The organism is Marivita sp. S0852 (assembly GCF_046591575.1).
Classification (GTDB): Bacteria; Pseudomonadota; Alphaproteobacteria; order Rhodobacterales; family Rhodobacteraceae; genus Marivita.
The window spans coordinates 452,324-509,289 of the sequence record NZ_JBIQWA010000001.1; the positions used below are offsets into that span (position 1 = coordinate 452,324).

Here is a 56,966-nt window from a genome sequence, read left to right on the forward strand (position 1 = left end):
CAGTCGCTGGATTGTTGCTGTTTGGAAATATCGACGCCCACCAGTTCCTGCAGCAAAACCTTGAGCCCGTGACGATCCGTATACGTGCGCACCAGCCTGCTTGCAATTTTGGTGCAGTAAACCGGCGCGGTCACCACTCCGAACGCGTGATACAAAGCGGCGATATCAAACCGGCCAAAGTGAAACAGCTTCAGCACCTTTGGGTCTGCCAACAACTTTTCCAGATTTGGGGCCGAGGTCTGGCCCTTTTCGATCTGGACCAGATGCGCGGTGCCATCCCCGCTGGACAGCTGCACAACGCACAACCGGTCCCGATGCGGATGCAGGCCCATCGTCTCACAATCAATCGCCACTTCATGTCCCAAGTCCAGATCATCGGGCAGATCGCGTGCATAAACGAGATGAGACATAAGAGGCGCTTTCGTCTGAAGTTAAAGCCCGGAGATAGACCGTCCCCGAATGTGGCGCAACCTGTCCATCTTTGCCTCAGTTTTTCCCGATTCTGCCAAATTGGACATGATTCGACCTAAATTGCGGCGGCGGCCAACACAGTCTTGACCAAATTCCGCCTATAATGTTTCAATATATTACAAGTCGTGATCGGCGGTTTTTCGCAGATCTACAGGCGCGTCCGGCGCGACACAGGGTCGAAATTTCTGATTGACGACCCCGAAATTGTTGCCAGATCGTGCGCAATCGAGTCTTAACCGATTTTTATCAGCCCGCGCGGCACTGTTTCGCCCGCCGAAATAATCGAACAAAAATATACAGATTGATTGCGAATAAAGGACTAATCTTTGCGAATTCACTTTGTGACGCAGCGTCTCTTTACGAAATATAACCATTTTTAGAAACGAACCTCGAAGTCTAATAAGGACTTCTGGCAACCGATTAAGCGGTCACTCGCCCATAGGCGGAAGATTGCCCACATTTTGGAAAAAGTGATCCCTGTCAGAAATAGTGCGAAAACCCGCTGGTGCATCAATCTCCTTAAAGTAGATTCCGACAATCAGCTACACGCTTTGGTTCTCCTCTCGTCTGAAAGTTGACCTAAATGAGGCACATGGCCATAAACGTGCCATGTTCTGGCAGGCCACATTCCTGCCTTTTTTCGAGTTTGGCACTTGGGGGTTAGTGCTGCCTACAAAGGGGTCGCTAAGGGTTCGTCTGCTGAAATCTGCCGAGTAATCTAAAAGTCTGAAAAACGGGTATGTCCCGACACAAATGTTTGTTGCAGCGCGCAGCAAGCAACCAGCTTTTGCATGCCAATCGCAGTGAAGCACCGGACCCCTGCACACAGGGTCAAAGGTGATCAAATGACGCTTCAAATTCGCCATCCGCTGCCGGGCACTGAAATTGAAACACTGGTTAATTCAGCGTTTTCCAAGCCAGAAGCCAAAGGCTTCTACCGCAAACACGCCAAACGCATCTTCGATATTGTGCTTGTGCTGATGGCCGCTGTGCCGGTCCTTATTGTCCTTGCAGTTTGCGCAGTTTTGATTGCACGCGATGGTGGGTCACCGTTTTACAGCCAGATGCGCGTCGGGCGCTTCGGCAAGACCTTCAAGATGTGGAAGCTGCGCACCATGGTGGCCAATGCGGATAAAGCATTGGAAAAGCATCTTGCCGAAAACCCCGCAGCCCGGGCCGAGTGGGCCCACAACCAAAAGCTTCGCAATGATCCACGGATCACCAAAGTTGGTCACATTCTTAGGAAAACATCCCTTGATGAGCTGCCGCAGCTTTTCAATGTCCTGACCGGTGACATGTCCATTGTCGGTCCCCGTCCGATGCTGGTGAACCAGCAAGCCATGTATCCCGGCGCGGCCTATTACGCGCTGCGTCCCGGCCTGACCGGGTTCTGGCAGATCTCAGAGCGTCACGAGAGCAGCTTTGCAGATCGCGCAACCTATGACGCAGACTACCTGGACAAGGTGACCCTTGCCCAGGATGTGTCGGTGATGTGGAAAACCGTCAGCGTTGTAACCAAAGGCACAGGTTGCTGATCATTCACCCCGGTTAAGACGTGCAGCCGTCCGCAGGTCTTTCATCAATTCATCCAACGCCTTTGCGTTGATCGCATTGGTCAGGGTGCCGTCTTCTGCCCATTGCTTGGCCGTGGCGGCAACCAAAACCTCTGGACCTGCAACAACCAACGGACGAAACGGCGCAAGACACAGCCGTGTCATATTCTGCGTGCGTTCTCCTCCTGCGCGGCCGGCTGTGGCTGACATCAGCGCAACAGGCTTGCCAAGCCATGGCGTACCGGCCGTACGACTGATCCAGTCAAACGCATTTTTAAGAACCCCGGATATCCCTTTGTTATACTCGGGCGTCGCGACGATCACCGCATCCGCATCGGCAATCTGGTCCGCCAAAAGCTGCACCGCAGGCGGAATGCCAGCGTCACTTTCCAGGTCACCATCATAAAGCGGGAAACGAATATCGCCTTCGACAAAATTTGCCGGGCCAAACCGCCGCGCGGCTTCCTGCATCAGCAAGCGGTTTGTCGACGCGCGGCGCAACGATCCGCACAAGCCGAGTAGTTTGAATTCACTCATTCTCTTCTCCTGATCTGTCGCGTCAGACCTGGAGTGGACGCATGAAATGGCAAGACGGAGCAACCACAAAAAAACCCGCGCCGAAAGACGCGGGTTTTGAATGTCACGCCGTCCTGGCGATTTACGCGTTTGGCAGAACCACAATCTCGACCCGGCGGTTTTGCGCGCGACCTTCTGGTGTCAGGTTGCTCGCAATGGGCTGATCCTCGCCGCGCCCAATGCTTTGAATGCGGAACGACGGAACACCTTCGTTCATCAGAATCCGCGCAACCGACTGCGCCCGCCGCTGGGACAGATTAAGGTTGTAGCCCGCATCGCCGGTATTGTCGGTGTGACCAACAACCTGAATCGTGGTGTCAGGATAGGCAACAAGGTTCTGCCCGACGACACGCAGCTCGCGCTGCAGATCAGGGCGCAGGCTTGCGCTGTCTGTTGCAAACAGAATGTCTTGCGGCAGCGTCACGATCAAACGGTCACCCGTGTTGCGGATCGTCACGTTGTCATTGCCAAGCTGCGCGCGAAGATCGGCCTCTTGCTTGTCAAGCTGGTTCCCGATGAGTGCACCTCCGGCCCCGCCGACCACGGCACCGATCACCGCCCCACGGCGACGCTCTTCGGCATCATCCCCGGCAAGGATACCAGCAAGCGCACCAACGCCTGCGCCAATGGCAGCACCTTGCTTGGTCTGGCGGTTGGGATCGTTCGGATCACTGAACCCGCCTTGGGTACAAGCCGAAAGAACAAGCGCGCCGCACAGCGCGATGGGAAGGGAAAGTCTGGAAAGGATCATGCTGGTTTGCCTCTTTAATTGCTGCGCCCGAGTGTATGGGTCCAGGCGCTGCTATGCGATAACATACCAAGTCGAATGCTGCATGTCCCGATCAAATCGGCATCTTTCCGCGCATCCGGCGGCCTTCAGACCTTTGCATCCACGCGCGCCGCCTCCCAGGCAAGGATGCTGCGCTTGACCGGAAGACCCCAGTGGTATCCGCCCAACCCCCCGGATTTCCGCAACGCGCGGTGGCAGGGGATCAGAAAACTGATCGGATTGCGCCCGACCGCCGTGCCAACCGCCCGCACCGCTTTGGGATGGCCGATGAACTCGGCGATCTCGGAATAGGTGGTCACATGGCCCGACGGCACGCGCATCAGCGCTTCCCACACCTTGATCTGAAATGGGGCACCGATCATGAAAAGAGGCGTCGGCGCGTCCTTTGCCCCAAACGCCGTATCGACCCAGGCGCGCAGTTTGTCCCGGTTTTCGACATAGCGCGCCTCGGGCCAACGCTGCGCAAGATCATTCCAGGCGTCATCGTTGGTACATTCAGAGGTGAACCCGATACCGCACAAACCTTTGTCCGTTCCCATAACCAAGGCCGGGCCAAACGGGCTATCGAACCAGCCCCAGTATATCGTGAGCCCGTCGCCCTTCCTGGCAAATTCCCCCGGGCTCATCGCCTCCCACCTCAGGAAAAGATCATGCAACCGCCCACCACCCGACAGGCCGGTAGAATGCGCAGTTTCCAGGGTTGTGAACCGCTCGGACAAAAGCGTCTTGGCATGGCCCAGCGTAAGGTACTGTTGATACCGTTTCGGGCTCACACCAACCCAGCGGGAAAAAACGCGCTGGAAATGCGCGGCACTCATATTCATCTCCGCGGCAAGCGCATCAAGCGACACGGACGGGCCTTGCGCATCTATGACATCAAGCGCACGGCGCATGACATTGAAATGGTACCCTTGGGTCTCTTCTGCGAGGTCTGGCATATGGCGGCCCTTTCTGATCGTCTTTCGCAGATCTAGCCCATCGCCCCATCCGCGATCGACCCGAAACCTGCGCAAGTTCATTGCTTGCCCCTCGGGGATGCGCGCGGCATATGGGGTCATATGGCCAAGCAACTTGAGTATCACACCCTCCGCGAAATTTTCACCCGTTTTCAGGCCGCCGAACCCGAACCCAAAGGCGAGCTTGAGCATGTGAACGTGTTCACGCTAGTCGTCGCCGTGGCCTTGTCGGCGCAGGCCACCGATGCCGGGGTGAACAAAGCCACCAAAGAGCTGTTCAAGATCGCCGATACACCGGCAAAGATGCTTGCGCTTGGCGAAGAAGGGCTGATTGAGCATATCAAGACAATCGGTCTCTACCGCAACAAAGCCAAAAACGTCATCAAACTCAGCCGTATTCTGGTCGAGCACTATGACGGCGAGGTGCCCAATTCACGCGCCGCACTGCAAAGCCTGCCCGGCGTCGGGCGCAAAACAGCCAATGTCGTGTTGAATATGTGGTGGCACTATCCCGCACAGGCGGTGGACACACATATCTTCCGCATCGGCAACCGCACGGGTATCTGCCCCGGCAAGGATGTGGTGGCGGTTGAACGCGCCATAGAAGACAACATTCCGGTCGATTTTCAGCAGCACGCCCATCATTGGCTGATCCTGCACGGGCGTTACATCTGTGTCGCCCGCAAACCCAAATGCGGAGCCTGCCTGATCCGCGATCTCTGTCAATTCGAGGACAAAACCGAATGAACAAGACATACCAAGTTGTTGGCATCGGAAACGCCGTGGTCGATGTGATTGCGCGTGCCGAAGACACGTTTCTGGACCTGATGGGCATCCAGAAGGGCATCATGCAACTTGTGGAACGCGAACGCGGCGAAACGCTTTATTCGGCGATGGAAGATCGGGTGCAGACGCCCGGAGGATCTGTGGCAAACACCCTTGCCGGGCTGGGCAATCTGGGGCTGCGCACAGGTTTCATCGGGCGCGTGCATGACGATGCGCTGGGGCGCTTTTACGCAGACGCGATGGAAAAGGACGGCACATCTTTCGTAAACGCACCGGTTGCGGGGGGCGAATTGCCCACGTCCCGCTCAATGATCTTTGTGTCGCCGGATGGCGAGCGGTCGATGAACACCTATCTGGGCATCTCGGCCGAGCTGGGACCAGAGGATGTTTCCAAAGATGTCGCGGCAGAGGCCGAAGTGGTGTTTCTCGAAGGTTATCTATTCGACAAGGACAAAGGCAAAGACGCCTTTATCCGAACCGCCCGCACCTGCCGCGCCGCCGGCGGCAAGGCCGGCATCGCCATCTCCGATCCGTTTTGTGTGGAACGGCACCGGGATGATTTTCTGAACCTGATCGCACACGAAATGGATTATGTCATCGGCAATGAGGCCGAGATCATGTCCCTGTATCAAAACGATGATCTGGAAGCCGACCTGAACGCGGTTGCCGCGATTTGCCCTTTGGTGGTCTGCACCCGCTCGGGTAACGGTGTGTCGATCATCTATAACGGTGTGCGCACGGATATCCCCGTGGACAAGGTTGTGCCGGTCGACGCCACCGGCGCGGGCGACCAGTTTGCCGCCGGGTTCCTCTACGGTTTGGCGACAGGTCGGGACATGGAAACATGCGGGCGCATGGGATGCACCGCCGCTGGCGAAGTGATCTCGCATATCGGGCCGCGACCAGAGGCCAGCTTGCAAGACCTGTTCCGGGCAAGCGGGTTGATCTGACCGCCGTTGATCCGATCGCTAGTAGTTAACGCATTTTAACGGTTACCCATGGGTAACCGTTAATAGCCTTTAAGATTTCACCACCGAAATGACCCGGGGCGAAAGGCTCTTTCAAGAGCCTTGGGACGAGATTTTAAATCTCGTCCACCGTCAGTGCGCCTCGGCCCAGTTTGCCCCCTGCCCCGCATCGGCAACCAAAGGTACGTCAAGCCTGATCACCGGGTCTGCGGCACTTTCCATGATCTCACGCACCACCTTGATCACATCGTCCTCGGCTCCCTGCTCGACCTCGAACAGCAATTCATCATGCACCTGCAGCAGCATCCTGACAGGCAAATCGGCAATCGCGTCCGGCATCCGGACCATCGCGCGGCGGATGATGTCTGCGGCGGTGCCTTGAATGGGCGCGTTGATCGCCGCGCGCTTGGCAAAACCAGCACGGGGACCCTTGGCGTTGATCTCCGGTGTGTGGATCACGCGGCCAAAGAGGGTCTCGACACGGTTGTGTTCCTTGGCGAATTTCGTGGTCGCATCCATGTAATCCTTGATGCCGGGGAAGCGTTCGAAATATCGGTCGATAAACCCCTGCGCTTCGGCGCGCGGAATGCGCAGGTTGCGGGCAAGTCCAAAGCCGGAAATGCCATAAATCACGCCAAAATTAATCGCCTTGGCCTGACGCCGCACCTCGGGGGTCATCTCGTCCAACGGTACATTGAACATCTCGGATGCGGTGGCTGCGTGAATGTCCTGTCCGTCGCGAAACGCGTCTTTCAACGCCTGAATGTCAGCGATATGGGCAAGGATGCGCAGTTCAATCTGCGAGTAATCCAGCGCAACCAGTGTCTTGCCCTCTTCCGCCACAAACGCCTCGCGGATGCGGCGGCCTTCTTCGGATCGGATCGGGATGTTTTGCAGGTTCGGATCGGTCGAGGCAAGCCGCCCCGTATTGGCGCCGGCGATGGAATAAGACGTATGCACGCGCCCCGTCTCGGGGTTGATATGGTCCTGCAAGGCGTCGGTATAGGTGGATTTGAGCTTGCTCAATTGCCGCCAATCCAGCACCCGGGCAGGCAGCTCGTGTTCTGTAGCAAGGTCTTCAAGAACGTCCGCGCCCGTGGCATAGGCCCCGGTCTTGCCGCGCTTGCCGCCCTCTAGCCCCATTTCGTCAAACAGGATTTCACCCAGCTGTTTGGGGCTTCCCACGTTGAATTTGCGGCCCGCCAGACCATAAATTTCATCTTCAAGACCAGCCATCTTTTGGCTGAACGCGTTCGACATGCGGGACAAGGTATCGCGGTCCACCTTGATGCCGTTGCGCTCCATCTGTGCCAGCACTGGGACCAAAGGGCGTTCCATCGTCTCATAAACGCGGGTAACTTTGACCTGATGCAATTGCGGTTTGAAAATCCGCCACAGCCGCAGGGTGATTTCGGCATCTTCGGCCGCATAGCGGGTGGCTTTGTCGATGGGCACGCGGTCAAAGGTGATCTGGGATTTGCCGGTGCCCAACAGATCCTTGATCGGGATCGTGTTGTGCCCGAGGTAGCGTTCGCTCAGCGTGTCCATCCCGTGGCTGTGAAGCCCTGCATTCATCGCGTACGACATCAGCATCGTGTCGTCGATGGGTGCAACCTCGACACCATAGCGCGACATGATTTTGGTGTCGTACTTCATATTCTGACCAATTTTGATCACCGCAGGATCTTGAAGCAACGGCTTGAGAGCGGCGAGCGCGTCGGCAAGCGGGATTTGACCATCGGCAAGAGCATCCGAGCCAAAAAGACCCTCGCCGCCTTCTGCCTTATGGCCAAGCGGGATGTAACACGCCGTTCCCGGCTCTATGCAGAGCGAAATTCCGACCAAATCGGCGGTCATGTCGTTCAGCCCGGTGGTTTCTGTATCGAACGCCACCCAGCCGCGTTCATTGGCGGCATCAATATACGTCTGAAGCGCATCAAGATCGCGGACACATTCATAGGTGTCCGGGTCCATCGCAGGAAGCTCTGGCGCGTCACCCGATGGGGGGTTGGCCCCTTCCGGCGTCGTGTCTTCGATGACGGGCGCGTCGACCTCAAGCGCCTCGGCGATGCGCTTGGTCAGGGTGCGGAACTCCATTTCGGCAAGAAACGACATCAACTTGTCAGGATCGGGGTCGCGCACTTCAAGATCATCAAGCGTGAAGTCCAGTGGCGTTTGCGTGTCAAGCATGACCAGCTTTTTTGACAGCTCGATCTGGTCGCGTTTGTCGATCAGGGTTTCGCGGCGCTTGGGCTGTTTGATCTCCCCCGCGCGATCAAGCAGATCTTCAAGGCTGCCGTATTCATTGATCAACAGCGCCGCCGTTTTGATCCCGATCCCCGGCGCGCCGGGAACATTGTCGACGCTGTCGCCAGCAAGCGCCTGAACATCGACAACACGGTCCGGATAGACGCCGAATTTCTCGAACACACCGTCGCGGTCGATGCGGCGGTTCTTCATCGCGTCAAGCATTTCAACACCGTTCCCGACCAGCTGCATCAGATCTTTGTCAGAACTGATGATCGTGACGCGGCCGCCCGCATCACGCGCCTGAACCGACAAGGTCGCGATGATGTCGTCTGCCTCGTAGCCCTCCAATTCCTCGCACGCGATGTTGAACGCTTCGGTCGCCCGACGTGTCAACGGGATCTGTGGGCGCAGATCTTCGGGCATGGCCTCGCGGTTGGCTTTGTATTGGTCGTACATGTCGTTCCGAAAGGTGTGGCTGCCCTTGTCGAAAATCACCGCGACATGCGTGGGGGCGTCAGGACCATGGTTTCCTTCGACATAGCGCTGAAGCATGTTGCAAAAGCCCGACACAGCCCCGATCGGCAATCCGTCTGACTTGCGGGTCAGCGGCGGCAATGCGTGATACGCCCGAAAGATAAAGGCAGAGCCGTCGATCAGGTGAAGGTGATGTCCTTTGCCAAATGCCATGTCGCGCGCCCTCTTTGGTTTGACCCGGTGTGCCACGGACCGCGCGTGGGTTCCAGAGTGAACCGATGACCGGCGTATCGGCAGATCACTGCCGATCTGCGCTGTATGGCGGTTTTTATCGGAACATGCTGTCGCCTTCCGGTGCAGGATGGATCACGTTGGCGGTGCGAAACAAAGGATGGCGTATGAAAATGCTGGTCAGTCTTGGATGTGTTGTGGGCTTGGCAACGGGTGCCGCTGCAAACGACACGCTACAGCTTCACGATTTGACGCCCGAAACACCGCAGCGCGATGCTTTGCCCGACTGCGTGAATGTGCCCTACGATCAAACGAATTGTGTCCGGGCGCTGGCCTGCCTTGGAACAGAAGGTGTCTATTTTGACGGGCAGGCACATGGCTGGGACACCGGGATTGTCGTCGGGCATCTGAATGACGGGACCGCCTGTCAGGGCAATTGGGTTGCCGGTGGACCAAACAAACCCGGGCGCGCAAGCTTGCAGTGCGACAATGATGTCAAAGCAAACGTGATCTATCACACGCTGGATAATGAAACGGGCACCGTGATCGGCAGCGGAAAAGACACGCTTGATCGCGACATCACCGTCTGGTCAGGCGAAAAGGTTTTGATGTTTCTTACCGGGCCGGATGATCAGACACCCGTTTTACCCTGCGGTCCCGCGCCAATTCCAATCAGCTAAACGGGCACCGCCGAAGCACCCCCGGTCAGGTATCAGCCGGGTCTGAATGATCCTTGTGGATGTATTTCGCATCGCAATAGGGGCATTCCACCCAGCCCTGCTCGGGCGGGATCTGCAGCCAGACGCGCGGGTGGCCCAAAGCCCCCTCGCCCCCATCACAAGAGATGCGATAGCTGTCCACGATCTTGGTTTCGGGCGCTTGCGTCGTCATCAGATGCGTTTCCTTCGTTGGCGTTTTCCACTAGGGGCGGTGTATGCGGACATGAGGCGTGGAGCAAGAGACAGCAATGACACAGGATGCCATTCGGATTGAGGGTCTGAAAAAAACTTATAAAGGCGGCAAGGAAGCGTTGAAAAATGTCGACCTGACGGTGCCTCAGGGGTCTGTATTCGGCTTGTTGGGACCAAACGGTGCCGGGAAATCGACGCTCATCAACATTCTTGCGGGCCTTGTGACAAAAAGCGCAGGTAAGGTGACCATCTGGGGATGGGATCAGGATGTGAACCCCAGACAATCGCGGGCCTCCATCGGGGTCATGCCTCAGGAACTGAACCTCGACCCGTTCTTCACGCCCCGCGGCGCGCTAGAGGTTCAGGCGGGACTTTATGGCGTCCCCAAATCCGAACGCCGCTCTGACGAGATCCTCGAACTGGTTGGCCTGACCGACAAGGCCGAAGCCTATGCCCGGACCCTGTCCGGCGGCATGCGGCGGCGGTTGTTGCTTGGCAAGGCGTTGGTTCACACCCCGCATGTTCTGGTTCTTGACGAACCCACAGCGGGTGTGGACATCGAACTGCGGCAGATGCTTTGGACCAATGTCAGAAAGTTGAACAAAGACAGCGGGATGACCATTATCCTGACCACGCATTACCTAGAGGAAGCCGAGGAAATGTGCGACGAAATCGCCATCATCAACCACGGCGAAGTGGTGGCTCGGGACAGCACGCGAAACCTTTTGGGTCAGCTGGACGCGAAGACGATGATCATCCAGCCGGAATCCCCCGTCACAGGTTTGCCCGACGCCGACGGAATTGGCGTCACAACCCGCGAAGACGGATCATTGGCCGTGTCCTATCGGGCGCAACAAACCTCGGCCGAAGATGTGCTGTCACTGCTGCGCGACAATGGCGTCCGCATAAGGGATGTCAGAACAGAACAAGCCGATCTTGAGGATGTGTTCCTGTCATTGACCCGCACCGCCTGACCGCGGCGCGCATACTACGATGCAGGCTGTAGCATGCGCCCAAGGCCGCGACCGCCAAGAACATGAAGATGCAAATGAGGCACCTCCTGGACGCCGGCATCACCGGCGTTGGAAATGACGCGATACCCGCCCTCTTGCAGACCTTCGCTTTTGCAGATTTGGCCAACTGCGCGGGTGAAATCGACAATTTCGGCATCGCTTGCCGCCTGAGCAAAGTGATCATAGCAGACATAAGGCCCCTTCGGGATCACCAGCACATGAACCGGAGCCTGCGGTTGGATATCCCGAAACGCCAGGGTGTGTTCGGTTTCCAAAACCGTGTCATTGGGAATTTCACCCCGAAGGATTTTGGCAAAGATGTTTTGATCGTCATAGACATAGGCCATGGCACTGCTCCCTAATCGGAAAAAAGATGATCCGCGCGCGCGATTTCGAGCGCCTGATCGGATGGCACAGACAAGAATGCACCAAGCGCCACCGCATTTGCCTCGGGCGCGTTGTCCTGTCGAATGCGCAGGTGGTTCTCGAACTCGGCATCGCGGATACGGTCGCTTTCGTGAACGATATCGTGCCGTATGGTTGGCAACAACCGTTCCAGCGTTGCGGGCGGTGTGCTATCCCCGGCCAAACCGACACGCATTGCATGCCCGGTCAGATAGTCGTCGCTGAACTGGCAGTCGATCTCCAAAAGCCGGGTTGTCGCGCGGTCCCGGCAGAAATCCTCTAGCAAATCCAGATTTCCGGGGTCCATGCAGACCACCATTCGATCCGCATCGTAGTAATCAAACAACATCCGCATCAAAGACCGCCGATGGCGGTGGCGCTTGCCAAGCGTCGACTGAATACCACCCATATCCGGCAGATCCGTGTCCTCTTCGTTGAACAGATATTCAATGCAGGGAATGTTGGTCAGCTGACGAATCCGTGCGACAAGCCGTTTGGCGACGTGCCATTTCTTGCACACAACAATCAGCAATTCGCGTTCGCGGCCCAACGTGCTTTCTTTTTCCCAAAAGCGCGGCGCAAAGCGACGTCCGACACGCCCCTTCCCAGTCAGGAACTTGTAAAGCGAGCGTCCCTCGTTCGAGATTTCAAACTGCATGTCCCGGGCGGAATAAAGATTGCCCAGCCGCTCTTTAAGATCGGCGGCTTCGGGGCTGATTTTGCGCGCGAACAGAAAATCCTGGCTGAGCAACAGATCAAAGTGATCGTTATAGAACGTCACCGGCATCCCGTAATCCGAGAACATAAGGAATGTCAGCGTCCTGCACTCGATCTCGGTTTCGGGAACCAGGTGTCGAACAAGCGTTTGGAAAAACGTCTCGTCGGGAATCCAGGTGGTGCTGAAAAACCGTTTCACATCTGGACGGGTCTTGAGAAAGTCCAGAATGGCTTCGACCGTTCGGCGCCGCAGGCACCACCATTGACTGCCGATCTGGATTTCAAGATCCGCCGGGATCGGACGGGTCAGGCGAAACTTCTTCTGAAGCTCAAGGCTTTTGTAAAAAAGCCACTTGTTGTTTCGTTCGTTCAGAAAGTGGCGGTAGATCAACCGCTCTTCCTTCATTCCGGTTTTGATCCAGTCAGACGCGAAAAAATCAAAGCTTTCGATGAAATCCGCGTCAACCCGATCCAGATAATCATGCGCATATTCCGCCGTCTTGATCGCCTGGCAATCGCCGGACAGCATGTAGAAATGCGTGGCCCGAGGAAAGGCGTCAACCGCAGCTTCAACCGCGTACAGTGTGGCCTGAACAAGCGACCATTCCCCCCAGCCACACTTGATTCGTTTCTTGGCAAACGCGACGTTCGGATTGTCAGACAGCGCGGTGTGGATGGTCTTGTACGCGACCGGATCGGCCCGCGCATCAAAATGTATGGAAATATAATCACCGACAGCCGTCAGGCTGAGCGCCTGACGAATGATCGCGTCGGGGTCCTTGTGACACAGCAATATGAAGGCGATATTTGCCATTTAGTCGGGCATCTGCTCTGATTTCACCTGTTATCGCAGTGATACGCATGTTCAGCCATTGAATAAACTGCCTTTCTTTGATTTTTTGTTTACGTTACGGGACCAGAAGAGCCCGACACGAGGCTGGAGGCGGCAGATTATGGGATTTCCCGGAACGTGGATGACCGAAAGCGAAAGCATGGTCTATCGTGTTGTTCCCAAATGTGCCTGTTCGACCATCGGACAGATCATGTACTATTCGGATCATGGCGCATTTTTTGACGGTGATATACATGATGCCCAGAAAGGCCTGCACAAATGGGCGCTGGATCACAGCAAGGATGCGATCACACAGCGCATTCAGTCCCATGACACCTATTCGTTCACCTGCGTCAGAAACCCGTACACACGGATTCTAAGCTCGTTTTTCGACAAGATCTGCGGCATTCAACGCAATGGCAAACGCTACCGGGGTAATCTTGTGCCGCTTCTGATCCAGAAATACGGGATCGAAGTGGGCGGTGCCGATGGCAAGCAAGAGTTCGACCAGATCAAGAGCTTTCGTCGTTTCCTGCTGTTTGCCCGTGACACCATTCGGTGGCGGCGCCCAATGGACCCGGACATCCACTGGTCCGCCATGTCAGGGCATGTCAGCACCTTTATCGTGAATGGCGGCCGATATGATCACATTTTCTGGACAGAAAACTTTAACGACGGCATGGCCGAAGTGCTTGGGAATGTCGAAACCAAGCAAACGATCGATCTGACGAAAATCCCGCGTTTCAACGAAAGCGAAGGGCACGGACCGAAAAGAGCGCATCCGGTAGAGGATTACTTTGACGATCTGTCGATGCATCTTGTCTACGAGATGTACAAACGGGATTTCGACCTGTTCAAATATGATTTCGAAAACCCGGGCAACAAGATGCCCATCGCCGACATTGATCTTGTCGAAGTGCACGCAAAACTTGGGGATTAAAGCCCCTTTACGTTGGTCTGGCGGTGGTCAAGCCGCTTGGAAGCGGCTTGCGCGCGTCACTCTGACAGGTCCGACGACGGAATGATTTTGAAAAACGTGCCAGAGGACCAGACACCAAACCAGTCCTCGAAATGCGATCCGCATGCGACCAACCGATAAAAGCTTTTGCGATCTATCAGGGCTTCAAGATTGTCCCGAACAAGAATGTAGGGCGACGGCTCTCCTGTTTTCGGGTCTCTTTCCACGCGAATGGGGTGGTCCGCGCCCGCCACTGCGGTGTCGCCCACATGGGTGCTAAAGGTCAACACTTGGTTCTGACCATCGCCCTGCACATCAAAATCGGTGGCGACAAAGGGGGCGTCCTCTACGGTGATGCCGACTTTTTCGACCGGGGTGACGAGATAATATTTGTCGTCATCCTTGCGCAGGATCGACGAAAACAGTTTGACCAACTCGAATCGCCCGATCGGTGTGCCAAGGTAGAACCACGTCCCGTCTCGGGCGATGCGCATGTCCAAATCGCCACAAAATGGTGGGTTCCACAGGTGGACCGGCGGCAGACCTTTGCCTTTTGACGCCCGAACGGACGCCGCAATACCATCTGCGGACGGAATTACACGATCTTGTGCGCTCATTGCTTTTGCCATTTTGCCCCCGAGCGTTACACTTTGCTGAAAGCTAGATAATCCGCAAGGGAGTTATGTCATGGCCGCAGCCGAAGATTTGGTGGCAGAGATTGAAGCGCTGGAAGACAAGCTGGCGCAGGCCAAGACGGCCATAACCCGGCGTTTTATTGGTCAGGAACGGGTGGTCGCGCTGACCTTGACCTCGCTTTTGTGTGGGGGTCACGGATTGCTGATTGGTCTGCCCGGCCTTGGGAAAACTCGGCTGGTGGAAACGGTTTCGACCGTGATGGGCCTGAATGGCAACCGTGTGCAGTTTACACCCGATTTGATGCCTGCGGATATTCTTGGTTCGGAGGTTCTGGAAACCGGGGTCGATGGCAGCCGGGAATTCAAATTTATCCAGGGTCCGATTTTCTGTCAGCTGCTTATGGCAGACGAAATCAACCGCGCGTCCCCCCGGACGCAATCGGCCTTGTTGCAGGCGATGCAGGAAAAGGTGGTCACCGTCGCGGGCGAAACCCGCAGGTTGGACGCGCCGTTCCATGTGCTTGCGACGCAAAACCCGATTGAGCAAGAAGGCACGTACCCCTTGCCCGAAGCGCAGCTGGACCGCTTTCTAGTTCAGATCGACGTACAATATCCGGACCGCAGCACGGAAAAGGACATCCTGCTTGCCACCACCGGTGCCGAAGAGGCGGACGCTTACGAGGTGTTCACCGCCGCAGAGCTGATCCAGGCGCAAAAGCTGTTGCGCCGGATGCCGGTGGGCGATGCGGTTGTCGAAATGATCCTTGATCTGGTCCGCGCCTTCCGTCCGCATGACCCGCTTGCGGGTGACCGGGTCAAGAACACCGTCGCCTGGGGGCCCGGTCCGCGCGCGGCGCAGGCCCTGATGCTGACGGTGCGCGCCCGCGCCCTGCTTGAAGGGCGGCTTGCGCCCGCACCGGAAGACGTGATCGACATGGCGCGGCCGGTGTTGACCCATCGGATGGCCCTGACCTTTTCGGCCCGTGCCCGTGGCGAGGATCTGGGCGATCTGATTGACGAAATCGCACATGGCATGGTGGCCACAGAGGCCGCTGCGTGACCACAATAACCGCCCTTCGCCAACGCTCTGAAGAGGAAGCCGCACGGCTTCCGGCCCTGCTTGCCCGCGCCGAACATCTGGCGGGCACTGTCCTGCTTGGGGATCACGGCCGGCGGCGCTCTGGCTTGGGGGATGATTTCTGGCAATATCGCCCCATGCAGCAGGGCGATGCGCTGCGCGACATCGACTGGCGCAGGTCCGCCCGCAGCGACACGCAATTTGTGCGGGAACGCGAATGGCAGATCGCGCAAAGCGTCATCCTCTGGGTGGATCAGGCCGCCTCCATGCGCTTTGCATCAGATGAGAATCTGTCGACCAAAGCAGACCGCGCGCGGACATTGGCGCTGGCCAGTGCCATCCTTTTGATCCGGGGCGGTGAACGGGTTGGGTTGACCGGGTTTGACCTGCCCCCCCGGCGCGGACAGGCCCAGATCACAAGACTGGCGGAAATGTTGTCGGTCGATCATGACGATGATTATTCAGAACCAGAGGCGCGCGGCATGATCCCGCAATCCCGCGCGCTCTTTTTCTCGGATTTCCTGAATGATCCCGCGCCCATCGAGGCCGCGCTGACCAAGGCCGCAGACCGGGGCGTGCGCGGCGCGCTTGTGCAGATTCTTGATCCCAGTGAGGAACATTTCCCCTTCGACGGGCGTACCATCTTTCAAAGCGTGGGCGGCGGGTATGTGCACGAAACGCTGAAGGCTGGTGATTTGAGGTCGCGATACCTAGATCGTTTGGCAGAGCGCAAGGATCGGCTGGAGCACCTGTCGAGGCTAACAGGCTGGCAATATCTGTGCCATCACACAAGTGACAGCGCGCAATCTGCGCTGCTTTGGATTTATCGCGCGATGGATGGGGCTCACGGATGACGATTTTCGGTATCGGCTTTGCGACACCCTGGCTTTTGTTGGCATTGCTGACATTGCCGATCCTGTGGCTGATCCTGCGCGCCGTGCCGCCCGCACCGATCCGGCGTATGTTTCCCGGGGTGGTTCTGTTGCTGGGCCTGAAAGACGACGATCAGGTCAGTGATCGCACGCCTTGGTGGCTTTTGCTGTTGCGCATGCTGGCCGTGGCCGCATTGATCATCGGTCTTGCCGGGCCCATTCTGAACCCGGAAACCGACGACACGGCACGCGGCGATGCGCCCTTGTTGGTGGTGATGGACGGATCATGGGCCAGCGCGGCAAGCTGGCGTGCGCGGACCGTCGCATTGGATGGCCTTTTGGCACAAGCCGCGCGGGATGACCGGCGCGTTGCACTGATTAAGCTCACGTCACCGGAGCCGACAAATTTCCAGTCTGCCGACGATCTGCGCGCCCGCCTCGTCGGGTTGACCGCCGATCCGTGGGAGCCGGGCGATACCCAGATCACCCGCGCGATCGAGCTGCTGCCCGAAGGCAGTTTCGACACCTACTGGATGTCTGACGGGCTTGACCGTGAGAACCGCACAGCACTGTTATCCGAGGTCGAGACCCGTGGCGTTGTGACCGTTTTTCAGGCCGGGCAAACCATCCTTGGACTGGCCCCCGCACGGTTTGAGGACGGCAACATTGTTTTGACCGCACTGCGCGCGCAAACCGGGTCCGAACGCGAGATTACGATCCTTGCTCAAGGGCGTGACCCGGCGGGCAACCCGGCGGTTCTGGCCCGCGCGACCGCTCTGTTCGAGGCAGGTGAGGCCACGGCGGAGACCGCGCTGTCTTTGCCGTCTGAACTTCGCGCCCGGATCACACGGTTCGAGATCGAGGGCAATCGCAGCGCAGGTGCAACAACCCTGCCGGATGACAGTTTGCGCCGCCGGGAAGTGGCGTTGATTGCCGGGCGGGAAGACCGTGAAGGCCTGCAACTGCTGTCGCCTTTGCATTATCTGGAAAAGGCTCTTGAACCGAGCGCCGACTTGCTGAGCGGCGCGTTGATGGATGTGATCCCCGCGAACCCTGATGTGATTGGTCTGGCCGATGTGGCAACCCTTGGCATTGCCGAAGAAGAGGCGGTTCTGGCATGGCTTGAAGAGGGGGGCATCCTGCTGCGCTTTGCCGGGCCGCGGCTTGCTGCCAGCGATGTCAGCCGCGACGATGAAGACCCGCTCATGCCCGTCCGCTTGCGGGCCGGAGGCCGAAGTGTTGGCGGCGCGATGAGTTGGGGCGAACCAAAATCACTTGCCGCCTTTGCAGAAGACAGCCCGTTCTTCGGGCTTCCCATTCCGGCAGACGTGACCGTGTCCGCGCAAGTCATGGCGCAACCCGATCCGGCACTGGCGGAACGGGTGATTGCGCAACTGTCGGATGGCACACCTTTGGTGACCCGCAAATCAGTGGGACAGGGTCAGATCATTCTGTTTCATGTGACCGCCAATGCAGAATGGTCCAGCCTGCCGCTATCCGGTCTGTTTGTGCAGATGCTAGAGAGGCTGGCCATCGCCGCCGGTGCATCCGCACAACCCACTGCCGAGGATCTGGCCGGGACAATCTGGCAACCCAATATGGTTCTCGATGCTTATGGATCGTTAAGCGACGGAAGCACCCTGCCCGGTGTCACCGGCGAAGCGCTCGCAAGCGCGGAGCTAAGCCCGGAGTTGCGGCCGGGCCTGTATCAGAACCAGGATCGCGCATTGGCGCGCAATGTACTGACGCAAGACGATACGCTGACCCCGGCCACATGGCCTGCGGACATCACGGTAGAGGGTCTGGCACCATCTGAGGAAACACCGCTGGCCGGATGGCTTTTGGCCACTGCAATTGCGTTGCTCTTGGCAGATGTGATTGCATCCTTGTTCCTATCCGGGCGTTTGTCGGGCCCTCGTACCACAACAGCCGCCGGGTTTGTTTTGGCTGTGCTTCTGATACCGGCGACACCCGCATATGCGCAGCAAGACGCTTTCGCGCTCGAGTCTACCGCCGAAGTCACATTCGCGCATGTGGTCACCGGGGATGACGGGTTGGATCAGATCGCACAGGCAGGGCTGCGCGGCCTGTCCGAAACTCTGTTTTTCCGCACCTCGGTCGAACCTGCGGACCCGGTCGCGGTCAATCTGGAAACAGACGAACTCGCGTTTTTTCCGTTTCTCTACTGGCCGATCACCCCGGATCAGCCCACGCCGTCCGCCGAAGCCTATACCAAACTGAACACCTATCTGCGCTCTGGTGGTATGATCATGTTCGACACCCGTGACGCCGATATCGCACGGTTTGGCACCGGCAGCCCGAATGGCCGCAAACTTCAGCAACTGGCAGCACCTTTGGATATCCCGCCCCTGGAACCTATCCCCGAAGACCATGTTCTGACCCGGACGTTCTATCTTTTGCAGGACTTCCCCGGACGCCACAACAGCCGGGATGTCTGGGTCGAATCCGCCCCACCGGATGCCGAACTTGTGGAGGGCATGCCCTTTCGCAATCTGAATGACAACGTCACGCCCGTGATCATAGGTGGCAACGATTGGGCATCTGCCTGGGCCATGGATCAACGGGGCAACGCGTTGTACCCCATCGGACGCGGCTATTCCGGTGAACGTCAGCGCGAGATAGCCTATCGCTTTGGTGTTAACCTGGTGATGCATGTTCTGACCGGGAATTATAAATCCGATCAGGTCCATGTGCCTGCACTTCTTGACAGATTGGGCCAATAATGACCGGAAGTCTTGTTTTCGACCCGCTTCTGCCGTGGCTGGTGATTGCCGCGCTGGCCGGTGTTGCGGCTGCGGGCGTCGGTTTGGCGCTTTGGCGCGGGCTTCAGGGCTGGGCGTTGCGGGCGCTGGCGGCTTTGGTCGTTTTGGCTGCATTGGCGCAGCCATCATATCAGATCGAAGATCGCGCGCCCCTGTCCAACATCGTTCTGATTTTCGAGGATAAAAGCGCCAGCCAGTCGCTTGGGGATCGTCTGAACGAAACCGCAAACGCATCCGATGCGCTGGCGACAGAGCTTGGCGCGCGTCCCAACACCGAGATCCGCCGCATTGATGTTGGCGATGGCGAAGGCGATACAGGCACGCTTTTGATGTCGGCCGTGTCGGATGCGCTGGCGGAAGAACCCCGTGGGCGTATCGCCGGAATATTCCTTTTGAGTGACGGACGCCTGCATGATCTTGAACGCACGCCGGACCTCCCTGCGCCTCTGCATTTGTTGCTTACCGGCAAGGAAACCGATTGGGACCGCCGCCTGATCGTTAAAAACGCGCCCGCCTTTGCCATTCTTGGTGAACCGGTCACCCTGACATTGCGCGTCGAGGATGACGGTGCCGCCCCAAACGACGCATCCACGGTCATTGATATCTCGGTTGATGGCGAAGAGCCGCAGCGCTTTGACATGCCGATTGGTCAGGATATCGAATTGCCGATTACCCTGCCGCATGGCGGTTTGAATGTGATCCAGTTCACCGTGCCCGAAGCCGAGGGCGAGCTGACCGACCGCAACAACACCGCTTTGGTGCAAATCAATGGCGTGCGGGATCGCCTGCGCGTTTTGCTGGTCTCGGGCGAACCACATGCCGGGGGGCGCACATGGCGCAACCTGCTGAAATCCGACAGCTCGGTTGACCTTGTCCACTTCACCATCCTGCGCCCGCCGGAAAAGCAAGACGGGGTTCCCGTCACTGAACTTTCGCTCATCGCCTTCCCGACACGCGAGCTGTTTCTTGAGAAAATCGAAGATTTCGATCTGATCATCTTTGACCGCTACAAACGACGTGGCATCCTTCCTGCAATCTATCTCGACAATGTGCGCAACTATGTCGAAGAAGGCGGCGCGGTTCTGGTTGCGGCTGGGCCAGACTTTGCAAGCGCCGACAGCATCTACCGCTCGCCCTTGGCCGAGATTCTGCCCGCAGAACCCACCGCACGCGTGATCGAGCGGGGGTTTCAGCCGACGATCACCGATCTGGGACAACGTCACCCGGTCACATCAGGGTTGGCCGGTGCCGAAAGCTGGGGCCGCTGGATGCGCCAGATCGAGGTTGAACCCTCTGGCGGCGATGTGGTGCTCAGCGGAATTGACGACAAGCCGCTGTTGATCCTGGACCGTATCGGCGAGGGACGTGTAGCCCTTATCGCATCCGATCACGCCTGGCTGTGGTCGCGCGGGTTCGAAGGCGGTGGCCCGCAACTCGACATGCTGCGGCGTCTGGCGCATTGGATGATGAAAGAGCCTGAACTGGAAGAAGAAGCATTGTGGGCCGAACCGACCGGACAGACCATGCGCATCATTCGTCGTACGCTGGACGAAACGGTTGGCACGGTGACCATCACCCGGCCGGACGGAACCGAGGACAGCGTTACGTTGGAAGAAGTCACACCCGGCCGGTTTGAAGCGCTTTACACGGGGCCGGACATTGGCCTTTACCGACTGGCCGAAGGCGATGCTTCTGCCGTGGTTGGCCTTGGCCCGGCGGCCCCACGGGAGTTTGAACAGACCATTGCAAGCGGTGAGGTACTGTCCCCCACGGTCGAAGGCACACGCGGCGGCGTTCGCCGTCTGGAGGACGGGGTTCCAACGATCCGCGCGGTCGGAGAAGGCCGCCCCGCCGCAGGCCGCGGCTGGCTTGGCATCACCCCGCGCGAGGCGTTTGAGACACTGGACGTGACCCAAACGCCGATGCTGCCGGGGTGGCTGGTGCTGTTGCTTGCCTCAGGTCTGATCCTTGGCGCGTGGTTGCGGGAAGGGCGGCGCAGTTAACGCCGCCCTGCACAGATTTTACACGAAGTCTGTGTCTAGAACGCCAACCAGCTGCATCACAAACGCACCATTGGCCGGATCAATCGCTTCGTCGTAGAAACCGTTGATGGCCGCGACTGCGTTGGTCACGCTTGCCGCGCTGCCGTCGTAATTGGCCAGAACCTGCTCGGCCTGCGCAAGGTCATTCAGGCCTTTATGGACTGCAAAATACGCCCCAAGGTCTGTCTGGTCCTCTAGGAAGTCATCATCTGCATCCTGCTGCGCAATAAACTCTGCGGATGCGTCCTGCGCCGGTTCGGCGTCGACACCTTTGAGCAATTCGAGCACAAACGTATCCCGCCCAACGCTGCCGCGATCCAGCGTGCTGGTCCAGAAATCCAGGCCATCGGCATCGGCGTCGCGCCCCAGAACGTTGGAATAGACCTGTTGCACAAAATCAGAGTTGGAAAGATCAGAGGGATAGCGCGCCTGTGTTTCAGGCTGACCTTCGAACAGCCGGGCCATGTCTTCGAGGGATGTGCCGTTTTCATAGGCGGTACCCCAGAAATTCAGCCCCACAGCATCAGGTGCGCGGTTAAAGTAGGCGATGTAAAGTTCGATGATGTCCTCAAGCGCATCATCATCAATTCCGGCAGCACCGCCAACCTGTGCAAGATTAAACGACGCATCACTGCCGGCGAAATCAATAGCTTCCACAGACACAAGAATGTCCTGCCCGTCACCATCGGCCCGACGATCAATAAGCGTGGTGCCAGATTGCGACACGGTCAGCGTGTAGTTGTCTTGTGTGCCGGAATGTACGCTGGTGTCCACGCCAGACCCGCCGTCGATCAGATCATTTCCGGACAGCCCCTCCAGCCGGTCATCGCCAGCAAGGCCGCGCATCACATCCGCCTCGGCGGTCCCGGTCAGAACGTCATCGCCAGACGTGCCTTCAATGGCGTCGTCCCCACCCGTGGATGGCGCAAATTCGGTGCTTTGCAAAACACGTGATTGGCCATCATCATCGGTATAGCTTACCTGAACGGTAATTGCGGCGGTTCTGTCGTCTTCTGTGAGGGTATAACTGGCATTGGTGGCACCGGGAATTTCCTCACCATTGCGCAGCCAAACGACCGAAAACGCATCGTTGGGCAAATTATCTGTATCAGGCAAACTGCCAAAATCAACGCTCAGGTCATTGCCCACGGCAAAGGTGCCGTTGATAAAATCGGCCACGACGTCAGGATCGACTGTGTTGATCGCGGGCAAATCCGGCTGCGCGAATGCTACGTCATTCAGGGTGCCGGTAAATCCCTGCACTTCCAGACGCCCGGCACTTTCAACGTCAAATTCAAATGATAAAATCTCATCTCCGATCGCGACAGGTGTGGACACCCGTCCAGTGACCGTTCCGTTGAAAATGTCGTTGGTTGTTGTGGAATTGATAGAGAATGATCCGGAATCCGCTTCAAGATCAGCCCCCTCGAACGACGCGTTCTGCGCGATGATGTCGGTTGTGAATGAAAATTCGAAGCCTTCGGCGGCGGCTACATTTGAGATCACGATCAACTTGGCATCGTTTTCATCTTGTACCAGGGTTAAATTGATAGACATTGTCTTCTCCTTTACTTTCGTAAGACATTAACTCCGCATCACCGCCGGTGGTGCATTCAATGATACATGGCGGTTATGTTTTGGAATGCAACGGGAAGGTCCGGGTTATATCTGGAAAAAACGCCTTAATATCAGATAGAAAAACACCGGCCCAACGTCAGGACCGGTGTTGCAATTTTCAACGCTGTAATTTCGATCAGCTTCCCAGCTTATCGTCCAGAATTTCGCGGAAATCGCTGTAGCTCATATTGGAGTAGGTCGTCCCGTCAATCACAAAGGATGGGGTCGAATCTATTCCATGCTCTTCTGCATTGGCCTGATACCATTCGATCAGCGATTTCGCTTTTGCGCTGTCGCTTAAACACGCTTCAAGTTCTTCGTTTTCGAAACCCGCAATCCGGCCGATTTTGCGCAGTTCATCCGCGATTGCCGCTTCAGAGCCGGCGCGCGACCAGGTGCTTTGCTGATCATACAGAATGTCTGTGACACCGAAGAACCGGTCTTCGCCGCCGCATCGCGCGATCATCGACCCCCACAGCCCATAGCGGTCAAAATAGACCTCGCGATACACAAACCTGACCTTGCCCGTGTCGATGTAATCGGCCTTCAGGTCTTGCAGCACCCCGTTATGGAAGGTCGCACAATGCGGGCAGGTATAGGATGCGTACTCGATCACCTCGACCGGTGCGTCGGCAGAGCCAAGGACCATATCCTGAATCTCGGTAGCCTCGGCGCTGCTTTCCTGCGCATTGGCCGCACCCGGAAGGGACATGGCCTGCCCCGCAAACGTCGGAGTGCTATTGGACGGAACAAACCACCATCCGGCACCAGCAGCCAGAGCCGCCGCAAGAGAAAGGGTCATCAAACGTTGTTTCATAGAGAAAACCTTTGGTTACAGTCCTGGATGATCTAGTTCCATCATTAGGATTTGGAATACACATTGCTGGCCAAACGTTCGAGCGCGGATCGCAATCCGTCATCCTGAACATCCTGTGCCAGCGTTTTGGCTTGCGGTAAAATGGCCGGAGCCGCCTCTGCCTGCGGTGTCTTGGGGCGATGTTCAAAACTCACCTGACCGTCGGAAAAGCCGGTCCGCGCCGTCTGGGTGATGCGCAGCTTGGAAATCGCGTTATAGCCGTAGACCGAGTTTACCTTTTCGCGCAGCTTTTCTTTCTGCATTTCAAGGATCGGGGCATTGGCCCCCGTTGTAAGCAACGTCAGTGTCGCCCCAAAGCCACCACGCCCGTATTTGATATCGACAGGTCGGCTGATGCTGGCAATTTCGTCGCCAGCGATCTCGGCCCAATGCGTCAACAGCCGCGATTGCGCGAAACCACGGCTTTCAGACGTCTTGCGGATCTGTGTCTGCAAGAGACTTGAGGTCCGTTTGAACCCTTTGGTTTGTCCGGTGCGCGGCGGCATGGCTTGAATCCTTTTCACGAACACTATTCTACTGGCCAGATCGTCATGCAACCAGCCCACAAATGAGACCCGAGATCAAAGGAATGTCAGACCTGCGTGAGCAGCCCGATCCGCACGCCCTTTTAGAGTGGTACGACCGTCATGCCCGTGACATGCCATGGCGTGTCGGACCGGCGCGTCGTGCGCGGGGGGACCGTCCTGATCCGTATCGGGTCTGGATGTCTGAAATCATGTTGCAACAAACCACAGTTGCCGCTGTAAAAAGCTATTTCGAGGCATTTACAGCGCGCTGGCCCACGGTAAGCGATCTGGCCAAGGCCGAAGATGCTGACGTGATGGCAGCATGGGCCGGGCTTGGCTATTATGCGCGGGCCCGAAACCTTCTTAAATGCGCAAGGGTCGTTCACACCGATCACAACGGCGTGTTTCCCGATACCTATGATGCCTTGATCGCCCTGCCCGGCATTGGCCCCTATACTGCAGCGGCAATCGCCTCGATTGCGTTCGACCGGCCCGAGACGGTTCTGGACGGGAATGTGGAACGTGTGATGGCCCGTCTTTACGATGAACACACGCCTTTGCCCGCCGCGAAACCGATCCTGATGCAATACGCCTCTGCGCTCACGCCGCAGTCACGGCCGGGATGTTATGCGCAAGCGGTGATGGATCTAGGGGCCACGATCTGCACACCGCGCAATCCAGCCTGCGGATTATGCCCCTGGCGACGGGCCTGTGCGGCATGGGATGTCGGGTCTGCCAAAGAGTTGCCAAAGAAAACGCCGAAAAAGCGCAAACCAACGCGCCTTGGCATTGCCTATATCGCCCGGCGCGTGGATGGCGCATGGTTGCTTGAACAACGTCCCGACACTGGGCTTTTAGGCGGTATGCTTGGATGGCCCGGCAGCGACTGGGCTGACGCGCCTGCCGAAAACCCACCAATCCGGGCAGAGTGGCAAACGCTTCCTACAGAAGCCCGGCACACATTCACTCATTTCCATCTTCGCCTGACCGTCAAAACCGCCTTGGTGCCAATGGATCGCACCCCCATACGCGGCCATTTTGTAGAAGCCGAGCTGTTCAATGCCGAAGATCTGCCCACTGTGATGCGAAAAGCCTATGCTTTGACAAAAGCGGCGTGACCGCGTCAATCGTTCGTAACGTCAGTCTTGGTGAAAACGGGGATCTGTTGATATCCTTTGACACCGACAAAGCGGGAGCAGGCTCAATGACTGACAGCACTTCACCGCCAACCCCCACCCGGCTGCCATTTCGCGCGGCCTTGCCGTTCTGGCTGTCCCTGGGCATGATCCCACTGGTACTGGCCAGCGCCATGCTGGGCGGCCTATGGGTTTTGACCCCGATGCTGGCCGCCTGGGGCGTGTTCGCAACTTTGGATGCTGCGCTTGGCCTCAATACCGACGGGCTTGATCCACAAACCAAGGAAAGCGCCCTGTTCTGGCACCGGCTCATCACATTGATCTGGGCACCGCTGCAGTTTTTAATGATCTTCGGATTGATCTGGTACATTCCCAGAACCGATCATCTGGGTGGTTTGGAAATCTACTTTGTTGCGGTTGGTATGGGTGTGCTGTCCGGCAGCATCGGCATTGTCTATGCGCACGAACTCATGCACCAGAAAAACAAGACCGAACGCTGGTTAGGTGACATGCTGATGGGCATGGCCTTGTATGGGCATTTTCGGTCTGAACACCTGCTGGTGCATCATCGCTATATCGGCACCCCCCGCGATCCAGTCACGGCGCGCTACAATGAAAGCTTCTGGCGGTTCTATCCGCGTGTTCTCAAGGGGTGTCTTGTGTCCTCGTTCAAAGCTGAACGCGACATGCTGGCCCGTAAGAACCTGCCATGGTGGCACCGCACAAATCCGTTCTGGCGGTATTGGACGATACAACTGGCGTTTCTTGTTCTGGCCTTTGCCTTGGGCGGATGGCTTGGCCTGGTGATCTTTGTGGTACAAGCGCTCTCGGCGATTTTTCAGCTCGAACTTGTCAATTATGTCGAACATTACGGCCTGACGCGGAAATATCTTGGCAATGGCAAATACGAACACGTCAAGCCGCGACATAGCTGGAACGCCTCTCACGCGGCGTCGAATTGGTTCTTGATCAACTTGCAGCGCCATTCCGATCACCATTTCAAACCGGACCGGCGCTTTCCACTTTTGCAAACCTATGACAAAGACGAGGCCCCGCAATTGCCCTATGGCTATCCTGTCATGACCTTTTTCGCGCTGTTCCCGCGCAAATGGCGGGCGATGATGAATCCGCGTGTTCAGGAATGGCGCAACACGCACTATCCCGAGATCGAGGATTGGAGCGATTACAACAAGGCCCGGCACAGAGTGTGATCCGATACCGGGCCTAATTTTGCGTTAACACGCAAGTGCCAGCATCAAAGCTCTGCCAGCAACGCCTCGCCACCTGACACTTCGCAGACGCCGGGGTTTTCCTCGACATGCAGTTTGGTGACTTTTCCGTCCTCGACCAACATCGCATATCGCTTGGAGCGCGCGATCAGACCTGCGGGTGGCGCATCGAAATCCATACCGATGGCTTTGGTAAAGCTGCTTTCAGCATCGCCCAACATCGTGATCCCGGCAGAAGAGGCCCCTGTCGCTTCGCCCCAGGCCTGCATCACGAACGGGTCATTGACGGACACACAGATGATTTCATCAACGCCCTTGGCATCGAATTGATCCTTGGTGCGAATAAAGCTTGGAACATGTGCTGCGTGACATGTGGGCGTGAACGCGCCCGGCACAGCGAAAAGCACAACTTTCTTGCCTTTGGTATGCTCTGACAGGGAAACCGGTTCCGGGCCGTTGTCGCCCATTTTCACCAAATCCGCCGCTGGCAGTGTGTCACCCTCTGAGATCGCCATTGCTTGTCCCTCTCTGTTGAATTGCATTCCTGATCCTCTGCCATATAGGGTCGCGCGGAAAGAGACCAATGGCAGTCGGGAAAAAGGATCACGAATGACCCACGTTGTTGTAGTCGGCGCAGGTCAAGCGGGCGCATCCGCTGTGGCCCGGTTGCGCGCCAAGGGGTTTGACGGGGACATCACCCTGATTGGTGAAGAGTCGCATCCCCCCTATCAGCGCCCGCCGCTGTCCAAAGCCTATCTTCTGGGCGAATTGGACCGGGACCGCCTGTATCTGCGTCCCGAGAGTTTTTACGATGAAAACAACATCACCCTAAAGCTTGGCGCGCCTGTTTCGGCAATTGATCCGGCCGCAAAGACCGTCACGGTTGGTGACGAAACGCTGTCCTATGACGATCTTGTTCTGACCACTGGATCACACCCGCGCCGGTTGCCTGCGTCCATCGGGGGGGATCTGGATGGCGTTCTGGTGGTTCGCGGTCTGGCCAATGTCGATGCCATGGCCCCGCGTTTTGTCACCGGATCAAAGGTACTGATCGTCGGGGGCGGCTATATCGGACTGGAAGCCGCCGCCGTCGCCGCAAAGCGCGGGTTGGATGTCACGCTGGTTGAAATGGCAGACCGCATTCTGCAACGGGTGGCCGCGCCCGAAACTTCGGCCTTTTTCAGACAGCTACACAAAACCAACGGTGTTGACCTGCGCGAAGGGGTGGGTCTGGACCATCTTATCGGGGAAAACGGCGCGGTCACGGGCGCGGTTCTTAGCGATGGCACGTCGCTTGACGTGGATTTTGTTCTTGTCGGTGTCGGCATTGAACCGGATATGCGACTGGCCGAAGCCGCAGGGCTCAGGATTGAAAACGGCATCGCAACCGATGCGTTCGGACGCACGTCTGACCCGCATATCTGGGCCGCTGGCGATTGCGCGTCCTTTCCCTGGAAGGACCAGCAACTGCGTCTGGAAAGCGTTGGAAACGCCATTGATCAGGCGGAATGTGTGGCCGACAATATTCTGGGTGCCGAAACACCATACCAGGCCAAACCGTGGTTTTGGTCGGATCAATACGACGTCAAATTGCAAATCGCCGGGCTGAGCACCGGCTATGATCACGTGGTGGTGCGCACGGGCGACGGATCTGTTTCACATTGGTATTTCGACGGCGACACGCTGATTGCCATCGACGCCATGAACGACCCACGCGCGTATATGGTCGGCAAACGCCTGATCGACGCGGGCAAATCGCCGGACCCAAAGGTTGTTGGCGATCCGGACACGGACCTCAAGGCGTTGCTCAAGGCGTGAGGATCATCGCAGGAACATGGCGTGGGCGGGCGTTGGCAAACGTTGGCAAGGGGGATGCAGGGGCCCATTTGCGGCCAACAAGCGACCGCGTGCGCGAAAGTCTTTTCAACATGTTGGCCGGGGGGCGTTTTGGCGATCCGTTCACCGATGCCAATGTGCTCGATCTATTTGCCGGAACCGGCGCTCTTGGATTAGAGGCTCTGTCGCGTGGCGCGCACTGGGCTGTCTTTGTCGATGACGGACGCAAAGCCGGGTCTTTGATCAAAGCCAATATCAACGCGTTGGGCTGCGATAATTGTCGTCTTATCGCCAGAGACGCCACGCGCATTCCGCCTTGCGACACCGACCCCGCGACCTTGGTGTTCCTTGATCCACCCTACGGCAAGTCGCTCGGGGGTCGCGCGCTGTCTGCTGCTGCCAAAGGCGGGTGGCTGGCGCAAAATGCGCTGATCGTCTGGGAAGAAAGCGCACCTCAGATTGCGCCGAACGGATTCACGAGACTGGACACACGCCGCTATGGCGATACCCATGTCACCGTCATGCGCTTTGGCGAAAAGGCGGAAACATGATAGCCTGCGCCGATAATGACATATGCACCCACGGCCCCCGGCTTTGAAGACGCTGCCGAGACATCAAGGACGGCTCCGCCCCCGCCCGTGAAAGGCGGGCCTGTGCTTTTGGCCGATTGTGTCACGCCGATTGGAGACGAAACCCTGTTATCGTTGCTTTGGACGGCATGGCGCAACCAAGACTGACCTGGCAATCTGCCTGTTGCCACAAAACAGACGCAACATAACGCGCGGATCTAACGCTCAGACCCGCCATCCGCCATCCGTGTTGCTTCCACTGCCGCCTTGGCATCCTCGACCAATGCCGCCCCATCGAAGCCGCGTTTGTTCATGTCGGCGATCCACTCTTGTGTGACCTCATCGCCCAGCGCCACGATCCGCGCGGTTTGCTCTGCGCTCAGCGTTGCAATTTCATTGCCCGAATCTTCCATCTGAATGCGCCCTTCGCGGTCTCCGGTATCATGCGCGCGCCCGGCCATGGCAGATGTTTCAAGTCCGGAATTGGCGTCGATCACAGCCTTCAGATCCTCTGGAAGACTGTCATAGCTTTCCTTGTTCATGGCCCAGATAAAATAGAGGTTATACAGCGATTTATCCCCTGCGACATCAGTATGGCTGTCGGTCAATTCATCCAGTTTGAGAGACGGTGACATCTCCCAGGTGATGACACCCCCATCAACCACGCCCCGGCTCAGGGCTTCGGGGAACTGTGGCACCGGCAATCCAATCGGCTCGGCCCCCAGCTTGTCCAGCAGCAATGTCGCCGGACGCGACGGTCCGCGCAGCTTCAATCCCCGAAAATCCGACAAATCGACAATCGCATCGTCAATTTTGTGAATAATGCCGGGGCCATGCATATGAGCCGCAATCAGATGCACATCTGAAAAATCATCAAGCAAGTGCTGTTGCGTGAACATCCACGCGGCGCGCGACGCTTCCTCTGCGCTTTTTGTGACCATGAAAGGAAGTTCCAGCGCTTCGGCTTCCGGAAAACGACCCGGCTCATAGCTGGGAATGACCCAACCTGCATCAATCACACCGTCTTTGATCATATCATACTGCGCCGGTGCTTTGCCGCCCAGCTGCATGAAAGGAAAGATCTCGATCTTGATCCGGCCATTGGACTCTGCCTCGACTTTCTCAACCCATGGATCAAGAAAATACTTAGGGTTCGCCGAATTGGGCGACACGAAATGCTGAAAACGCAGTGTCACGTCCTGAGCAACGCTGGCGGTTGCGGTCAGGCCAACTAAAGCGGTGAGAGCGGCAATTTTTAGAAATGTCATGTCCCCAGCGCCTCCTATCTGAACGTCTGGCAATACGCTGCTGCGGTGCAGCGCAGTGTTTATGTAAACGGTCATGCGCTTCGGTGCAAATGGCGCGCAACTGTGCGGCACGGAAACATCGGCATACTCCTATGATCCGGCAGGAGATTTTGGTCTTCGGAGGGACTTCAAAAGCGGTATTTCCCATGCAAATCCCAATTGCAGGCCGGGCCTTGCCTGTGGTATTCACAAATCTGAATTTATCTCTGGGAGGAGACACCATGCTGCTGCGACCCACCCGCCGCACGTTTTTGAAAACCGCCGCCGCGATGCCCACTTTTGCGCTTCCTGGCGCACAGGCCTTGGCAAATCTGGGCGGGCCCGAAACCGGCAACCCCGGCTATTTCCGCTTCACACTGGGCGATGCGAAAATGACGGTGGTGTCGGATGGCTATCTGACGCTGCCGACAACCGGTCTGGGGGTGAATGCCGATCCAGCAGAGGTGCAAGCCTTTCTCGCGGCGCATTTCCTGCCAACCGACGAGAATAAGGCGCATACCAACCATCTTTATATCGAAATCGGGTCCGCAAAGATCCTTGCGGATATTGGATCGGGCAATCGATTCCTAGAAACCGCCGGGCGCGCTTGGGCTAACCTGGAAGCCGCCGGTATCGACCCCATGGGCATCACCCATGTGATCATCACACACGCACATCCGGATCATATCTGGGGCATTCGCGACGATTTTGACGAAGCGATCATTCCAGATGCGGCCTATTTCATAGGCGAGACCGAACACGCCTATTGGATGCAAGACGGGCTGGCATCACAGGTTTCGGCAGAGCTGCAACAATTCGTTGTTGGCGCGCAGAATTCGATAAATGTTGACGGGGCCGAATGGCAAATGATGCCGGATGGGTTCGAAGTTGTCCCCGGCGTTCGGGTTATCGCCACACCGGGGCATACACCGGGGCACATGGCGGTTGTTGTCGAAAGCGGAGGTCAGCAACTGATCGCATTAGGCGATTCAATGACCCACGCCTATCTCAATTTCGCACATCCCGACTGGTATAATGGAACTGATATGGACGGTGACCAGACGGTGGCAACGCGGACGCGTTTGCTTGATATGGCAGCAACTGATCGCATGGCGGTTCTTGGATATCACTTCCCGTTCCCCGGCGTTGGACATGTCATGCGCGAAGGAGACAGTTACAACTTTGTTCCGGCGCTCTGGCAATTTGACTAAGCCGCACAGTCGGTCATGACCCTGTGTCGCGCGGCGCTGCTGCGCGGCTAAGCCGGTCATTGATTGCAACCCCAAGCCCATGATGCGGAATGGGCGACACCGCGATAACCGGATGGCCTTTGCTATCAAGACGATGAAGGTAGTCGAACAAATGCGACGCCGCCTCGACCAGATCTTCCTGCGGCGACAGGTTCAGATCACAGGCCACATCGCCAAAGCCCAGGCGCATCTCGCCTGCGTTCCACTCTGTCGCATTCAACCGCACAGCGGCTGTCGGGGCATAATGCGACGATAACTGGCCCGGAGCTGAAATCGCTTCGGCGTTTTTGCGAATGGCAATCGGGCGACCCAGACAGTCTCTAAGCTGTTCCTCGGTGATCCCTCCCGGCCGCAGCAAGACCGGCTTGTCCGTCAGACCGACAATCGTCGATTCCACACCAACGGCGCAAGGCCCTCCGTCCAAGACGGCCTCGATCCGCCCCTCCATCCCCTGTATAACATGAGAGGCCAGCGTTGGGCTGATCTGCCCCGACCGGTTCGCGGATGGCGCGGCAATCGGCCCCCCGAATGCCGTGAAAAGCGATCGCGCCGTGGGGTGGGCTGGCATTCGAACGGCCAACGTCTCTAACCCGGCGGTGACCAGCCGGGAAATCGGGCTGGTGGGCTTTTTCGGCAAGACCAAGGTCAAAGGACCAGGCCAAAATGTCTGCGATAACAAATCTGCCTCGGCCGTCCATTTTACATGTTGTTTGACCGCATCAAGATTAGCGAAATGCACAATCAGAGGATTGAAACTGGGCCGTCCCTTGGCATCGTAAATGCGCGCTACAGCGTGATCATTGCAGGCATCCGCGCCCAAGCCGTAAACCGTCTCGGTCGGGAATGCGACAAGACCACCATCGCGCAACACGGTCGCGGCCTGGTCATAGCCCTGCGCGGCGTCCGGCAAAATCTGCAAAGAAGACACGTTGATACCTCGTGACGCCGCGTTTCAGTTGATGGCTTTGGCTGGCTTCGTCAGGATTGTGCACACCCCGAGGGCTGCTTATCGTTCTCGGATGTCATTGCCAAGCTGCCGCTTAACGTCTCAAACACCCCGAGTGATTTATACATGTCTTATCGTGCCCCCGTTTCCGAGTTCCGCTTTCTGTTGGACCATGTCGTCGGATTTCAGAACGTCGCAGAAACCAGCCGTTTCGCCGAAGCCACACCCGAAACCGTAGACGCGGTCCTGACCGAGGCGGGCAAAATGTGCGAGGACATCCTTGCCCCGTTGCAACGGGCCGGTGATCTTCACCCAGCCGGTCTTGAAAATGGCGTGGTCCGCACGTCGCCAGGGTTTGATGCAGGATATCGCGCGATTGCCGATGGCGGTTGGATGGCCATTGCAGCTGATCCGGACTACGGCGGGATGGGGTTGCCAATGGCCATGGTCACCGCCGTGAATGAAATGATGAGCGCGTCCTGCCTGTCGCTCCAACTCGCGCCGCTGATGTCCCAAGGGCAGATCGAAGCGCTGGAACACCACGCAAGCCAGACGTTGAAACAGCTTTACCTGCCCAAGCTGATTTCCGGGGAATGGGTCGGCACCATGAACCTGACCGAACCACAGGCCGGCAGTGACGTTGGCGCACTCACCACCAAGGCAGAGCCCAACGGGGACGGCACCTATGCAATCTCCGGGCAAAAGATCTATATTTCATGGGCGGATAACGATTTCACGGACAATGTCTGCCACCTTGTCCTGGCCCGATTGCCGGACGCTGTTCCCGGCACCAAAGGCATCAGCCTGTTCCTTGTTCCAAAGCGCATTCCGAACCCAGACGGATCTGCGGGTGTCACCAACAGCCTCAAGGTGGTCAGCCTTGAACACAAGATGGGATTGCACGGTAGCCCGACCGCCGTCATGCATTATGACGGGGCAACCGGGTGGCTTGTCGGCGAAGAAAACGACGGCATGCGCGCCATGTTTACAATGATGAACAACGCGCGCCTCGGCGTTGGCGTGCAGGGTGTGGGCGTGGCCGAAGGCGCGTATCAACACGCGCTGGCCTATGCCGAGGGCCGCAAACAGGGCCGAACCGAGAACAATTCCATCACCGATCACGCCGATGTCCGTCGCATGCTTGCCACCATGCGGGCCGAAACATTTGCCGCCCGGTCCATCGCGCTGGCCTGTGCAGTTGCCATCGACATGGAAACCGCAACCGGCCATTCGGATTGGGCCACCCGTGCCGCGCTTCTCACACCGATCACCAAAGCCTTTGGCACAGACATCGGCATTGAAGTGGCGCAGATCGGTTTGCAGGTTCATGGCGGCATGGGATTTGTCGAAGAAACCGGGGCCGCACAATATTCCCGCGATGTCCGCGTCACCGCTATCTATGAAGGCACCAACGGGATTCAATCCATGGATCTGGTCGGGCGGAAACTGATGGATCGCGGAGAGGCCGCTTACCGCTTGATCGACGAAATACAGGCAGATGCCGAAGCCGCCCGCACCCTGCATCCCGACCTTGGCGACCCGGTATGGGACGCCTGCGAAACGCTGCGCGAAACCACCGAGTGGATGGTCGAAAACGGCACTCAGGATCGGTTTGCCGGATCAGTGCCCTATCTGCGCGGCTTTGCGCGTGTGCTTGGCGGGCATTTCCACTTGAAAGCGGCGAGGGCAGACCCGAATGGCCGACATGCACGTCTTGCCAGGTTCTATATCCATCGACTTTTGCCGGAACATATAGGATTGCTGGCCCATGCCCGTCAGGGTGCGGATGACCTGTTTGCAATCACCATGGATGACCTCGCAGCATGAAAGACCGAAACTTCGGCGGATTACGCTACCCTTGGGAAACACCGCCCGACGAGGGCCAAGCAACAGAAGTAGCTGACGGTATCCTGTGGATTCGCCTGCCGCTTCCGATGAAGCTGGATCACGTCAACGTTTACGCATTGGACGATGGCGACAGCTGGACCCTTGTTGACACCGGTTTCGCCTCCAGGCGCAGCAAGGCCTTGTGGGCGCAGCTTTTGACCGGGCCGCTGGGCGGGAAACCCGTGCGCCGCGTTCTGGTAACGCATCACCACCCCGATCACATCGGCATGGCGGGATGGTTTCAGTCAGACCATGGCTCGACCCTGATCACAACACGCACTGCATGGCTCATGGGGCGGATGCTGCAGATGGACGAGCAGGCAACGCCGAATTCGGAAACACTCGTATTCTGGCAACGCTGCGGCATGGCCCCGGAGATTCTTGAAAAACGCAAATCGGAACGGCCGTTCAACTTTGCCGATTGCGTTGCGCCCTTGCCCTTGGGCTATCAGCGGATCAAACAGGGCGATACCGTTACAGCGGGCGGGCGGACATGGGATGTTCACATCGGCAACGGGCACGCGCCCGAACACGCAACGCTGTGGTCGCGCGATGACAATCTGGTACTAGCGGGCGATCAAATCCTGCCGTCGATCAGTTCCAATATCGGGGTCTACGCCACCGAACCCGAGGCCGACCCGGTCGCGGATTGGCTTGAAGCCTGCGAACGCTTTTCAACACTGGCGCGCGAAGACCATCTTGTTTTTGGCGGCCACAAATTGCCCTTCACCGGGCTGCCCTTGCGGCTGCATCAATTGATCGAAAATCATCACAGCGCATTGCGACGTCTGGAAACACATCTGGCAAAGCCGCAATCGGCCGGCGACTGCTTTGCGCCGCTGTTCAAGCGCAGTATCGGTGACGGGGAATACGGGCTCGCTCTGGTCGAAGCGACAGCCCATTGTCTGCACCTCTGGCACGAAGGACGCGCAACGCGTGATCTTGATGAAAACGGAACATGGATCTTTCACGCACAGGCGTGATGCGCGGGGTTTAGGCCCGCCCGCCTTCGGCGGATAGCGCGAGGGGGGAAATGCCCAGACTGCCCAGCGCAGCCTCCCATTTCTGCCCATCTTCGGTATCGAACACCAATTCCGATGTCGCATCGCAGGTCAACCACCCGTTCGAGGCAATCTCGCCTTCCAACTGCCCCGGCCCCCATCCGGCATACCCCAAAACCACCAAGCGTTTCACAGGCCCGGTGCCTTTGGCAATGTTTTCAAGCACATCCAACGTGCCTGTCATGGCAAAGCTGTCATCAACCTCAAGCGTTGTCATATCCGACCGAAAATCTGGCGAATGCAGGACAAACCCACGACCCAGTTCCACCGGACCGCCGAAATGCACCCGAACATCGGTGACGTCTTCGGGGGTTTCGATAGAAAGCTGTTCCACCAGATTGTTAAAGGTCACATCGGCAGATGGTTTGTTGACGATCAATCCCATCGCGCCTTCGGCGGAATGCGCACAGATATAGATCAGGCTGTGTTCGAACCTGGGATCGGGCATTCCCGGCATCGCGATCAGCAATTGCCCGGTCAGGTCAGTCATGGTTTGCGTTTCTTGCACATCCCAAAGATGACTGTCCCTCTCTGGCGTTGCAAGACCACAATATCGCTATCTTGCCCGGTTATAGCAGGTTTGTGACTTTTCATCGCGACCGAAACGCGCCATCTGCTTAGATATGAAGCTGTTTCGCGTTCTCTTTACCGCCTTGGTGGCCAGCCTTGTCTTGGGCGTCCCAAACACGGCCCCGGCAGGTGATTCACTTGGTTTGTCGAAAGTTGAATTGCGCCCCGGCTGGCGGATGCAAGACGGCAGTCACATGGCCGCCCTGCATCTTGTTCTTGAACCGGGCTGGAAAACCTATTGGCGCGCGCCCGGCGATGTGGGCATTCCACCGCAATTCGACTGGAGCGGTTCGCGCAATATCACATCTGTTTCCGCAAGCTGGCCCACGCCCGACGTGTTTTTTGAACAGGGCATGCGGTCTGTTGGCTACCAACAAAAAGTTATCATCCCCCTGCACATGACCGCGCAGACGGCTGGCACCGATATGTCGGTCACGGGTGAAATGCAGATTGGGATCTGCAAGGATATCTGTATCCCCGCCAATCTGACATTCAAGGCAACCCTGCCCCCTGCCCCAACACGCCCGGACCCGATGATCGCCGCGGCGCTGACAGACATGCCCTTTACCGCGCGCGAAGCTGGCGTCACAAAAACCACCTGCCGCATCGAACCAAGCGATACGGGCGGATTGGTGCTCCATACCAGAATCGACATGCCCAGCGCGGGCGGAACCGAATATGTCGTGGTCGAAGCCGGCAACCCTCATGTGTGGGTCGCAGAACCGGACAGCCGCCGTGACGGCGACGCGCTTTATGCCAGCACACGCATTGTGCATGTGGAAGGGCGCAGCTTTGCACTTAACCGTTCAGACTTGCGTTTTACCGTGATCGGCGACGCTTACGCGGTTGATATCCGGGGCTGCGCGCCGTGATCCCTCAGGCGGGGTGTCGCAAACGCATAACCGCGAACACCGACGCAGCCGCCACATAGACCACCAGACAAATGACCGCCGCCCCCAACACGAACAGCGCAAGCGCCATGGTAAGCCCGATCTCTCCGCCAAAGGGCGTTGACGCCAGCAGCGTTTGCAACAGATCAGGCAGCCGCCCTGTGACCGCAAACGCCCCCATTGTGGCCGCCAGCCAGCCAACAATCAGGCCAGAGGCACCAAGCATCGTGGCACGCAAACCAGGGCGGCGAAACTGCAACCCGCGCCGCGCGGTCAGGGTCAGACGGCCAATATCGTTCTGTATGGCGATCAAAGACGGAACGATAAGCAGCACCAAAAACATGCCAAATCCAAGACCATACACCAGCGTGATCACGGTTGGCTTTAGGAATTGCGCCTGATTTGACTGTTCATAGAGCAGCGGGAAAAGCCCCAGAACGGTTGTTGCCGTTGTCAGAAACACCGGTCGCAAGCGATCCGCCGCGCCATCTATGATCGACGGGATCAACCCACGCTCCTGTGCCTTTTCGTCAATCGTCGTCACCAGCACGATTGAATCGTTGATGATGATGCCCGTCATGCCCAACAGCCCGACCACCGTAAACATGCTTAACGGCACGTCCCATTGCGCATGCCCATAGATGGTTCCAACCAATCCGAACGGAATGACCGACATAACCACCAAGGGGCGCGTCCAGCTTGCAAAGACCCACGCCAAGACGATGTAGATCGCAAGCAAGGCAAGGATCAGGCCCGTGCGCGCATCATTCAGGAATTCGCCCTCCTGTTCGCTCAGGCCGGACAACTGGTAGTCCACCTGCCGCTCGCTGGCGATGGTCGGCAGGATCTCTGTCTCCAATGCCAGCATCAGATCATTGGCGCGGGCGGGGTCATCCTCTGATATGTCGCCGGTGACCGAAATCAGGCGAATGCCATTCTCGCGCCGAACGGTCGAAAAGCCGGTGCGCCGTTCGACGCTGACAATATCGGCAAGCTGCACATAAGCCCCGGCCGGTGTGCGCATCTGGGTGCGTTCCAGAAAATCGGCGGTCAGCTCCCCTGCAGGAAGCTCGACCCGGATCTCGGCGCTGCGTGGACCATCGGGATAGGTCGCCGCTTCGATCCCGCCCAGCCGCGCCCGCAACACACGGCCCAACCCATCTATCGTAAAGCCCAAAGCCTGCCCTTGGGGCGTCAGCTCAAGGATCAACTCTTCTTTGTCATAGGCAAGATTATCCTCCACGGCGGACACTTCCGGATACCGCGCCAAAGCGGTTTTAAGGTCTTCTGACGCACCTTTCAGCGTTTCGGCGCTTGCCCCAAAAAACTGGATATCAAGCGCATCCCCACCCGGCCCCGAACTCCAGCTGCGAAAGCTGATCGTCTCGACAAGCGGGTGTCGCGGCACGCTGTCTTGCAATTCACTGATAAACGCGCGGCTCGAAAACGGGCGCAGGTCTGCATCAATTAATTCGATAGAGATTCCGCCCAATTGGTCAGCATCCTTGGTATCTGATCCAGCCAGCCCCCGACCCGCATTGCCCCCGATTTCGGCAATCACATAATCAATCGGATTGACGCCCTCCCGCTCTTCGAAGGTCTGGCCGACATCCTCGACCGATTTCTGGAAGATCCGCATCATCTCAAGCGTGTCGTCCCGCGTCGCGCCCGGTGCCATCGCAAAATTGCCGGTCACCGAATTACGTTCGGGAGAATTGAAAAACCGCCATTGCACATCACCGCGGATAAATGTGGCCGCCTGCGCCGCCAATAACACCACAGCACCGGCCAGCACCGCATAGCGCGCCTGTATCACCACCGCCATCAAAGGCCGGAACACCCGTTCGCGCACCCAGCGAAAACCACGGTTCACAACGCGCGATGGCATATCGTACCAGTGTTCCTTGGCACTATGCGTCAACGCATGCGCCATGTGATTGGGCAGGATCAGGAAACACTCGATCAAAGACGCCGCCAGCACGGCAATCACCGTAAACGGGATGTCGGCAATCAAATCACCAAACCGCCCACCAATCGCGACCAACCCGAAAAAAGCAATAATGGTCGTCAAGGTTGCTGAAAACACCGGCAGGGCCATCCTCTGCGCCGCGCGTTCCGCCGCCTCGACAGGGGGCATTCCATTGCGCGCAAGATGGTCGGCATGTTCGCCCACAACGATGGCATCATCCACCACGATCCCCAATGTGATGATCAAGGCAAACAACGAGATCATGTTAAGCGTAATGCCTGCCGCATACATCAGCGCAATCGCCGCCATCATGGCCGCAGGAATACCCGCAGCCACCCAGAACGCGGTGCGGACATTCAGGAACAAAAACAACAGCGCAAGAACCAGCCCAAGACCGGTCAGCCCATTGTCGAGCAAAATGTCCAAACGGCCCGAAATTGCTTCGGCCCGTGTCCGGATCAGATCAACGGTTACGCCATCTGGCAAAGACGCCTGAAATTCAGATGCCACGTCCTCGACCGTGCGCTGGATCGCAATCGCATCCCCCTGATCGCTGCGATCCACACGAATTGAAATTGCCGGATTGTCACCCACAAAATAACTGCGCTCGCGGTCAATTCCTTCTACAAAAATGACACCCACATCGCCGACCGTCAGGTTTGATCCGTCATCATTCGACCGCAGCACAATATCGGAAATCTGATCTGCGCTGCGCTTTTCGACACCTGTGCGCACCCGCGTATTGGCAGTGCCCACATCCCCGGCGGGGTTGGCGTCCACCTCCTGGGCGATGGCATCCGCCACCTCCTGCATCGAAATATCAAAGGCAATCAGGTTCGCCGACGGCACTTCGATGATCGTTCGCGGAGCCGCCAAGCCCCGGATCGTCGTCCGCGTGACACCTTCCGCAAACAAGCGTGTCGTAAGCTCGTCGGCAAAGCGGCCCAGCTGATCCACACTGACCGGACCGGTGATAATAAGATCAGTCACGCGATCGCGCCACGTTCCACGGCGCACCACGGGATCGTCGGCATCGGCAGGCAACGTCGTGACCCCGTCAACCGCCGTCTGCACATCATCTGCGGCGCGGGACATGTCCCAATCGGGTTCAAACTCCAGCCTAAGGCTCGCGCTGCCCTCCCGCGAGCTTGCTTCAGAGCTTTCGACCCCTTCAACCGATAAAAGCGCCGGTTCCAGAACCTGCACGATGCCCCGGTCAACATCCTCCGCACCCGCGCCGTCCCAACGGACCGACACGCTTACATTGTCGACAACGACATCGGGAAAGAACTGCGCCCGCATATTCGGGATCGCCACGGCACCGGCGGCAATCAATAACACCAAAAGCAGGTTCGCAACCGTCTTGTGGCGCACGAAATACCCAAGAATGCCAACGGCACGGCCTGAAAGAGTGCGGGCCATGGATCAGCCTCCCATTCGGGATTCAAGACGTTCGACCACGCGCACTGGCACTCTGGCTTGGCCCAGCTGGTTCAGGATACGCTGCCGCGCCTCCGCGGGCATCCCTGTGTTGGCCTCGACAAACGCGGTCAACCGGGCGCGCCGCTCTTCCGACAACTCGACCATCTCGGGGGTCTCGGCCAAAGCTGACGCCGTTCCGGAGTTGCGAACGGGCCTGACTTTGATACCGCCGCCAAGCAAGGGGGTACGCTCTGCAACCACTTCACGCCCACCCAGATCACGCGCCCGGATCAAAACATCATCGCCCTGACGCCGCATCAAAGTGACCTGCACAATGTCCAATCGGTCGTCTTCGGCCAGAACCAGAACCTCATTCGCGGCGTTCAAAGCAGACGCCGGCAGGCGCGCCACACGCTCCAGCGCGGGCTCTTCGATCTTGACCGTAACAAAGTCACCCGGCCGGAATCCGGGGGCGGTGCCCAAAGTCGCAAACAACAGGCGCCCGGTTTGCCCCGTTCCGACTGCCGCTCCCGCCCGGCTGAGCCTGCCCTGCGCGGTCAAATTGGTGCCAAACACGTCCAGAACAACGGTGACATCCGCCTCGCCCAATTGCCCGTCTGCATCCAGAAGCCGCGCGAATTGCTGTGTCGAGACCCGAAACGCAACTTCCAGGGCATCGGCATCGATCAAACGGGCAAGCTGTTCATTGGCGGACACCAACCGCCCTTCTACCACCGTCACGTCTGATAACGTTCCCGTAAATCCGGCAGTAATCACAGTATCGTCCAGCCGACGCTGCGCCTCGGCTTCGGAAATGATGGCCCGTGACAGACGCGTTGTGGACTGATCAATCCGGGCTTCGGCTTGCGCGACAGCCTGACGGCGCGACAGCACCGCCTGTCGCGCTTGCGCTGCGGCAAGCTCGGCAACTTCAACCGCCGCCGCCGTGCCAACACCGCGCTGTTGCAAATCACGCTGCCGCTGGAACGCACGTTCGCGCAACACCGCCTGCTCTTCTGCCGCCGCCAGTTCATCCTGCGCCAATACCAATGCGCGTTGGGCTTCGCGTTGTTCCGCCTCGGCATCCACGATATCGCTTTGCACCCGCTCCAGAACCGACTGCGCATCGGTCGGATCAACCCGCACCAATATTTGGCCGTCGCGCACAGACCCGCCTTCGACAAATTCCGGTGCCAACTCAACCACGCGCCCACCTGCAGCGGCTCGAATTTCCAATGTCCGGCGGCTTTCGATCTGGCCAAAGGCGGTCAGCTCGGGCGTTATAGTCTCGAACTGAACGGGCACCACATTGACCGCGAAAATGCGCTCTCGCTGCTGAAAAGACCGCGGTTCCTGCGCCATACGATCCTGAACCGCATCCCGCACCTGCACCCCGGCATAGGCCAGCAAGCCAAGCGTTAACGAAAGTAGAAACAACCCTGTCAGGCTACGGCGCAAAAAGCGCATGGCGGACAATCCTTCATTGCAGGTCTGACTACTAGGTAGCCAGTTCCGCATGTTTTCCAATAACATGCTTCTTCATTACACGAACCTGCCGGTTATTTCCGTCGCAAATGTTCGTCCAATCGCGGAAGAATCTCGACAAAGTTACAAGGACGGTGCCGATAGTCGAGCTGAAGGCTTAAAATTTCGTCCCAGGCATCCTTGCACGCACCGGGGCTGCCGGGCAGCGCAAACAGGTATGTTCCATTGCACACACCCCCTGTTGCACGGCTCTGGATGGCGCTTGTTCCGATCTTGTTGAACGACACCATCGTGAACACCGTGCCAAACGCGTCGATCTCTTTTTCATAGACATCCCGATGCGCCTCGACGGTGACATCGCGCCCGGTCAAACCTGTGCCCCCGGTCGAAATAACAACGTCGATATCGGGCTGTTCGCACCATGATTTTAACTGTGCCGCGATTTGTTCACGCTCATCCTGAATGATCTGTCGATCGGCCAGAACATGGCCCGCCCCTTCGATCCGGGCCACCAAAGTGTCGCCAGACCGATCCTCGTCCATTGATCGCGTATCACTGACCGTCAGCACCGCAATGCGAATGGGCAGAAAGGTTTTTGTCTCGTCGATACGGCTCATACTGGGGCTTTCAATTTGAGAGATGCGCTTTCAGGGCCAACAAATCGGCCCAGGCATCGCGTTTGGCGGCAGGATTGCGCAATAGATAGGCTGGGTGGAACATGGGCAAAACCGGGCATCCCGCACTTTCCGCCCATTGACCGCGCAACCGGGTGATTCCGCGTTTTCCAAGCAAGGCCTGACACGAGATATTCCCCATCACCACAAGCACGCTTGGCTTAGCCAGCGCAATATGGCGTTTCAAAAACGGCAACATCATCGCCATTTCATCTGGTTTCGGGTCACGGTTTTGCGGTGGCCGCCATGGCAACACATTGGTGATATAGACCGACGCCACACCATCGCGATCGCGACCCAGATCAATCGCCGCCAGCATTCTATCCAAAAGCTGCCCCGCACGTCCGACAAAGGGTTTTCCGATACGATCTTCATCCCGACCCGGCGCTTCGCCAACGATCATCACTCGCGCGCCCGGTGTGCCATCGGCAAACACCAGGTTTCGGGCACCTTTTTTCAGCTCGCAATGCGGAAAAGCGGCCAGTGCCGCCTGTAAAGACGCAAGATCCCCAGCTCCTTGCGCTGCGGCTTCTGCCTCTGCCGCGGGATCGACAGTTGCCTGTGGCAGAACCGGCGTAACCGGTGCGGATGCAGCGGGTATCAAGCCCGCCTTTGGCGGTGGGGCAACCTGTTCAAACCGATTGATGGGCACCTCCGAGATTGCCTCGGTGATGCCCATCTCGACTTGCCAGTCAAGCGCCGCTTTCGCCGCGTGCCAATCTACATACGAATCCATGCCGGCATCTTAGCCCGGCAGGGATGCAGGCAAAAGCAGCGTTGATGCGCCTGTGGCTTACAGCGGAGGAAACTGCCCCGGATACCGCTTCCAATTCGGCAGAACGACCTGTGGTGCATGATATGTCCGAACAGGTGCATGATGCTGAACCTTCGGTTTCTTCACATGCACTCTCGGACCTGCCCCAGTGACACATCCCTGTTCCACCATAGCCGTTGAAAGCGCATCGTAATGCCCCCGCGCCACGGAAAGCTGCGCGGATTGATCAACACTGACCGGCAAGGCGAAAATGGCAGGCCAGAAAATCAGGCTCGCTGTGAAAAACACCGTATCCGATTGTGCGGCGCTGCGTTGTTCGGCGGTGATATGCTTGACATATCCAGCAAGCTTGACCCGTTCGCGGTAAAGCTCATGGCAGCTAGCCCCGCGATAGACAATGCTCGGAATATAAGACGCCGGCACGCGCTGCGCCTGTTCGGCACATGCTGTTAGAAAAAGACCCGCGGTCAGCAGAAACGCGGTGAGTGCAGATTGAATTCTCATATTATCCCCCAGACTACTTTCACGGGTGTACCGATGCACCCTTAAGGAAATCAACCATGGAGCGAAAAAACTACTTAAAATCTTGTGGATAACTGCAGCCGGGAAAACAATTGCCAAACACAACCGCCCGCTTGCTTGCTGGCATCCAGAGGTCAGCCTATAAGCGCGCAAAGATGGGCCTTTGGACATGACATGACTTTCACACCGCGACATCTCCTTGGGATCGAACCTCTTCGCCCGGACGAAATCACCACATTGCTTGACCTGTCCGATCAATACGCCGATCGCAACCGCACCAGAACATCCAGCACCGATGTCCTTGCCGGGATGACTCAAATAAACATGTTCTTTGAAAATTCGACCCGCACACAAGCGAGTTTCGAATTGGCGGGAAAACGTCTGGGTGCGGATGTGATGAACATGGCGATGCAGGCCAGTTCGGTCAAAAAAGGCGAAACGCTGGTGGATACCGCATTGACCCTGAACGCAATGCGGCCCGATCTGCTGGTTGTGCGGCACACCCAATCGGGTGCGGTTGACCTGCTGTCTCAAAAGGTCGATTGCGCGGTTCTCAACGCCGGGGACGGGCGTCACGAACACCCGACCCAAGCGCTGTTGGATGCGCTGACCATCCGCCGTGCCAAAAAGCGCTTGCACCGGCTGTCCATCGCCATCTGCGGCGATATCGCTCACAGCCGTGTGGCGCGCTCCAACATCATGCTTCTGGGCAAGATGGAAAACCGTGTCCGCCTGATCGGGCCACCAACGCTGATGCCGTCCGGCATCGCGGAATTCGGGGTCGAAGTGTTCGAAGACATGCGCGAAGGCCTGCAAGACGTGGATGTGGTGATGATGCTGCGCTTGCAAAAGGAGCGTATGGATGGCGGGTTCATTCCGTCGGAACGCGAATATTACCATCGCTATGGGCTTGATGCCGAAAAGCTGAGCCACGCCAAGGACGACGCCATTGTCATGCATCCCGGCCCAATGAATCGCGGCGTCGAGATAGACGGCACTCTGGCGGATGACATCAACCGCTCTGTGATTCAGGAACAGGTGGAAATGGGGGTCGCTGTGCGCATGGCCGCAATGGACCTGCTGGCCCGAAACCTGCGCACACGCCGCGCGGAACAGCCCGAGGGCGTGATGGTATGAGCATCCGCATGCATATCAAAAGCAGCGAACAGGGCGTGATCCGCGTGTTCCATATCGACCTGCCACGCGAAGCGATTGAACGCTTTACCATGCAGGCCGGAACCGGTGAATGGCCCGTGCAATATGCCCTTGGCGCGACATCACTGCGCAACGCATTTGTCGAAGTGATTGATCTGCGCGATCTGGATGAAATGTCGCTGTCACAATACCTGACCAGCGCCCATGACGTAACCGGATCAGATTTCGAAGACATGCGCGCGCGACTTGATGCATTGAAAGGGCATGTCCTGATCCTTCCGTCGCAGGCTTTCAACCAGACCGAACAAGATCTGAACATCGCGCCTCCGCTGCACTGGGTTGGCACGTTTAACGAACCCCGCCCAAAGCCGCGCGGTGCCCCAATCGAATCCGATGCCGCCAAGCGCAGCGACAGCACCCCGCCCGACGCTTTGCGACCAGCCAGGAAACGCTCTGGACCAAACGCTGGTGTGATCATCGGCGCACTTTTGGGGCTGGCTCTTTTAATCATCATCGCAAAATTCGCGCTCTTTTAGGCGCAAGCTCTGACCATGACCGAATTTCGCCCCGATAAGACAACCTACATTCGCACCCATGCCGTCATGACAGCCTTTGCCATGGCTGCGGGCATGCTTGTCTTGTGGCTGATCGACAATCCGCACATCTGGACAGGCGCGGTGGGTGGGTTTGCCGCTGTCGTCGTGCGGGGCTGGTACATGTCCTCTGAACTTCTGGATGAGGTCTGGACACTGGATGCCCGCAAACTGACCGGTCCGTATCAACGACAGACCCGTGTTGCCGATATCGCCAAACTGCGCACCATCGCCGGGGCGGTTCAGGTTGTGACCAAATCAGGCGACAAACATCTGATCAAGTACCAGAAAGACCCTCAATCGGTAATCGCCACCATCAACGCCACGCGCGAGAAAGCGGCCAGCGCATGACCACGCTGATCACAAATGCAAAACTGATCAACCCCGAAGCCGGCACTGTCACATCGGGCGCCGTACTTATCCGCGCCGGCGTCATTGCCGAGGTGTTCGCCTCCCCTGACCCTCAGCTCAGCACGGATACCGTACCAACCAACGCCCGCATTGATGCCGGGGGCAAATACCTGGCACCCGGGCTTGTCGATATCGGCGTCAAGATTTGCGAACCCGGCGAACGGCACAAGGAAAGTTATGGCTCTGCCGGGCAGGCCGCAGCCGCGGGCGGCGTGACCACCATCGTCACGCGCCCCGACACGACACCCGCTGTCGACACACCTGAAACCCTGGAATTTGTCCGACGTCGCGCCAACGAAGCCGCCCCTGTCCATGTTTTGCCAATGGCCGCACTGACCAAAGGGCGTAACGGGCGCGAGATGACCGAGATCGGCTTCCTGATGGATGCGGGCGCTGTCGCATTCACCGATTGCGACAGTGTGGTGCGCGACACCAAAGTGTTGAGCCGCGCCATGACCTATGCTCGCGCGTTGGGTGCGTTGGTTGTCGGTCATCCGCAAGAACCGATCCTCTCGCAAGGCGCGGCAACAACATCCGGAAAATTTGCCTCGCTTCGGGGGTTGCCCGCTGTGACGCCAATGGCAGAACGGATGGGGCTCGATCGCGATATCGCGTTGGTCGAAATGACAGGTGTGCGCTACCACGCTGACCAGATCACCACGATGCGCGCCTTGCCGTCGTTGCAACGTGCCAAAACCAATGGTTTTGACGTGACGGCGGGCATCTCGATGCATCACCTCACGCTCAATGAATTCGACGTCGCGGATTATCGCACCTTCTTCAAGGTAAAGCCGCCTCTGCGTTCCGAAGACGACAGACAGGCAGTTGTCGAGGCCGTCAAAACCGGCCTGATTGACGTTATCGGATCGTTTCACACACCCCAGGACGAAGAAAGCAAACGCCTGCCCTTCGAAGAAGCGGCCAGCGGCGCGGTCGGGCTTGAAACCATGCTCCCTGTCCTCATGCGCCTCTACCATTCCGGCGATCTGGACCTGCCGACACTCTTCCGCGCTCTGTCGCTCAACCCTGCCAAACGGCTTGGCCTTGACAGTGGGCGGCTTGCCAAAGGGGCCCCGGCAGACCTCGTGTTGTTCGATCCCGACAAGCCAATCATCCTCGACCGGTTCCGCCTCAGATCAAAGTCCAAGAACACCCCCTTTGACGGCGCGCGCTTGCAAGGTAAAGTCCTGCAAACCTTTGTCAGCGGAACCTCGGTCTACCGGAGCGCCTAATGCCATTTCTCGAGTCGAGCCTCCCTGTCCTCGCGCTCTGGGCCATTATCGGGTATCTGCTGGGCTCGATCCCCTTTGGCCTTCTCCTGACCAAGGCGTTCGGGTTGGGCAATTTGCGCGAAATCGGCTCTGGCAATATTGGGGCCACCAATGTCTTGCGCACCGGCAGCAAATCCACCGCTGCGGCAACGCTGCTGCTGGACGGAGCCAAAGGCGCGGTCGCTGTGTTGGCGGCACGGGAACTGGCCAACGAAGATGCCGCCCAACTGGCGGCACTCATGGCCTTTCTTGGTCACTGTTATCCGGCCTGGCTGGGCTTCAAAGGGGGCAAAGGCGTCGCCACATTCCTTGGCCTGATGCTGGCGCTGTCCTGGCCCATCGGTCTTCTCTCCTGCGCGACATGGCTGGCCGCCGCCGCCATCAGCCGAATTTCAAGCCTGTCCGCGCTGGTAGCTGCCGCGTGGGCCCTTATGTGGTGTCTCATGCTCGGGCAGGGTCAGATCTTTGTCCTGACGGTCATTCTGGTCGCGCTGATCATCTGGCGGCACAAAGACAACATATCCCGTCTCAAGGCCGGGACAGAACCGCGCATAGGTGGGTCCAAAACCTAGACTTCCTCTTGCTCAAAATACCTTGGGGGTCTGGGGGCAAAGCCCCCAGCCTGTCGGATGGGCACAGCCCATTCGAAACCCGTTACTCCGCCGCATCCCGTTTCGGCAAAACCCAGTCGGGCCGCGGGAAGTGACAGGTATACCCGTTCGGGAACCGCTCAAGATAATCCTGATGCTCTGGCTCCGCTTCCCAGAAATCACCAAACGGCTCTACCTCTGTCACCACTGTGCCGGGCCAGATCCCGGATGCGTTCACATCGGCAATCGTGTCAAAGGCACAGGCTTTCTGCGCCTCATCCACATAATAAATTGCCGACCGATAGCTCATCCCGCGATCATTGCCCTGCCGGTTCAGCGTGGTTGGATCATGGATCTGAAAGAAAAACTCCAACAGTTGACGATAGGAAATCACTGCCGGATCAAAGATGATCTCGATCCCCTCCGCATGGGTTCCGTGGTTGCGATAGGTCGCATTCGGCACATCGCCCCCGGTATATCCAACCCGTGTCTTTTCAACACCGGGCAGCTTGCGGATCAGATCCTGCATCCCCCAGAAACAGCCCCCCGCCAATACAGCGCGTTCCGTCATGCCACATCCTCCACTTGATCCAAATAAGCGCCATAACCCTCGGCCTCCATGTCATCACGATGGATAAACCGCAGGCTGGCGGAATTGATGCAATAGCGCAAACCACCCCGATCTTGCGGACCGTCTGGGAACACATGCCCCAGATGACTGTCACCATGGGTCGACCGCACTTCGGTACGGATCATACCATGGCTCACATCCCGCAGTTCGTTCACATGCCCAGGCTCGATCGGCTTGGTGAAACTTGGCCAACCACACCCCGATTCGTACTTGTCAGATGACGCAAAAAGCGGCTCTCCGCTGACAATATCCACGTAAATGCCGGGGTCTTTGTTATCGAGGTATTCCCCGGTCCCGGGCCGTTCCGTGCCACTTTCCTGCGTGACATAGAACTGTTCGGGCGACAGCGTCGCAATGACATCCGGGTTCTTCTCATATTTCGCCATGAGGGCACCTCCAGTTTGTGACTTGGGTCTATAAATGGCCCTGCCCACAAAAACGCCAAGGGCTATTACAATGCGGTCTCGGCGTCGTGAGTTTGCTGAAACACCGCCGATTACACCAATTTCGCCACGGCCCACCGCGCCGCGTCGGCAACCACGGGGTCCGGATCATCCACCAATGCCTGCGCAACATCCCGCAATCGAGGCGACCCGGAATTACCAATCGCATACAGCACATTGCGCACGAACCGGTTGCGGCCGATCCGTTTGATCGGAGACCCGGAAAACCGCGCCCGGAAACCAGGATCGTCCAACTGTGCCAATTCGGCAAGCTCCGGCGCACGCAAATCATCCCGCGCGTGATATTTCACCTCGGTCGCGCGCTGGGCAAACTTGTTCCAAGGACACACCGCCAGACAATCATCACAACCGTATATCCGATTGCCCATCAATTCGCGCAGCTCTTCGTCCACCGGGCCATGATGCTCAATCGTAAGGTAAGAAATACAACGCCGCGCATCAAGCTGGTACGGGGCCGGAAAGGCATCCGTCGGACACACATCCAGACAGGCCCGGCACGATCCGCAATGATCAACCTCTGCGACGTCCGGCGTCAGGTCCAGCGTCGTGAACACGGACCCGATGAAAAACCACGATCCCAAATCGCGTGACACAAGGTTCGTGTGTTTTCCTTGCCACCCCAGACCCGCCGCCTGCCCCAGTGCCTTCTCCGGCACCGGGGCGGTATCGACAAACACTTTCACCTCGCCACCAGCCTCGGCAATCAACCAGCGCGCCAACCGCTTAAGCCGCTTTTTGACCACATCATGATAATCGCGATTCTGCGCATAGACCGACACGGTGCCCGTCTCTGACCGGTCAAGCGCCTCCAGCGGATCATGGTCCGGCCCGTATCCCTCGGCCAACACAATCACCGACCGCGCCTCTGGCCACAACACCTGCGGCGCGCCGCGCCAATGGGTGCGCTCCGCCAGCCAGCCCATCTGGCCATGATACCCCGCGTCAAGAAACGCCCGAAGCCGGTCCGGCACCTCTGGCACATCCCAGGGCCGGCAAATCCGGCAGGCCGAAAACCCTTCGACCAAGGCCGCCGCCTTCAGCCGCGCGGTCAGATCCACGGCGCACCTGTGTATCTCTGTTTCAAAAATATCTCGGGGGTGTGGGGGCCGGCCCCCACTCTGACATCCGGGCTAGAAATCCAGATCGGCATAATGCGGAGGCTGCGGAAACCCCGATACCTGATCAGCAAGGATCGACCGGAACGCCGGGCGTGATTTGATCTTTGCGTACCAGTCTTTGACAATCGCACTGCGGTTCCAATCCACATCCCGAATATAATCCAAAGACGACAAATGCGCAGCAGCCGCAAAATCTGCCAGCGTCATGGTATCGCCTGCCAACCAACGCCGATGATCCAGCAACCACGCCATATAATCCAGATGATATTTGATCGCCTTGGCCCCGGCTTTCACGTTTTTGGAATCCGGGAAGCCTTGTTTGGTCACTTTCTTGTTCACCCGCTCATACAAGAGCTTGGACGTGACCTCGTTGTGAAACTTGTCATCGAACCACCCCACAAGCCGCCGCACCTCGTAGCGCGCCTCCGAGGATCGCGGCATCAGCGGCGGTTCGGGGTATTTTTCCTCGATATATTCACAGATCGCCGCACTTTCCGACATTGTACGCCCGTCGATCTTGATCACAGGTACTTTGGCGGCCGGGTTGCGGCGCAGGAAATCCGGGTCTTTCTCCCAGTATTTCTCTTCGACCAGCTCACATTCGATCTTTTTCTCAGCAAGGCTCAACCGCACCTTCCGGCAAAACGGAGACAATGGAACATGATACAACTTCGCCATTCGTGATGTGCCCTGATGAAACTCCAAGCGTGCTCTACTTGCCGTGAAGCGGAAGGTCTTTCAATGGCCTCCCGCGTGAAAGTGCCAAAGCGCGCGGTTTTCGTCTCACCTGACAGAGGGATTATTGAAAACAGTCGGCCCGTCCATCCACCCGGATGGTTTCGGCACCGGCCCGGATCGACGCCCCCCGGCGCTGCACAAAATTGCTCGGTCGCGACGCCGAGCGTGTTTTGGGCGATGGCAAAACAGCCGCCAATCGGGCAGCTTGCGTGGCGCTCAGATCCCGCGCATCGACACCAAAGTAATGCTGTGCGGCGGCTTGCACGCCGAACACACCTTCATCAAATTCTGCAATATTCAAGTACACTTCCAGAATACGCCGCTTTGTCCACAAAGCCTCGACAACCGGGGTCAATCCGGCCTCCATCGCCTTGCGCAGCCAGGACCGGCCCTGCCACAGGAACACGTTTTTAACCACCTGCTGGGAAATGGTTGACGCTCCACGCGCGCCTCCGGCTGCGATTGCCGCCTGAATGGCCTCGACATCGAATCCCCAATGCAGGCAGAAATTGGCATCCTCTGCTGCGACCGCCGACCGCATCACAACCGGGGCGATTTGCGTGGCCGGCACCCAGACCTGCTCTACAGGGTCACCCAGCCTGCGACCCTCGGACCACATCGTATGAGTCGTCGGCGGATTGACATAGCCCAACAGACCAACCAGCAGCACTGACAGCACTGCAATCAGCAGCACGCTGCGGATCGCCCATTTGACCGTCCAACGATAAGGCGCAAGGATTTTCTCCACCAAAGTGGGTGGCTTGGCCTTGCGCTTTCGGCTCCGCTTGGGCGGGTCCAGCCTTGGCCCCTGCTGCGCCGTTGATTTGGATTTACTGCCTGCCATCGCAGACACATTAGGCGCAACCGCCATCGGTGAAAACATCCCTCACTCATTACCGGAACCCAAAAAGCTAAATCACAAATTCGGTCCAAGATGGGCGTGACTTTGGCAAGACCGTGAAATGGTTTAGGTCTCATGTCCAAACCACAAGGCCAGACCCATGCCCATTCTTGTGCTCTATTGCGGCTTTTACCTCTTTGGCCTGCTCCTGGCCCGTTGGCTGACCCTGCCCCGCCAGGCCCTGATCAGCGGTATCGCCACAGCTGTGGCCGCGGGCGTGGCCTCTCTCACGCTGTGGCTTCTGACCCGAACCATGCTCATTGAACCCTGGCTGGCCATCGCAATGACGGGCGCTGTCGCTCTACCTGCCCTGATGCTGGGCCTTGGGCTGATGGCAGGGGCCTGGATCAGGTTCCGTCACACATCCGGCTTCGCTGTGAGCGCGGCATCTGTGCCTCCCGCAGCCATAGTGCTGATATATCTCTTTGGTTAACCACCCAGTACCCGGCAAACCGCATCAAAAAACCCGGCACGCAGGCCGGGTTCCCTGATCATGAACTGGCTGCGATCACTCGGTCGGCCAGCCACCAATCGCGCGCACTTCGAGGAATTCCTCCAATCCCCAAACACCGCCTTCCCGGCCATTGCCGGATTGCTTCATGCCACCAAACGGCGCACCTGCACCGCGCCCCTTGCCATTGATATCCACCATACCGGACCGAACCGCCCGCGCCACGCGACGGGCTTTTTCCGGATCAGAGGTCTGGATGTAATTTGTGAGACCGTAATCCGTGTCATTGGCGATTTCGATGGCCTCGTCTTCGCTGTCAAACGGCATCATCGACAAAACCGGGCCAAAGATCTCTTCGCGCATGATGGTCATGTCATTGGTGCAATCGGCGAACACCGTTGGCCGCACAAAGAACCCCCGGTTCAACCCATCAGGACGTCCCACACCGCCCGCCACCAGACGCGCGCCTTCGTCAATACCTTTCTGGATCAGATCCTGAACCTTGTTGAATTGCATCTCGGATACCAGCGGCCCGATGTGCCGGCCCTCCTCGGACGCGGCATTGACCTGTGTGGCCTCGGCAGCCGCCTTGGCGTCTTCGACCGCCTGCGCATAGCGTGACCGTTCAACCAACATCCGCGTCGGCGCGTTGCAGGACTGTCCGGTGTTGTTAAAGCAGCGGATGATACCGTGCTTCACCGCCTTTTCATTCGCATCCGCAAAGACGATGTTGGCACCTTTCCCGCCCAGCTCAAGGCTCACGCGCTTAATGGTTTCGGCGGCCGCGATGGTGATCGCCTTGCCCGCCCGGGTAGAGCCGGTAAAGCTCACCATATCAACGTCTTGATGAGATGACAGCTGACTGCCCACACCCGGACCATCGCCGTTGACCATGTTATAGACACCGGCAGGCACACCCGCCTCATGCATGATTTCCGAAAACAGCAATCCCGACAGCGGCGATTGTTCAGACGGCTTGAGAACCATCGTACAGCCGGTCGCCAAAGCAGGCACCACCTTGAGCGTGATCTGGTTCATCGGCCAGTTCCAGGGCGTGATCAACGCACACACGCCAATCGGCTCGTGGATGATATGCGTGTCCTCTTCGCCAGCCCGCAGCGGCGCTTCAAACTCGAAATCCCTCAACGCGTCGATAAAGGCCTTGAGATGAAAAGACCCGGTGCCCGATTGCTGGGTTTTCGCCATTTCGATGGGCGCACCCATTTCCCGGCTGATCAATTCAGCCATGTCATCCGACCGCCGCAGATACACATCCAGAATGCTTTCCAGCAAATCCAAACGCTCTGCCTTGGACGACAAGCGCCATTTGGGGAACGCGGCTTTGGCCGCTGCCACGGCCGCATCGGTATCCGCCTGCCCCCCAAGCGAAATCGTCTCGGTGACTTCTTCGGTCGACGGATCGACCACACCAAACTCTTGTCCCGCCTGCGGCGAGACCCACGCTCCGTTGATATAAAAGTTGCGCGCATGTTCCATGTTGGGCCCTTCCTGCCAGAGGTCGTCGATATATCAACAGACATGCGCCACACGCACGCGGCTTGCAATCCGGTTTCGCAATCATTCGCGGTTTTCGCCGACAGGTGACAGCCTCAAAGCCGCTCACCGGTTGACCCAAGATGCTGCCAAACCGAAAAAAGCCCGGCATTCAGACCGGACTTTTTCTTAAGCTGATACCGATTTATTCCGCCGGGACCGCGTGCTCTTCGATGCCCAGAGGGTGTTCGATCTTGTCGAGCATTTCCTTGGGACAAACCTGCACAAAATGGGCAAGCTCAATATCCCAATGCTGCAAAATGTCCTGCGCCTTGCGACTGCCTGTCTCTTCGACATGCCGCTCGACCAGGCGTTCCAACTGACTGATCCAGTGCTGCTCGGTCACCGGGCAGGTGACGATGCTTTCCATGTTCATCAGCGCCTGCGCTTTGCCATCAGGATCATAAAGATACGCCATCCCTCCGGTCATGCCCGCGCCGAAATTGGCCCCAATGTCGCCCAGGATAACCGCAACACCCCCGGTCATGTATTCACACCCGTTGGACCCACAGCCTTCCACGACAACCTTCGCACCTGAATTGCGAACCGCGAACCGCTCGCCTGCGCGACCAGCCGCAAAAAGATACCCATCGGTCGCGCCATACAAAACGGTGTTGCCAATGATCGTATTGTCTGCAGCCACCAAAGGCGACATCATCGGCGGCCGCACAACAATTGTGCCACCGGACAGCCCCTTGCCGACATAATCATTCGCATCGCCTGACACTTCCAGTTTCAGGCCAGGTGCCGCGAACGCACCCAGCGACTGACCCGCCGATCCGGTCAGTTTCACCGTCAAATGGTTCGGCTGAAGCGCGTTGCGCATACCGAACGACTTTACGATGTGGCTCGATGTGCGTGTGCCAACGGTTCGATCCGTATTCTGCACCGCATAGGACAGCTGCATCTTCTCGCCCTCTTCTAGGAACCGCGCCGCATCGCGCACGATTTCCGCATCAAGCGTATCGGGCACCGCATTGCGCGGCTTGTTGCGGTCATAGACGATGTCGTCAGACCCATCGACGCGGATCAACAGCGGGTTGAGGTCCAGATCGTCCAGGTGATCCGACCCGCGCGACACCTGGGACAACAGGTCCGCCCGGCCAATCACCTCGTCAATCGACCGCGCACCGATAGAGGCCAGCACTTCCCGCACTTCCTGCGCGTAGAACGTGATCAGGTTCACAACCTTGTCCGCGTTCCCGGTGAACTTCGCCCGCAGCTCTTCATCCTGCGTACACACGCCAACGGGACAGGTGTTCGACTGGCACTGGCGCACCATGATGCAGCCCATCGCGATCAGCGCGGCGGTGCCGATGCCATATTCCTCGGCCCCCATCATTGCCGCCATGACGATGTCGCGCCCGGTGCGCAAACCGCCATCGGTGCGCAACGTCACGCGGGAGCGCAGGTTGTTCATCGACAGAACCTGATGCGCCTCGGTCAGCCCCATCTCCCACGGCAGACCAGCGTATTTGATGCTGGTCGCGGGCGAGGCCCCCGTACCGCCATTGTGACCAGAGATCAGGATCACATCGGCCTTGGCCTTCGCCACGCCGGCGGCAATCGTGCCCACACCCGAGGACGCCACCAGCTTCACCGTTACCTTGCAGCGCGGATTGATCTGCTTGAGGTCGTAGATCAGCTGCGCAAGGTCTTCGATCGAGTAGATATCGTGGTGCGGCGGCGGTGAGATCAGCGTCACACCCTTGGTCGAATGCCGCAGGCGGGCGATCAGGTCCGTCACCTTCATCCCCGGCAATTGACCGCCCTCGCCGGGCTTGGCCCCTTGCGCGACCTTGATCTCAAGCTCTTCGCACTGGTTCAGGTATTCGGCGGTCACGCCAAAGCGGCCCGACGCCACCTGCTTGATCTTCGCAGACGGGTTGTCGCCATTCGGCTCCGGCACAAAATGCGCCGGGTCTTCGCCGCCCTCGCCGCTGTCAGACTTCGCGCCAATTCGGTTCATCGCCACATTCAGCGTTTTGTGCGCCTCGGGCGACAGCGCGCCCAGCGACATGCCCGGCGTCACGAACCGCTTGCGGATCGAGGTGATGGATTCCACCTCTTCAATATTGATCGGCTCCCCAATGGGCTTGATCGCCAGCAGATCGCGCAAATGGATCGGCGGGTTCGCCTGCATCGCCTTGGAATAGGTCTTCCAAAGCTCATAGGACGCCTTGTTGCACGCCATCTGCATCAGGTGCATCGACTGCGCGCCCCAAGCATGAGTCTCGCCCGATTTGCGCGCCTTATAGAAGCCGCCGATGGGCAACACGTCTTGTCCCCCCCGGAAGCCCAGCGCGTGAATTTCCTCGGCCTTACGCTGCAGACCCAGCAGACCAATCCCCGAAATGCGGCTCAGCATGCCCGGGAAATACTCCGCGCACATCGCACGGCTCAGGCCCACAGCCTCGAAATTCAGACCTCCGCGATACGAGGAAATCACCGAAATCCCCATCTTCGACATGATCTTGAGCAAGCCCTGATCGACAGCATCGCGGTACTTCGCAACCGCTTCGGTCAGAGAAATATCCAGCAAGCCACGATTGATCCGATCCGCCAGCGAATCCTCGGCAAGATAGGCATTCACAACAGTGGCCCCGGCCCCGATCAGCACCGCAAAGTAATGCGGGTCGATACATTCGGCAGACCGGACATTCAGGGATGTGAACGTCCGCAACCCCTTGCGCGTCAGGTGACTGTGCACGGCACTGGTGGCCAGGATCATCGGCATTGCGACTTTATCCGTTCCGCAATGCTCATCGGTCAGGATGATATGCCCGGCCCCAGACCGTACCGCATCCTCCGCTTCGGACCGCACCCGTTCAAGCGCGCGTTGCAGCGCACCCTGATCACCACCCGCCGGGAAGGTACAATCAATCTCGCACAGACCAGCAGAGAAATGCGTGGTCATTTCCTTGAACTGCGCATTGCCCACAAACGGGCTGTCCAGAACAATGATCTCGGTTTGCGCGCTCGACTCGTCCAACACGTTCTTGAGGTTCCCAAACCGCGTCTTAAGGCTCATCACGCGGTATTCGCGCAATGAATCAATCGGCGGGTTTGTCACCTGAGAGAAATTCTGCCGGAAATAATGCGACAGCGGACGGTACTTCTTGGACAAAACCGCAGACGGCGTGTCGTCGCCCATGGACGCCAACGTCTCTTTCCCATCTTCGGCCATCGGCGCAAGGATCTGCTCCAGCTCTTCGATGGTATAGCCTGCCGCAATCTGACGGCGGCGCAAGTCCGCCCCCTCGAACATCGGTTGTTCGGTT

53 protein-coding genes (2 of these 53 running past the window's edge) are annotated in these 56,966 nt (G+C 58.0%); 25 read left to right on the top strand and 28 right to left on the bottom strand.

Features of this window, described 5'->3' with window-relative positions; translation table 11 throughout:
• Positions 1–410 carry the 5' portion of a ribonuclease D gene (locus ACG74X_RS02265; protein ID WP_411232434.1) on the bottom strand. Its footprint begins 205 nt before the window's first position, so the window shows 410 of its 615 coding nt (coding positions 1–410); it begins with the start codon at positions 408–410; its stop codon lies off the left edge, out of view.
• Between the two features lie 906 nt (positions 411–1,316).
• Here ACG74X_RS02265 and ACG74X_RS02270 point away from each other — a divergent pair.
• Positions 1,317–2,006, top strand: coding sequence for a sugar transferase (locus ACG74X_RS02270; protein ID WP_411232435.1), 690 nt, complete (start codon positions 1,317–1,319; stop codon positions 2,004–2,006).
• Here the strand turns inward: ACG74X_RS02270 and ACG74X_RS02275 are convergent, their stop codons facing one another.
• The 3 genes from ACG74X_RS02275 to ACG74X_RS02285 form a co-directional block, all read right to left on the bottom strand.
• A complete protein-coding gene (locus ACG74X_RS02275; protein WP_411232436.1) occupies positions 2,007–2,561 on the bottom strand; it encodes an NADPH-dependent FMN reductase in 555 nt (184 codons plus the stop codon).
• Between the two features lie 121 nt (positions 2,562–2,682).
• Positions 2,683–3,351: an OmpA family protein gene (locus ACG74X_RS02280; RefSeq protein WP_411232437.1), complete on the bottom strand. Its 669-nt coding sequence runs from the start codon at positions 3,349–3,351 to the stop codon at positions 2,683–2,685.
• Between the two features lie 125 nt (positions 3,352–3,476).
• Complete coding sequence (locus ACG74X_RS02285) at positions 3,477–4,328, bottom strand: methylated-DNA--[protein]-cysteine S-methyltransferase (protein WP_411232875.1); 852 nt, start codon at positions 4,326–4,328, stop codon at positions 3,477–3,479.
• A 120-nt stretch (positions 4,329–4,448) separates the two neighbouring features.
• Here ACG74X_RS02285 and nth point away from each other — a divergent pair, with 120 nt between their 5' ends.
• Together nth and ACG74X_RS02295 are read left to right on the top strand one after the other, a co-directional pair.
• Positions 4,449–5,093, top strand: coding sequence for an endonuclease III (gene nth, locus ACG74X_RS02290; protein WP_411232439.1), 645 nt, complete (start codon positions 4,449–4,451; stop codon positions 5,091–5,093).
• Entirely contained in the window at positions 5,090–6,082 is a 993-nt protein-coding gene (locus ACG74X_RS02295) for an adenosine kinase (protein WP_411232441.1), read from the top strand. Before nth ends, ACG74X_RS02295 begins: the two co-directional genes overlap by 4 nt.
• A 150-nt stretch (positions 6,083–6,232) precedes the next feature.
• Here the strand turns inward: ACG74X_RS02295 and polA are convergent, their stop codons facing one another.
• Positions 6,233–9,037: a DNA polymerase I gene (polA, locus tag ACG74X_RS02300; protein WP_411232443.1), complete on the bottom strand. Its 2,805-nt coding sequence runs from the start codon at positions 9,035–9,037 to the stop codon at positions 6,233–6,235.
• Between the two features lie 65 nt (positions 9,038–9,102).
• Between polA and ACG74X_RS02305 the strand changes: the two genes are divergently transcribed.
• Positions 9,103–9,735, top strand: coding sequence for a hypothetical protein (locus tag ACG74X_RS02305; RefSeq protein WP_411232444.1), 633 nt, complete (start codon positions 9,103–9,105; stop codon positions 9,733–9,735).
• A gap of 25 nt (positions 9,736–9,760) precedes the next feature.
• Here ACG74X_RS02305 and ACG74X_RS02310 read toward each other — a convergent pair whose 3' ends face one another.
• Positions 9,761–9,946 carry a zinc-finger domain-containing protein gene (locus ACG74X_RS02310; protein WP_411232446.1) on the bottom strand — a complete coding sequence of 62 codons (186 nt, stop codon included), beginning with the start codon at positions 9,944–9,946 and terminating at the stop codon, positions 9,761–9,763.
• A gap of 76 nt (positions 9,947–10,022) precedes the next feature.
• Here ACG74X_RS02310 and ACG74X_RS02315 point away from each other — a divergent pair, with 76 nt between their 5' ends.
• Entirely contained in the window at positions 10,023–10,940 is a 918-nt protein-coding gene (locus ACG74X_RS02315) for an ABC transporter ATP-binding protein (RefSeq protein ID WP_411232447.1), read from the top strand.
• Between the two features lie 14 nt (positions 10,941–10,954).
• On the opposite strand, the gene ACG74X_RS02320 is transcribed toward ACG74X_RS02315, so the two are convergent.
• The gene (locus ACG74X_RS02320) at positions 10,955–11,326 is read right to left on the bottom strand and encodes a histidine triad nucleotide-binding protein (protein WP_411232448.1); all 372 of its coding nucleotides are present in this window, start codon (positions 11,324–11,326) and stop codon (positions 10,955–10,957) included.
• A gap of 11 nt (positions 11,327–11,337) precedes the next feature.
• Positions 11,338–12,915, bottom strand: a complete 1,578-nt coding sequence (locus tag ACG74X_RS02325) for a DUF5928 domain-containing protein (protein ID WP_411232449.1) — start codon at positions 12,913–12,915, stop codon at positions 11,338–11,340.
• Between the two features lie 139 nt (positions 12,916–13,054).
• Here ACG74X_RS02325 and ACG74X_RS02330 point away from each other — a divergent pair, with 139 nt between their 5' ends.
• Positions 13,055–13,873, top strand: a complete 819-nt coding sequence (locus tag ACG74X_RS02330) for a sulfotransferase family protein (protein ID WP_411232450.1) — start codon at positions 13,055–13,057, stop codon at positions 13,871–13,873.
• Between the two features lie 56 nt (positions 13,874–13,929).
• Here ACG74X_RS02330 and ACG74X_RS02335 read toward each other — a convergent pair whose 3' ends face one another.
• Complete coding sequence (locus ACG74X_RS02335; protein WP_411232451.1) at positions 13,930–14,508, bottom strand: DUF1285 domain-containing protein; 579 nt, start codon at positions 14,506–14,508, stop codon at positions 13,930–13,932.
• Between the two features lie 70 nt (positions 14,509–14,578).
• On the opposite strand from ACG74X_RS02335, the gene ACG74X_RS02340 reads away from it, so the two are divergent.
• The 4 genes from ACG74X_RS02340 to ACG74X_RS02355 are packed head-to-tail and all read left to right on the top strand — an operon-like array spanning position 14,579 to position 21,262.
• Positions 14,579–15,586, top strand: a complete 1,008-nt coding sequence (locus ACG74X_RS02340) for an AAA family ATPase (protein WP_411232452.1) — start codon at positions 14,579–14,581, stop codon at positions 15,584–15,586.
• Positions 15,583–16,458: a DUF58 domain-containing protein gene (locus tag ACG74X_RS02345; protein ID WP_411232453.1), complete on the top strand. Its 876-nt coding sequence runs from the start codon at positions 15,583–15,585 to the stop codon at positions 16,456–16,458. The genes ACG74X_RS02340 and ACG74X_RS02345 overlap by 4 nt, the downstream gene beginning before the upstream one ends.
• On the top strand, positions 16,455–19,220 hold the full coding sequence (locus ACG74X_RS02350) for a DUF4159 domain-containing protein (RefSeq protein WP_411232455.1): 2,766 nt from the start codon (positions 16,455–16,457) through the stop codon (positions 19,218–19,220). The genes ACG74X_RS02345 and ACG74X_RS02350 overlap by 4 nt, the downstream gene beginning before the upstream one ends.
• Positions 19,220–21,262 carry a glutamine amidotransferase gene (locus ACG74X_RS02355; protein ID WP_411232456.1) on the top strand — a complete coding sequence of 681 codons (2,043 nt, stop codon included), beginning with the start codon at positions 19,220–19,222 and terminating at the stop codon, positions 21,260–21,262. The genes ACG74X_RS02350 and ACG74X_RS02355 overlap by 1 nt, the downstream gene beginning before the upstream one ends.
• An 18-nt stretch (positions 21,263–21,280) precedes the next feature.
• On the opposite strand, the gene ACG74X_RS02360 is transcribed toward ACG74X_RS02355, so the two are convergent.
• The 3 genes from ACG74X_RS02360 to ACG74X_RS02370 form a co-directional block, all read right to left on the bottom strand.
• Complete coding sequence (locus ACG74X_RS02360; protein WP_411232458.1) at positions 21,281–22,858, bottom strand: DUF4214 domain-containing protein; 1,578 nt, start codon at positions 22,856–22,858, stop codon at positions 21,281–21,283.
• A gap of 196 nt (positions 22,859–23,054) precedes the next feature.
• Positions 23,055–23,720 (bottom strand): DsbA family protein, encoded by a 666-nt coding sequence (locus tag ACG74X_RS02365; protein ID WP_411232459.1) that lies wholly within the window; start codon positions 23,718–23,720, stop codon positions 23,055–23,057.
• Positions 23,721–23,779: 59 nt separating this feature from the next.
• Entirely contained in the window at positions 23,780–24,280 is a 501-nt protein-coding gene (locus ACG74X_RS02370; protein ID WP_411232460.1) for a DUF721 domain-containing protein, read from the bottom strand.
• Between the two features lie 83 nt (positions 24,281–24,363).
• Between ACG74X_RS02370 and mutY the strand changes: the two genes are divergently transcribed.
• Complete coding sequence (mutY, locus tag ACG74X_RS02375; RefSeq protein ID WP_411232462.1) at positions 24,364–25,419, top strand: A/G-specific adenine glycosylase; 1,056 nt, start codon at positions 24,364–24,366, stop codon at positions 25,417–25,419.
• 86 nt (positions 25,420–25,505) lie between these two features.
• Entirely contained in the window at positions 25,506–26,648 is a 1,143-nt protein-coding gene (locus ACG74X_RS02380) for an alkane 1-monooxygenase (RefSeq protein ID WP_411232463.1), read from the top strand.
• A gap of 44 nt (positions 26,649–26,692) precedes the next feature.
• On the opposite strand, the gene ACG74X_RS02385 is transcribed toward ACG74X_RS02380, so the two are convergent.
• The gene (locus ACG74X_RS02385) at positions 26,693–27,181 is read right to left on the bottom strand and encodes a peroxiredoxin (protein ID WP_411232876.1); all 489 of its coding nucleotides are present in this window, start codon (positions 27,179–27,181) and stop codon (positions 26,693–26,695) included.
• 94 nt (positions 27,182–27,275) lie between these two features.
• Between ACG74X_RS02385 and ACG74X_RS02390 the strand changes: the two genes are divergently transcribed.
• The 3 genes from ACG74X_RS02390 to ACG74X_RS02400 are packed head-to-tail and all read left to right on the top strand — an operon-like array spanning position 27,276 to position 29,239.
• The gene (locus ACG74X_RS02390; RefSeq protein ID WP_411232464.1) at positions 27,276–28,484 is read left to right on the top strand and encodes an NAD(P)/FAD-dependent oxidoreductase; all 1,209 of its coding nucleotides are present in this window, start codon (positions 27,276–27,278) and stop codon (positions 28,482–28,484) included.
• Positions 28,481–29,053, top strand: coding sequence for a 16S rRNA (guanine(966)-N(2))-methyltransferase RsmD (gene rsmD, locus ACG74X_RS02395; RefSeq protein ID WP_411232466.1), 573 nt, complete (start codon positions 28,481–28,483; stop codon positions 29,051–29,053). The genes ACG74X_RS02390 and rsmD overlap by 4 nt, the downstream gene beginning before the upstream one ends.
• A 15-nt stretch (positions 29,054–29,068) precedes the next feature.
• On the top strand, positions 29,069–29,239 hold the full coding sequence (locus ACG74X_RS02400; RefSeq protein ID WP_411232467.1) for a hypothetical protein: 171 nt from the start codon (positions 29,069–29,071) through the stop codon (positions 29,237–29,239).
• Positions 29,240–29,289: 50 nt separating this feature from the next.
• On the opposite strand, the gene ACG74X_RS02405 is transcribed toward ACG74X_RS02400, so the two are convergent.
• Positions 29,290–30,339, bottom strand: a complete 1,050-nt coding sequence (locus ACG74X_RS02405; protein ID WP_411232468.1) for a TRAP transporter substrate-binding protein — start codon at positions 30,337–30,339, stop codon at positions 29,290–29,292.
• A gap of 260 nt (positions 30,340–30,599) precedes the next feature.
• Between ACG74X_RS02405 and ACG74X_RS02410 the strand changes: the two genes are divergently transcribed.
• The gene (locus ACG74X_RS02410) at positions 30,600–31,568 is read left to right on the top strand and encodes an MBL fold metallo-hydrolase (RefSeq protein ID WP_411232469.1); all 969 of its coding nucleotides are present in this window, start codon (positions 30,600–30,602) and stop codon (positions 31,566–31,568) included.
• 13 nt (positions 31,569–31,581) lie between these two features.
• Here ACG74X_RS02410 and ACG74X_RS02415 read toward each other — a convergent pair whose 3' ends face one another.
• Positions 31,582–32,541: an L-threonylcarbamoyladenylate synthase gene (locus tag ACG74X_RS02415; protein ID WP_411232877.1), complete on the bottom strand. Its 960-nt coding sequence runs from the start codon at positions 32,539–32,541 to the stop codon at positions 31,582–31,584.
• Positions 32,542–32,679: 138 nt separating this feature from the next.
• On the opposite strand from ACG74X_RS02415, the gene ACG74X_RS02420 reads away from it, so the two are divergent.
• Entirely contained in the window at positions 32,680–34,380 is a 1,701-nt protein-coding gene (locus tag ACG74X_RS02420; RefSeq protein ID WP_411232471.1) for an acyl-CoA dehydrogenase, read from the top strand.
• Positions 34,377–35,423, top strand: coding sequence for an MBL fold metallo-hydrolase (locus ACG74X_RS02425; protein ID WP_411232472.1), 1,047 nt, complete (start codon positions 34,377–34,379; stop codon positions 35,421–35,423). The genes ACG74X_RS02420 and ACG74X_RS02425 overlap by 4 nt, the downstream gene beginning before the upstream one ends.
• A 10-nt stretch (positions 35,424–35,433) precedes the next feature.
• On the opposite strand, the gene ACG74X_RS02430 is transcribed toward ACG74X_RS02425, so the two are convergent.
• Positions 35,434–35,991 carry a YqgE/AlgH family protein gene (locus ACG74X_RS02430; RefSeq protein ID WP_411232474.1) on the bottom strand — a complete coding sequence of 186 codons (558 nt, stop codon included), beginning with the start codon at positions 35,989–35,991 and terminating at the stop codon, positions 35,434–35,436.
• A 133-nt stretch (positions 35,992–36,124) separates the two neighbouring features.
• On the opposite strand from ACG74X_RS02430, the gene ACG74X_RS02435 reads away from it, so the two are divergent.
• Positions 36,125–36,943, top strand: coding sequence for a protein-disulfide reductase DsbD domain-containing protein (locus ACG74X_RS02435; protein WP_411232475.1), 819 nt, complete (start codon positions 36,125–36,127; stop codon positions 36,941–36,943).
• Between the two features lie 4 nt (positions 36,944–36,947).
• On the opposite strand, the gene ACG74X_RS02440 is transcribed toward ACG74X_RS02435, so the two are convergent.
• From ACG74X_RS02440 to ACG74X_RS02460, 5 genes are all read right to left on the bottom strand, one after another.
• A complete protein-coding gene (locus tag ACG74X_RS02440) occupies positions 36,948–40,352 on the bottom strand; it encodes an efflux RND transporter permease subunit (RefSeq protein ID WP_411232476.1) in 3,405 nt (1,134 codons plus the stop codon).
• Between the two features lie 3 nt (positions 40,353–40,355).
• A complete protein-coding gene (locus ACG74X_RS02445) occupies positions 40,356–41,819 on the bottom strand; it encodes an efflux RND transporter periplasmic adaptor subunit (RefSeq protein WP_411232478.1) in 1,464 nt (487 codons plus the stop codon).
• A 92-nt stretch (positions 41,820–41,911) separates the two neighbouring features.
• A complete protein-coding gene (moaB, locus tag ACG74X_RS02450) occupies positions 41,912–42,454 on the bottom strand; it encodes a molybdenum cofactor biosynthesis protein B (RefSeq protein WP_411232479.1) in 543 nt (180 codons plus the stop codon).
• A gap of 10 nt (positions 42,455–42,464) precedes the next feature.
• Positions 42,465–43,247 (bottom strand): uracil-DNA glycosylase, encoded by a 783-nt coding sequence (locus tag ACG74X_RS02455; RefSeq protein ID WP_411232480.1) that lies wholly within the window; start codon positions 43,245–43,247, stop codon positions 42,465–42,467.
• Positions 43,248–43,304: 57 nt separating this feature from the next.
• Positions 43,305–43,907 carry a hypothetical protein gene (locus ACG74X_RS02460; protein WP_411232482.1) on the bottom strand — a complete coding sequence of 201 codons (603 nt, stop codon included), beginning with the start codon at positions 43,905–43,907 and terminating at the stop codon, positions 43,305–43,307.
• Between the two features lie 75 nt (positions 43,908–43,982).
• On the opposite strand from ACG74X_RS02460, the gene ACG74X_RS02465 reads away from it, so the two are divergent.
• Genes ACG74X_RS02465 through plsY form a run of 5 tightly spaced genes read left to right on the top strand, consistent with a single transcriptional unit; the run spans position 43,983 to position 47,810 of the window.
• The gene (locus ACG74X_RS02465; protein WP_411232483.1) at positions 43,983–44,945 is read left to right on the top strand and encodes an aspartate carbamoyltransferase catalytic subunit; all 963 of its coding nucleotides are present in this window, start codon (positions 43,983–43,985) and stop codon (positions 44,943–44,945) included.
• Positions 44,946–44,953: 8 nt separating this feature from the next.
• Entirely contained in the window at positions 44,954–45,499 is a 546-nt protein-coding gene (locus tag ACG74X_RS02470) for an aspartate carbamoyltransferase catalytic subunit (RefSeq protein ID WP_411232484.1), read from the top strand.
• Between the two features lie 15 nt (positions 45,500–45,514).
• The gene (locus ACG74X_RS02475) at positions 45,515–45,907 is read left to right on the top strand and encodes a hypothetical protein (RefSeq protein WP_411232486.1); all 393 of its coding nucleotides are present in this window, start codon (positions 45,515–45,517) and stop codon (positions 45,905–45,907) included.
• The gene (gene pyrC, locus ACG74X_RS02480) at positions 45,904–47,199 is read left to right on the top strand and encodes a dihydroorotase (RefSeq protein WP_411232488.1); all 1,296 of its coding nucleotides are present in this window, start codon (positions 45,904–45,906) and stop codon (positions 47,197–47,199) included. The genes ACG74X_RS02475 and pyrC overlap by 4 nt, the downstream gene beginning before the upstream one ends.
• Positions 47,199–47,810 carry a glycerol-3-phosphate 1-O-acyltransferase PlsY gene (plsY, locus tag ACG74X_RS02485; protein ID WP_411232489.1) on the top strand — a complete coding sequence of 204 codons (612 nt, stop codon included), beginning with the start codon at positions 47,199–47,201 and terminating at the stop codon, positions 47,808–47,810. The genes pyrC and plsY overlap by 1 nt, the downstream gene beginning before the upstream one ends.
• 82 nt (positions 47,811–47,892) lie before the next feature.
• Here the strand turns inward: plsY and msrA are convergent, their stop codons facing one another.
• The 5 genes from msrA to mtgA form a co-directional block, all read right to left on the bottom strand.
• Entirely contained in the window at positions 47,893–48,399 is a 507-nt protein-coding gene (gene msrA, locus ACG74X_RS02490) for a peptide-methionine (S)-S-oxide reductase MsrA (RefSeq protein ID WP_411232490.1), read from the bottom strand.
• Entirely contained in the window at positions 48,396–48,845 is a 450-nt protein-coding gene (msrB, locus tag ACG74X_RS02495) for a peptide-methionine (R)-S-oxide reductase MsrB (RefSeq protein WP_411232491.1), read from the bottom strand. Before msrB ends, msrA begins: the two co-directional genes overlap by 4 nt.
• 110 nt (positions 48,846–48,955) lie before the next feature.
• A complete protein-coding gene (queG, locus tag ACG74X_RS02500; RefSeq protein ID WP_411232493.1) occupies positions 48,956–49,981 on the bottom strand; it encodes a tRNA epoxyqueuosine(34) reductase QueG in 1,026 nt (341 codons plus the stop codon).
• 72 nt (positions 49,982–50,053) lie between these two features.
• Positions 50,054–50,719, bottom strand: coding sequence for a glutathione S-transferase family protein (locus ACG74X_RS02505; protein ID WP_411232494.1), 666 nt, complete (start codon positions 50,717–50,719; stop codon positions 50,054–50,056).
• Between the two features lie 121 nt (positions 50,720–50,840).
• A complete protein-coding gene (gene mtgA, locus ACG74X_RS02510; protein ID WP_411232878.1) occupies positions 50,841–51,623 on the bottom strand; it encodes a monofunctional biosynthetic peptidoglycan transglycosylase in 783 nt (260 codons plus the stop codon).
• Positions 51,624–51,780: 157 nt separating this feature from the next.
• On the opposite strand from mtgA, the gene ACG74X_RS02515 reads away from it, so the two are divergent.
• Entirely contained in the window at positions 51,781–52,113 is a 333-nt protein-coding gene (locus ACG74X_RS02515) for a hypothetical protein (protein WP_411232495.1), read from the top strand.
• 75 nt (positions 52,114–52,188) lie between these two features.
• On the opposite strand, the gene ACG74X_RS02520 is transcribed toward ACG74X_RS02515, so the two are convergent.
• Positions 52,189–53,628, bottom strand: coding sequence for an aldehyde dehydrogenase family protein (locus ACG74X_RS02520; RefSeq protein ID WP_411232496.1), 1,440 nt, complete (start codon positions 53,626–53,628; stop codon positions 52,189–52,191).
• A gap of 202 nt (positions 53,629–53,830) precedes the next feature.
• A protein-coding gene (gltB, locus tag ACG74X_RS02525; RefSeq protein ID WP_411232498.1) for a glutamate synthase large subunit crosses the window boundary here: on the bottom strand, positions 53,831–56,966 show its 3' portion. Its footprint extends 1,403 nt past the window's final position; the window shows 3,136 of its 4,539 coding nt (coding positions 1,404–4,539); its start codon lies beyond the right edge, outside the window; its stop codon occupies positions 53,831–53,833.

Excerpts from the sequence above, each read along its gene's own strand:
- ACG74X_RS02270 (WP_411232435.1), top strand. The coding sequence starts at position 1,317 with ATGACGCTTCAAATTCGCCATCCGCTGCCGGGCACTGAAATTGAAACA.
- ACG74X_RS02275 (WP_411232436.1), bottom strand. The coding sequence starts at position 2,561 with ATGAGTGAATTCAAACTACTCGGCTTGTGCGGATCGTTGCGCCGCGCG.
- ACG74X_RS02280 (WP_411232437.1), bottom strand. The coding sequence starts at position 3,351 with ATGATCCTTTCCAGACTTTCCCTTCCCATCGCGCTGTGCGGCGCGCTT.
- ACG74X_RS02285 (WP_411232875.1), bottom strand. The coding sequence starts at position 4,328 with ATGCCAGACCTCGCAGAAGAGACCCAAGGGTACCATTTCAATGTCATG.
- nth (WP_411232439.1), top strand. The coding sequence starts at position 4,449 with ATGGCCAAGCAACTTGAGTATCACACCCTCCGCGAAATTTTCACCCGT.
- ACG74X_RS02295 (WP_411232441.1), top strand. The coding sequence starts at position 5,090 with ATGAACAAGACATACCAAGTTGTTGGCATCGGAAACGCCGTGGTCGAT.
- polA (WP_411232443.1), bottom strand. The coding sequence starts at position 9,037 with ATGGCATTTGGCAAAGGACATCACCTTCACCTGATCGACGGCTCTGCC.
- ACG74X_RS02305 (WP_411232444.1), top strand. The coding sequence starts at position 9,103 with ATGACCGGCGTATCGGCAGATCACTGCCGATCTGCGCTGTATGGCGGT.
- ACG74X_RS02310 (WP_411232446.1), bottom strand. The coding sequence starts at position 9,946 with ATGACGACGCAAGCGCCCGAAACCAAGATCGTGGACAGCTATCGCATC.
- ACG74X_RS02315 (WP_411232447.1), top strand. The coding sequence starts at position 10,023 with ATGACACAGGATGCCATTCGGATTGAGGGTCTGAAAAAAACTTATAAA.
- ACG74X_RS02320 (WP_411232448.1), bottom strand. The coding sequence starts at position 11,326 with ATGGCCTATGTCTATGACGATCAAAACATCTTTGCCAAAATCCTTCGG.
- ACG74X_RS02325 (WP_411232449.1), bottom strand. The coding sequence starts at position 12,915 with ATGGCAAATATCGCCTTCATATTGCTGTGTCACAAGGACCCCGACGCG.
- ACG74X_RS02330 (WP_411232450.1), top strand. The coding sequence starts at position 13,055 with ATGGGATTTCCCGGAACGTGGATGACCGAAAGCGAAAGCATGGTCTAT.
- ACG74X_RS02335 (WP_411232451.1), bottom strand. The coding sequence starts at position 14,508 with ATGAGCGCACAAGATCGTGTAATTCCGTCCGCAGATGGTATTGCGGCG.
- ACG74X_RS02340 (WP_411232452.1), top strand. The coding sequence starts at position 14,579 with ATGGCCGCAGCCGAAGATTTGGTGGCAGAGATTGAAGCGCTGGAAGAC.
- ACG74X_RS02350 (WP_411232455.1), top strand. The coding sequence starts at position 16,455 with ATGACGATTTTCGGTATCGGCTTTGCGACACCCTGGCTTTTGTTGGCA.
- ACG74X_RS02355 (WP_411232456.1), top strand. The coding sequence starts at position 19,220 with ATGACCGGAAGTCTTGTTTTCGACCCGCTTCTGCCGTGGCTGGTGATT.
- ACG74X_RS02360 (WP_411232458.1), bottom strand. The coding sequence starts at position 22,858 with ATGTCTATCAATTTAACCCTGGTACAAGATGAAAACGATGCCAAGTTG.
- ACG74X_RS02365 (WP_411232459.1), bottom strand. The coding sequence starts at position 23,720 with ATGACCCTTTCTCTTGCGGCGGCTCTGGCTGCTGGTGCCGGATGGTGG.
- ACG74X_RS02370 (WP_411232460.1), bottom strand. The coding sequence starts at position 24,280 with ATGCCGCCGCGCACCGGACAAACCAAAGGGTTCAAACGGACCTCAAGT.
- mutY (WP_411232462.1), top strand. The coding sequence starts at position 24,364 with ATGTCAGACCTGCGTGAGCAGCCCGATCCGCACGCCCTTTTAGAGTGG.
- ACG74X_RS02380 (WP_411232463.1), top strand. The coding sequence starts at position 25,506 with ATGACTGACAGCACTTCACCGCCAACCCCCACCCGGCTGCCATTTCGC.
- ACG74X_RS02385 (WP_411232876.1), bottom strand. The coding sequence starts at position 27,181 with ATGGCGATCTCAGAGGGTGACACACTGCCAGCGGCGGATTTGGTGAAA.
- ACG74X_RS02390 (WP_411232464.1), top strand. The coding sequence starts at position 27,276 with ATGACCCACGTTGTTGTAGTCGGCGCAGGTCAAGCGGGCGCATCCGCT.
- ACG74X_RS02400 (WP_411232467.1), top strand. The coding sequence starts at position 29,069 with ATGACATATGCACCCACGGCCCCCGGCTTTGAAGACGCTGCCGAGACA.
- ACG74X_RS02405 (WP_411232468.1), bottom strand. The coding sequence starts at position 30,339 with ATGACATTTCTAAAAATTGCCGCTCTCACCGCTTTAGTTGGCCTGACC.
- ACG74X_RS02410 (WP_411232469.1), top strand. The coding sequence starts at position 30,600 with ATGCTGCTGCGACCCACCCGCCGCACGTTTTTGAAAACCGCCGCCGCG.
- ACG74X_RS02420 (WP_411232471.1), top strand. The coding sequence starts at position 32,680 with ATGTCTTATCGTGCCCCCGTTTCCGAGTTCCGCTTTCTGTTGGACCAT.
- ACG74X_RS02425 (WP_411232472.1), top strand. The coding sequence starts at position 34,377 with ATGAAAGACCGAAACTTCGGCGGATTACGCTACCCTTGGGAAACACCG.
- ACG74X_RS02430 (WP_411232474.1), bottom strand. The coding sequence starts at position 35,991 with ATGACTGACCTGACCGGGCAATTGCTGATCGCGATGCCGGGAATGCCC.
- ACG74X_RS02435 (WP_411232475.1), top strand. The coding sequence starts at position 36,125 with ATGAAGCTGTTTCGCGTTCTCTTTACCGCCTTGGTGGCCAGCCTTGTC.
- ACG74X_RS02440 (WP_411232476.1), bottom strand. The coding sequence starts at position 40,352 with ATGGCCCGCACTCTTTCAGGCCGTGCCGTTGGCATTCTTGGGTATTTC.
- ACG74X_RS02445 (WP_411232478.1), bottom strand. The coding sequence starts at position 41,819 with ATGCGCTTTTTGCGCCGTAGCCTGACAGGGTTGTTTCTACTTTCGTTA.
- moaB (WP_411232479.1), bottom strand. The coding sequence starts at position 42,454 with ATGAGCCGTATCGACGAGACAAAAACCTTTCTGCCCATTCGCATTGCG.
- ACG74X_RS02455 (WP_411232480.1), bottom strand. The coding sequence starts at position 43,247 with ATGGATTCGTATGTAGATTGGCACGCGGCGAAAGCGGCGCTTGACTGG.
- ACG74X_RS02465 (WP_411232483.1), top strand. The coding sequence starts at position 43,983 with ATGACTTTCACACCGCGACATCTCCTTGGGATCGAACCTCTTCGCCCG.
- ACG74X_RS02470 (WP_411232484.1), top strand. The coding sequence starts at position 44,954 with ATGCATATCAAAAGCAGCGAACAGGGCGTGATCCGCGTGTTCCATATC.
- ACG74X_RS02475 (WP_411232486.1), top strand. The coding sequence starts at position 45,515 with ATGACCGAATTTCGCCCCGATAAGACAACCTACATTCGCACCCATGCC.
- pyrC (WP_411232488.1), top strand. The coding sequence starts at position 45,904 with ATGACCACGCTGATCACAAATGCAAAACTGATCAACCCCGAAGCCGGC.
- plsY (WP_411232489.1), top strand. The coding sequence starts at position 47,199 with ATGCCATTTCTCGAGTCGAGCCTCCCTGTCCTCGCGCTCTGGGCCATT.
- msrA (WP_411232490.1), bottom strand. The coding sequence starts at position 48,399 with ATGACGGAACGCGCTGTATTGGCGGGGGGCTGTTTCTGGGGGATGCAG.
- msrB (WP_411232491.1), bottom strand. The coding sequence starts at position 48,845 with ATGGCGAAATATGAGAAGAACCCGGATGTCATTGCGACGCTGTCGCCC.
- ACG74X_RS02505 (WP_411232494.1), bottom strand. The coding sequence starts at position 50,719 with ATGGCGAAGTTGTATCATGTTCCATTGTCTCCGTTTTGCCGGAAGGTG.
- mtgA (WP_411232878.1), bottom strand. The coding sequence starts at position 51,623 with ATGGCAGGCAGTAAATCCAAATCAACGGCGCAGCAGGGGCCAAGGCTG.
- ACG74X_RS02515 (WP_411232495.1), top strand. The coding sequence starts at position 51,781 with ATGCCCATTCTTGTGCTCTATTGCGGCTTTTACCTCTTTGGCCTGCTC.
- ACG74X_RS02520 (WP_411232496.1), bottom strand. The coding sequence starts at position 53,628 with ATGGAACATGCGCGCAACTTTTATATCAACGGAGCGTGGGTCTCGCCG.